The 45,110-nt window shown below is 68.7% G+C and carries 29 protein-coding genes and 10 pseudogenes; 27 read left to right on the top strand and 12 right to left on the bottom strand.

Going from position 1 to position 45,110, the window contains the following annotated elements; translation table 11 throughout:
* Positions 1-267: 267 nt before the first annotated feature.
* Positions 268-657, top strand: a complete 390-nt coding sequence (locus ACZ4MF_RS42645; protein ID WP_467498928.1) for a hypothetical protein — start codon at positions 268-270, stop codon at positions 655-657.
* Between the two features lie 17 nt (positions 658-674).
* Here the strand turns inward: ACZ4MF_RS42645 and ACZ4MF_RS42640 are convergent.
* Positions 675-803: pseudogene (locus ACZ4MF_RS42640) on the bottom strand (IS630 family transposase); the annotation flags it as partial.
* A gap of 720 nt (positions 804-1,523) precedes the next feature.
* On the opposite strand from ACZ4MF_RS42640, the gene ACZ4MF_RS42635 reads away from it, so the two are divergent.
* From ACZ4MF_RS42635 to ACZ4MF_RS42620, 4 genes are all read left to right on the top strand, one after another.
* The gene (locus ACZ4MF_RS42635) at positions 1,524-1,724 is read left to right on the top strand and encodes a hypothetical protein (RefSeq protein WP_467498926.1); all 201 of its coding nucleotides are present in this window, start codon (positions 1,524-1,526) and stop codon (positions 1,722-1,724) included.
* A gap of 923 nt (positions 1,725-2,647) precedes the next feature.
* The gene (locus tag ACZ4MF_RS42630) at positions 2,648-3,820 is read left to right on the top strand and encodes a hypothetical protein (protein ID WP_467498924.1); all 1,173 of its coding nucleotides are present in this window, start codon (positions 2,648-2,650) and stop codon (positions 3,818-3,820) included.
* 122 nt (positions 3,821-3,942) lie between these two features.
* Complete coding sequence (locus tag ACZ4MF_RS42625) at positions 3,943-4,164, top strand: hypothetical protein (RefSeq protein WP_467498922.1); 222 nt, start codon at positions 3,943-3,945, stop codon at positions 4,162-4,164.
* A 792-nt stretch (positions 4,165-4,956) separates the two neighbouring features.
* The gene (locus tag ACZ4MF_RS42620) at positions 4,957-5,703 is read left to right on the top strand and encodes a polysaccharide deacetylase family protein (RefSeq protein ID WP_467498920.1); all 747 of its coding nucleotides are present in this window, start codon (positions 4,957-4,959) and stop codon (positions 5,701-5,703) included.
* A gap of 629 nt (positions 5,704-6,332) precedes the next feature.
* On the opposite strand, the pseudogene ACZ4MF_RS42615 reads toward ACZ4MF_RS42620, so the two are convergent.
* Positions 6,333-7,301 (bottom strand): annotated as a pseudogene (locus ACZ4MF_RS42615) (LacI family DNA-binding transcriptional regulator); the annotation flags it as partial.
* 243 nt (positions 7,302-7,544) lie between these two features.
* Here ACZ4MF_RS42615 and ACZ4MF_RS42610 point away from each other — a divergent pair.
* Positions 7,545-7,826: pseudogene (locus tag ACZ4MF_RS42610) on the top strand (sugar-binding protein); the annotation flags it as partial.
* Positions 7,827-7,845: 19 nt separating this feature from the next.
* Positions 7,846-9,381 (top strand): glycoside hydrolase family 43 protein, encoded by a 1,536-nt coding sequence (locus tag ACZ4MF_RS42605; RefSeq protein WP_467498918.1) that lies wholly within the window; start codon positions 7,846-7,848, stop codon positions 9,379-9,381.
* Between the two features lie 570 nt (positions 9,382-9,951).
* On the opposite strand, the gene ACZ4MF_RS42600 is transcribed toward ACZ4MF_RS42605, so the two are convergent.
* Positions 9,952-11,274 carry a glycoside hydrolase family 6 protein gene (locus ACZ4MF_RS42600; protein ID WP_467498916.1) on the bottom strand — a complete coding sequence of 441 codons (1,323 nt, stop codon included), beginning with the start codon at positions 11,272-11,274 and terminating at the stop codon, positions 9,952-9,954.
* Between the two features lie 138 nt (positions 11,275-11,412).
* Positions 11,413-12,378 carry a glycoside hydrolase family 6 protein gene (locus ACZ4MF_RS42595; protein WP_467498914.1) on the bottom strand — a complete coding sequence of 322 codons (966 nt, stop codon included), beginning with the start codon at positions 12,376-12,378 and terminating at the stop codon, positions 11,413-11,415.
* Between the two features lie 281 nt (positions 12,379-12,659).
* On the opposite strand from ACZ4MF_RS42595, the gene ACZ4MF_RS42590 reads away from it, so the two are divergent.
* Positions 12,660-13,673, top strand: coding sequence for a LacI family DNA-binding transcriptional regulator (locus ACZ4MF_RS42590; protein WP_467498912.1), 1,014 nt, complete (start codon positions 12,660-12,662; stop codon positions 13,671-13,673).
* 382 nt (positions 13,674-14,055) lie between these two features.
* On the opposite strand, the gene ACZ4MF_RS42585 is transcribed toward ACZ4MF_RS42590, so the two are convergent.
* Together ACZ4MF_RS42585 and ACZ4MF_RS42580 are read right to left on the bottom strand one after the other, a co-directional pair.
* Entirely contained in the window at positions 14,056-14,463 is a 408-nt protein-coding gene (locus ACZ4MF_RS42585; protein WP_467498910.1) for a ricin-type beta-trefoil lectin domain protein, read from the bottom strand.
* A gap of 59 nt (positions 14,464-14,522) precedes the next feature.
* Positions 14,523-14,660 (bottom strand): hypothetical protein, encoded by a 138-nt coding sequence (locus tag ACZ4MF_RS42580; protein WP_467498908.1) that lies wholly within the window; start codon positions 14,658-14,660, stop codon positions 14,523-14,525.
* A 391-nt stretch (positions 14,661-15,051) separates the two neighbouring features.
* Here ACZ4MF_RS42580 and ACZ4MF_RS42575 point away from each other — a divergent pair, with 391 nt between their 5' ends.
* The 9 genes and pseudogenes from ACZ4MF_RS42575 to ACZ4MF_RS42535 all read left to right on the top strand — a co-directional run bounded on the left by ACZ4MF_RS42575 (position 15,052) and on the right by ACZ4MF_RS42535 (position 29,250).
* Positions 15,052-15,198, top strand: coding sequence for a hypothetical protein (locus ACZ4MF_RS42575; protein WP_467498906.1), 147 nt, complete (start codon positions 15,052-15,054; stop codon positions 15,196-15,198).
* Positions 15,199-16,089: 891 nt separating this feature from the next.
* Entirely contained in the window at positions 16,090-17,538 is a 1,449-nt protein-coding gene (locus ACZ4MF_RS42570) for an arabinofuranosidase catalytic domain-containing protein (protein WP_467498904.1), read from the top strand.
* Positions 17,539-17,641: 103 nt separating this feature from the next.
* Positions 17,642-19,618 carry a right-handed parallel beta-helix repeat-containing protein gene (locus ACZ4MF_RS42565; RefSeq protein ID WP_467498902.1) on the top strand — a complete coding sequence of 659 codons (1,977 nt, stop codon included), beginning with the start codon at positions 17,642-17,644 and terminating at the stop codon, positions 19,616-19,618.
* 190 nt (positions 19,619-19,808) lie between these two features.
* Positions 19,809-20,945, top strand: a complete 1,137-nt coding sequence (locus tag ACZ4MF_RS42560; RefSeq protein ID WP_467498900.1) for a ricin-type beta-trefoil lectin domain protein — start codon at positions 19,809-19,811, stop codon at positions 20,943-20,945.
* Positions 20,946-21,021: 76 nt separating this feature from the next.
* Positions 21,022-22,488: pseudogene (locus ACZ4MF_RS42555) on the top strand (glycoside hydrolase family 10 protein); the annotation flags it as partial.
* Positions 22,489-22,769: 281 nt separating this feature from the next.
* Positions 22,770-24,419, top strand: coding sequence for a glycoside hydrolase family 27 protein (locus tag ACZ4MF_RS42550; RefSeq protein WP_467498898.1), 1,650 nt, complete (start codon positions 22,770-22,772; stop codon positions 24,417-24,419).
* Positions 24,420-24,544: 125 nt separating this feature from the next.
* Positions 24,545-25,829, top strand: a pseudogene (locus ACZ4MF_RS42545) (arabinofuranosidase catalytic domain-containing protein).
* A 52-nt stretch (positions 25,830-25,881) separates the two neighbouring features.
* The gene (locus ACZ4MF_RS42540) at positions 25,882-27,864 is read left to right on the top strand and encodes an alpha-L-fucosidase (protein ID WP_467498896.1); all 1,983 of its coding nucleotides are present in this window, start codon (positions 25,882-25,884) and stop codon (positions 27,862-27,864) included.
* A 75-nt stretch (positions 27,865-27,939) separates the two neighbouring features.
* Positions 27,940-29,250 (top strand): ricin-type beta-trefoil lectin domain protein, encoded by a 1,311-nt coding sequence (locus ACZ4MF_RS42535; protein ID WP_467498932.1) that lies wholly within the window; start codon positions 27,940-27,942, stop codon positions 29,248-29,250.
* 780 nt (positions 29,251-30,030) lie between these two features.
* Here ACZ4MF_RS42535 and ACZ4MF_RS42530 read toward each other — a convergent pair.
* Positions 30,031-30,396 (bottom strand): hypothetical protein, encoded by a 366-nt coding sequence (locus ACZ4MF_RS42530; RefSeq protein ID WP_467498894.1) that lies wholly within the window; start codon positions 30,394-30,396, stop codon positions 30,031-30,033.
* A 326-nt stretch (positions 30,397-30,722) separates the two neighbouring features.
* Here ACZ4MF_RS42530 and ACZ4MF_RS42525 point away from each other — a divergent pair.
* Positions 30,723-31,588 (top strand): annotated as a pseudogene (locus ACZ4MF_RS42525) (IS5 family transposase).
* Between the two features lie 735 nt (positions 31,589-32,323).
* Here ACZ4MF_RS42525 and ACZ4MF_RS42520 read toward each other — a convergent pair.
* Both ACZ4MF_RS42520 and ACZ4MF_RS42515 read right to left on the bottom strand, forming a co-directional pair.
* Positions 32,324-32,554, bottom strand: a pseudogene (locus ACZ4MF_RS42520) (transposase); the annotation flags it as partial.
* Between the two features lie 80 nt (positions 32,555-32,634).
* Positions 32,635-33,858 (bottom strand): PP2C family protein-serine/threonine phosphatase, encoded by a 1,224-nt coding sequence (locus ACZ4MF_RS42515; RefSeq protein WP_467498892.1) that lies wholly within the window; start codon positions 33,856-33,858, stop codon positions 32,635-32,637.
* 1,266 nt (positions 33,859-35,124) lie between these two features.
* On the opposite strand from ACZ4MF_RS42515, the pseudogene ACZ4MF_RS42510 reads away from it, so the two are divergent.
* The 3 genes and pseudogenes from ACZ4MF_RS42510 to ACZ4MF_RS42500 form a co-directional block, all read left to right on the top strand.
* Positions 35,125-35,308, top strand: a pseudogene (locus ACZ4MF_RS42510) (IS256 family transposase); the annotation flags it as partial.
* A gap of 21 nt (positions 35,309-35,329) precedes the next feature.
* The gene (locus ACZ4MF_RS42505; protein ID WP_467498930.1) at positions 35,330-35,767 is read left to right on the top strand and encodes a maleylpyruvate isomerase N-terminal domain-containing protein; all 438 of its coding nucleotides are present in this window, start codon (positions 35,330-35,332) and stop codon (positions 35,765-35,767) included.
* A gap of 111 nt (positions 35,768-35,878) precedes the next feature.
* Complete coding sequence (locus tag ACZ4MF_RS42500) at positions 35,879-36,679, top strand: FkbM family methyltransferase (protein WP_467498891.1); 801 nt, start codon at positions 35,879-35,881, stop codon at positions 36,677-36,679.
* Between the two features lie 76 nt (positions 36,680-36,755).
* Here ACZ4MF_RS42500 and ACZ4MF_RS42495 read toward each other — a convergent pair.
* Positions 36,756-37,409, bottom strand: a pseudogene (locus ACZ4MF_RS42495) (DEAD/DEAH box helicase); the annotation flags it as partial.
* A gap of 436 nt (positions 37,410-37,845) precedes the next feature.
* Between ACZ4MF_RS42495 and ACZ4MF_RS42490 the strand changes: the two are divergent.
* Entirely contained in the window at positions 37,846-38,604 is a 759-nt protein-coding gene (locus ACZ4MF_RS42490; protein ID WP_467498889.1) for a G1 family glutamic endopeptidase, read from the top strand.
* On the opposite strand, the gene ACZ4MF_RS42485 is transcribed toward ACZ4MF_RS42490, so the two are convergent.
* Positions 38,589-39,014 carry a hypothetical protein gene (locus tag ACZ4MF_RS42485; RefSeq protein ID WP_467498888.1) on the bottom strand — a complete coding sequence of 142 codons (426 nt, stop codon included), beginning with the start codon at positions 39,012-39,014 and terminating at the stop codon, positions 38,589-38,591. The genes ACZ4MF_RS42490 and ACZ4MF_RS42485 overlap by 16 nt on opposite strands.
* A gap of 1,018 nt (positions 39,015-40,032) precedes the next feature.
* Between ACZ4MF_RS42485 and ACZ4MF_RS42480 the strand changes: the two genes are divergently transcribed.
* The 5 genes and pseudogenes from ACZ4MF_RS42480 (at position 40,033) to ACZ4MF_RS42460 (ending at position 43,878) form a co-directional block, all read left to right on the top strand.
* Positions 40,033-40,374: a hypothetical protein gene (locus ACZ4MF_RS42480; protein ID WP_467498886.1), complete on the top strand. Its 342-nt coding sequence runs from the start codon at positions 40,033-40,035 to the stop codon at positions 40,372-40,374.
* Between the two features lie 554 nt (positions 40,375-40,928).
* Positions 40,929-41,405 carry a class I SAM-dependent methyltransferase gene (locus tag ACZ4MF_RS42475; protein WP_467498884.1) on the top strand — a complete coding sequence of 159 codons (477 nt, stop codon included), beginning with the start codon at positions 40,929-40,931 and terminating at the stop codon, positions 41,403-41,405.
* Positions 41,406-42,289: 884 nt separating this feature from the next.
* Positions 42,290-42,700 carry an NAD(+)--rifampin ADP-ribosyltransferase gene (gene arr / locus ACZ4MF_RS42470; protein ID WP_467498882.1) on the top strand — a complete coding sequence of 137 codons (411 nt, stop codon included), beginning with the start codon at positions 42,290-42,292 and terminating at the stop codon, positions 42,698-42,700.
* 43 nt (positions 42,701-42,743) lie between these two features.
* Positions 42,744-42,857 (top strand): annotated as a pseudogene (locus tag ACZ4MF_RS42465) (IS5/IS1182 family transposase); the annotation flags it as partial.
* A 385-nt stretch (positions 42,858-43,242) separates the two neighbouring features.
* Complete coding sequence (locus ACZ4MF_RS42460) at positions 43,243-43,878, top strand: DUF1989 domain-containing protein (protein ID WP_467498880.1); 636 nt, start codon at positions 43,243-43,245, stop codon at positions 43,876-43,878.
* A 276-nt stretch (positions 43,879-44,154) separates the two neighbouring features.
* Here the strand turns inward: ACZ4MF_RS42460 and ACZ4MF_RS42455 are convergent, their stop codons facing one another.
* The gene (locus ACZ4MF_RS42455) at positions 44,155-44,709 is read right to left on the bottom strand and encodes a hypothetical protein (protein WP_467498878.1); all 555 of its coding nucleotides are present in this window, start codon (positions 44,707-44,709) and stop codon (positions 44,155-44,157) included.
* Between the last annotated feature and the right edge of the window lie 401 nt (positions 44,710-45,110).

Here is a 45,110-nt window from a genome sequence, read left to right as displayed (position 1 = left end):
CCGAAGAGACAGCCCTGCCCGCCGAACTCAGCGCATAGCCTCAAAGCGAGATCACCGAGTGGCCGTCGATACACCACTCCCGCGGACATGACCTGCAGAGCGGCACCGGAACCCCTCCTTCACTGTGCAACCGAACACTCCGCACGATGCGTCGCCGACCCTAGATTGGGGATGGACTCACTCACCCGGCTGACCGCGCACAGGCAAGCTGTCGTGCGGACTGCCAACGGCCCAGCCAGGGCTGCCATCAGAGGGGGAAGCATTCTCATGAAGTGGAAATTGGGGCGGCGCGCGGTGCGAGCTGCCATGGTCGGCTCGATGGTCGCCGGCAGTGTGGTGCTGGCCAACGGCCAGGCTCAGGCAGCCGAGGGGCAGTGGACGCTCAGCACGAGCTACTGCTCGGCAGTGGTGAAGATCGAGCTGCATTCCTACCCCGATGGCCTCCACGACGCGCAGGCCATCGATCCGACCCGGATTACTTACCCTGGCTCCTGCCACTTCTCCCTTATCGACAACGGCAGGGTCATCTACAACTCGGACGACCAGCCGAACCCCGCCGCACAATCGCCGTGGGAGTACGACGGCCCTTGGCACTCCATGTACGGCAGGGTCTACGACTCGATCACGGGCGAGCAGCCCACCAGTACTCCCAACTAGCCACTGACTTCGGCTCGTCAGGGTGACGTCGGAGTGCCGAGGGCCAGACCGGTGCCGGCTAGGAAGCCGTCGAGGGGGCCGGGCCGGTACCGCAGGCGCTTGAGCCGGTTGCGGACGAGGGTTTCGAGTCGGTCGAGGGCGACCATGGTTGGGGAAGGCACCAGAACAGGTGCGCGTGACGGCCCAGCCAACGGCGCCGGCGGCGCCTGAGGCGGCACAGAGCTTGCCGTAGGTGCGTACGAGCCGCTTCCCGTCCAAGCGGCGGCGCAGCTTGATGTGCGACATGCCGTGAGTCCTGTCTCCGACCTCAGCCGCAAGGTAGCCCACGCCGTTGTCCACGGTTCGTCAGGTCGCCCGTTGCCTTGGGGGCGCGGGTTCGTTGAGCCGGTCGGGTGATCCGGTGGGCTGAGGCGAGAGGGCGGGCACGTGCGCCACGGCAAGCCAAGGGCACTGTTCCCGCGAGGCCCTGACCGCTGCTTGCTCCTGCTCAGGTGCCCCGGAGCTGTCCGGAACCATACGAACTTGTGTGACGGGCTCCCGGCGTGAAGCGAACGTTCCTCAGGCGCTTTTGATTCTGGGTCGCACAGGCAACAACCGGAGGGGAAGACATGCGAGGGAAGATCGGTACTGGCGGTGCAGCACTGGCAGTCGCAGGAGCGACCCTGCTCTGCGTGCTGAGCGTCGCACCGAACGCTTCGGCCGACCCCGGCGGGGGTGGCTGCCGTTCTTCGGCCTACCCTGTGGCAGCTGGCGTCAGCCTGCGACCCTGCGACTAAGGCAACATCATCAACCAGATCTACGGCAACGTCTACGTGACCGGCCCGACTGGACTCAACATTGACGTGTGCGCTCAGCTCCAGGTAAACGTGGACGGCTCCACGACGGAGGTAGGCGACTTCGGCTGCGCTGGCTGGAACAACAAGCCCAACCAGACCTGGTACACCAAGGCGGTCAGCGTGACCCCTGGCGTGCAGTATGTCCTGCAGACCGGCTTCTGGGCCACGATCAACGGGCATTACGGCTACCAGGGCGATGTCCAGGGCCCGCGTGCCAGCACACAAGGCTGAGTGCGCTCCGGCCACTTGTATGAACACGGTTATCCTGGGAGGTAACTGGTGCTCTCGGCGTACGTGGAGTAGCCGGCTGGAGGCCGGATACTCCACGACGAGGACCCGTGGGGCTGGCCAGCCCGACTGGCAGGCCCCGGCGGGTCACTCCGCCGGAGCCGTCTCACCGCTGTGCCGCTCCGGCACCGCCAGCCGCTCCGCATGAGGGAGTGCGGGGGATGGTTTCTCCACTGCCATGACGCCCGCAGATCGCTGACCGGCATTCCGTACCGGGCGGCGATGCGGCTCATCAGCGACCAGGTGGTCTCCGCCGGGAGCAGAGCGATTCGTAGAACACCGCCTGCGTCACGGTCCTGCCTTCCGCCCTCGGATGGTGTGTGCCGCTCTCCGAGATCACTGCTCATCGCAGGGCCCGGTGCCGGACCGCCCAACACGCCCTCATCCCCGCCGACTTGAGGCAACCGTCGTGCGGCCACCTTCCGCCCGGCACGGTTACGCCCGCGTCCTTCAACGACACGACCGCGCTTGTGGTGACGCCGCAGGCCGTCACCACCGCGGACTTCCCCGGGGCTGTCGACATGGCGCGCTGCATCCGGCCGCGCCGGAGGGTGACACAAGGGAGAGTGCATCGTCGGACAGGGACCGAGGTGCCGGACCTTGAGTCATGACGTGCTCAAATTCGGCGTGTACCTGGGCATTCCACGCTACCCAGAAGTCCGGCCACCAACGTCCGCAACAGGCCCTGGCGAGCCCCGCCATCAGGCGACAGGGTGAAGGCCTACTGCCCGAGATCGGCGGCCAGGGCCGCCAGCTACGGTGCGAGCTGGCGGTAGCGAGCCTGGGTCCAGGACCTGGCCATGGCGGCCGCGCCCCGGCTACGTTGGCGTCTGCGCACAATTGGGCAGACGAAGAGGGGGCCAGGCGTGACGAGCGGGGAACCCGGCGGCGGTTTATCTGTCACCGCAGCAGCCGGCACGGACATCACACCAGACACGGACCCACACGGGAACCCGGACGCGCGGCCGGACCCGGGTGACGGGCCGGCCCCCTCAGCGGGGGGCGATACCGGGCACGGCGAAGCCAGCCTCACCGAGTACCTGTTCTTCTTCCTCGGCCTGTTGCCCACACTCATCGCCGGTGCACGGATCTATCTGATAGCTCACGGCGACCGTACGACCATGCTGGAACTGCTCGGCACCCTGAACGTGAGCGCCCTGGTGCTGGACACCTTCATCCGCTTCATCGGTGTGATCGGCGGGGCGGTGACGGCGTTCCTCCTGGTGCGCCTCCTCCTCGAACGCCCCCAATCCCCTCCCCGCTCCTGGCTTCGCCGCGTCATCTGGGACCACCGCCGCCCGGCCCTCTGGCTGCTGGCAGGAACCTTCGCGGCGTTCATCAGTACCGCCTACCTGGAAGAGTTCTACGACGCCGACAACAAATGGACCTGGCAGCCCGTCGACCTCTGCAGGATCTACGCCTGGCTTGCCGTGCTGTATGTCGGCCGTGCGCTGGCTGTCCGTGCCTGGCGTCGCCGGTCCGCGTCCCGGCGACCGAGCCGGGACGGAACGGCGGTGGGCACGACGGGCGGCGCCACGGATGACGCCGGCGACCCGGATCTGGCTCGGACGACGGGTGCGCCCGCCCGCAGCCATTGGCGTCTGTGGGGAGTGGCGACGTACACCCTTCTCCCGGTGGCCGTCCTGATGACGTGGTCATTGGTCAAGCAGTCCGACGACCGCATGTGGCTGCCCGCCCAAGTGATCACTCTCGATGGCGCCCCGGCTCTGGTCGCGCAGGAGGGCATCGACCAGAACGCGAAATTCCCGCATCTGAATGCCGAGCACGACGGTCACTACACCTTCGTCGGCTACGTCCTGGACGACAACGGCACTTCGCAGACCATCCTGTCCTCCAGCGGAGTTCTGCTGACCGCCGATTCCAAACACATCGTGGATCGGGAGTTCTGCCAGTACGAGCCCACTCGCGACGTCGCCGACGACACCCCTTTCGTCGACCGCATACTCAATCACGACGACTCCTGGTATCCCGGGTTCACCTGTGAGGACCTGCTCAAGACGGTCGTCGGACTCAAATAGGTCATCGGATGCCGCGTGGCGCGTCCGCTCCTCAACTCACCGCCCACCCCGGGATCCGAGCCCCTGCGCTCGCCACGACGGATCCGCGGTCGCGGACGGCCCCTTGCTCCCGGTGCCGGCCGATGCCCCGCAGGAGGGCCGTTCGTGGCCGCGCCGTGATGCCGGTGTGGTCCGTGACGGTCCTCGGCCCGGTGTCGCGGGCCGTGACGACATGGCCGTGGATGGCCCTGGCCGCCCGAGCGATGGTGTACCGCGTCACCTACGGTGTCGCCGACACCGTCGTCGGGCTCGGACTCCGCCTGATGTTCAGGGTTCCCTTCGCGCGCGGCGGTTCGCTGAGCTGACGCGGGACCTGCGGCGCTGGGCATAGGCCCCCGACGGACACGCCGCCCCTGAACTGGGCCCGGGTGTTGGCGGCTGGAGGCGTGCCGGGGCTGTGTCCCGCGCGCCGGGTGAAGCGCCCTTGGGTGCTGGTTTTGCGCTGGCGCAGGCTCTGCGATCACCAGCGGCCACCATGCGGGGGTGGTGAGGTGCCTGTGGGAGTGGTGAAGTGGTTCGACCCTCAGCGGAGTGTGGGCCGGCGTCGTGCTGGACGGCAAGGGGCTCGACGCCGTCGCGTGCCGGTCAGCGGTTCAGGGCCGGGGGAGAGGACGCTGCTCGCGGGCGAGCCGGTGGAGTCCGACCTCACTGTTGACGCCGCAGATGTCCGTGCCGACAACATCTGCCGCCTTCGCTTTCCGTGAGGGTGACGTCCGCCGGATCGCGCCTGATCAAGCGGCTGGCTGACGTCGCTTGGATGATCGTCCTCACCGCTCTCGCAGCCCCTGATTCCGGCACCGATGCACCATCCTCGGCCAGCCCGGGCGGCGCCGGTGGCACCTCCTCGGCTGGCCTGGCTCCGAAGGCGTGCCGAGCGGAATGAGTGGATGAGGGCCAGACAGAAATGGAAGAGTCAAGGCCGAGGAAAGGGATCCCAATGCGAAGAATGAATTGTGAGTCGGCTCACAAAAAGTATGATCTGTGACAAAAGGCGCAAATGTCCTCGATCTCTTTATATCGGTCGGACATTCGGTCATCGTCGTGGGGACCCGACATCGCCATCCCGGAATGGCCGACGATGCCAGGAGTAGTACCGCATGCGGAACCCGAACTCTGTCCGACCCCTGTTGCGCCGCGCGGCTGTCGGCTGCACGGTTGTCCTCTCTCTCGCCCTGGCCGGCATGGGTACGAGCGCGAGCGCCGCATCCGGCGCCGGCGCGCCGGCCGCCCAGGCGCACGCCCCAAGCTCCTCGATCGCCTACCGCACGGCGACCGACGGCCGTACCGTGGCACTCACCTTTGACGACGGCCCGGGCCCGGCCACCGGTCAGATCCTGGACCTGCTTGCGCAATACCATGTCAAGGCGACCTTCTGCCAGATCGGCACACGGGCCGCTGCAAACCCTGCCATGGTCAAGCGCATCATCGCCGACGGCCACAGGCTGTGCGACCACACCGTGCATCACCCCCAGCCGATGCGCACCCTCCCGCACGCGAAGCAGGTCTACGAGATCACCGCGGCCAAGAACATGATCATAAAGGCTGGGGGGCCAAACACCCAGGTCACATGGTTCCGCGCCCCCGGCGGCGACTTCAGCCCCGAAAACCGCCAGATAGCCGTGCACGCCGGTCTGCGCCCGCTCGGCTGGACCGTCGACCCCCGGGACTGGGCGCGCCCCGGCACTGGCTCGATCCTCGCCACCGCGAAACGGGAACTGCGTCCCGGCGGCATCATCCTCATGCACGACGGTGGCGGTGACCGCAGCCAAACCGTGGCTGCCCTGCGCCAATTGCTCCCATGGCTCAGCAAACAGGGCTACACATTCGCCTTCCCCGCACGCTGACGGGGCGGCACTGACCGACCTCCGTTGCTCCGGCCGTCCGGGCCTGGCTGCGCGCGGCCGGTCCGCGCTGCGGCAGGCCGTTGACGGCCTGCCGCAGCCACGCACGTGCGCGGGCAGCTGATGTTCGAAGCCGTGCCGGCCCACTGGTCCGACGCGGACGCGGCCGATGTCCTGGCACCGCTGTGCGAGGTGCTCGGCAAGGACCTCGACCACGGCCTCGCCGGCCGCCGCCCCGCCCTGTCCGGTGGCCACCGAGCCCTGTACGGCACGATTCTGCGACTCCCGGTCCGGCCGGCTGGGGCAGGCTGCCGGGTAGCCGACCTCCCCGCGCCCGCGTGGTGCGGGGGAGACTGCAGCCTGCCGTCGATACCTGTCCGTCTACGGGCAGCCCGCATGCTTTACATACCCTGCAAGCGGTCCGTGCGGTCGCTGGGCGGGGCACTGGCGGCCATGGCCCCATCGCCGACCGGTACTCGGATCTCGGCCGTGCCACTGCCCGGGTGCGTGCTTGTGGCGACCGGCAGGGCCACCCAGGCCGGACCTGGGGCCTTCTGCGGTACGCGGCCGGAGTGATGTGTCACGGGCTTTCGAAATTTCGAAGGTGCCGGCGACTCAATGGTGGTCGGGGCTGGGGCTGTGCTGCTGCGCTCGACCAGGCTGGTGGCCAGGTCCACGCGCAGCGCGGACGGTGGGTTGCCGCGGGCGAGGTCGATCACTATGCGCGCGGCGACCTCGGCCATCTCGGTCAGCGGCTGGCGGACGGTGGTCAGGGGCGGGCCGACCCAGCGGGCGATGGGCAGGTCGTCGAAGCCGACGACGCTGAGATCCTCCGGGATGCGTAGGCTCAACTCCCGTGCGGCCTTGTAGAGTCCGAGCGCCTGAAGGTCGTTGCTGGTGAAGATCGCGGTGGGCCGGTCCGTGAGGCGCAGCAGCTCCAGGCCCACCCAGTAGCCGGTTTCGTGGTGGAAGTTGCCCTCGCGGATCGGTGAGGGATCGAAGGCGACGCCGGCCGTCTCCAGCGCGGCCCGACAGCCGTCAATCCGGGCGTGGCTGCACATCATCCGGAGCGGTCCGGCAATGACGGCGATCCGCCGGTGGCCGAGGTCGAGGAGGCGGCGGGTGGCGGCGAGGCCGCCGTTCCAGTTGGCCGTCCCGACCGCCGGCATGTCCTGACCGGGGTCCCCGGCGGGGTCCATCACCACGAACGGGATGTCTCGGCCGGTCAGTTGGGCCTGTTGGGTCTTGTCGAGCCCGGACGGCACCAGGACCACGCCGGTGGGGCGGCGGGCGAGCACCCGTCCATCCGGGGCTGCCCGAGGCTGAGCCGACCCGAGGATTCCGACAGGACGACGCTCGTTCCCTCGTCGCGGACCACGTTCTCGACCCCGCGGATGACCTCCATCGCCCAGGGCACTCTCGAACTCGTGGAACACCAGCTCCAGCAATGGGCTGGACGGGGCGCTGTTGCTGCGTCGCCGCTGGTAGCCGTACTGACGCAGCAGCTCTTCCACCCGCTCCCGGGTGGCGGGCGCGACGTCCGCGCGGCCGTTGACGACTTTCGAAACAGTCGGTGTGGACACCCCCGCCTCACGTGTGATTTCGGCGAGTGTCGCCCCTCTGGTCACGAGCCTCCTGCTCTGCCCTGGTGTGCGAAGTACGAAGTGCGAAGCCGCTGCGGTTGGATGCGACGGATATCAGCTGCTCAGGGCATCGGCCAGTACGTCCGAATCGAGATCCTCCAGAGCCTTGACGGAGGTCGACGTTGCGCCTAGGTTTCCCGCATCATTCGGCAATCGCTTCGAAATTATCGGCGGAGTGGCAATCCAATGGGTTCTCCTCGTATGACCGTTCGCAGCGGTGCGACCCGGAACAGATTCGCCGCGGTCGCGGCAACGACCGCGCTGGTGCTCGGTCTGACCGCCGCGTGCGGGTCCAGTGGGGGTCCCCACTCCGGGACGATCCACGTCCTCGTCTACGGGGACGCCGCGAGCAAGGCCGAGAAGCAGATCGTCGATACGTTCAACAAGACCTCGAAGGTCAAGGCGGTGCTGGACACCATCCCCGGCGCCGACTACCAGTCCAAGCTCAACACGATCATCAACACCCCGCAGGCCCCGGTCGTGCCCGAAAGGAACACATTCTGTGCGTACGTACGACAATCCTGTGATCAGCGGGTTCCACCCCGATCCAAGCGTGTGCCGGGTCGGTGACGACTACTACCTGGTGTGCTCCAGCTTCGAGTACTTCCCCGGGCTGCCCCTCTTCCACAGCAAGGACCTGGTGCACTGGAAGCAGATCGGCAACGTGCTCGACCGGCCCGAGCAACTGCCGCTGCCTCTCCCCGGAGCCAAGGCGTCCGGCGGCCTCTACGCCCCCACGATCCGCCACCACGACGGCCGTTTCTGGGTCATCAACACCAATATCGACGGCGGTGGCAACTTCGTCGTCTCGGCCGAGCGGCCCGAGGGGCCGTGGAGCGACCCGGTGTGGATCGACCTGCACGGGATCGACCCCGATCTGGCGTGGGAAGAGGACGGCACCTGCTGGTGCGCCTTCTCCGGGCCCGAAGGCGGTATCAACATGGCCAGGATCGACCCGGTCAAGGGGGAGGTGCTGGAGGGGTCTTTTGCCACATGGTCGGGCAGCGGTCTGAAGTACCCCGAGGCGCCGCACCTCTACCACATCGGCGACTGGTGGTACCTGCTGATCGCGGAAGGCGGCACCGAACGCGGCCACAGCGTGTCCGTCGCCCGCGGCCGCTCGCCGCGCGGACCCTGGGAAGGCGCACCCGCGAACCCCCTGCTGTCCCACAGCGGTACCGGCCGCTCCATCCAGAACACCGGCCACGCCGACCTGGTGGAGGCTCCCGACGGCAGTTGGTGGATGGTGCTGCTCGGTGTCCGGCCCCGCGGCTTCACGCCCGACGTGCACGTGCTCGGCCGCGAGACGTTCCTGACCCCCGTGGAGTGGGACGAGGACGACTGGCCCGTCGTCGCGCCCGTTCCCGAGAGACACGTGGCCCCGGGTGGTGCCTGGCACCCCGTTCCGGACCTGCCCGCCCGCGACGACTTCGACGAGTCCGCCCTCGCGCCGCAGTGGGTCTCGCCGTTCACCCGCCCGGAGGGCTCCTGGTCGCTCACCGAGCGCCCTGGCTGGCTGGCCCTCAACGCCACTGGCGCCACCCTCGACCGCCCCGGGTACACCTTCGTCGGCCGCCGCCAGCAACACCACGACTGCCGCGTCACCGCAGCGATCGACCCGGGTACGGGACGCGGCGGCCTCTGCGTGCGCCTGGACGAAGCCCACCACTACGAACTGGAGGTCGGGAACGGAGAGGCCAGAGTCGTCGCCCGGATCGGTCCGCTGCGCCAGACAATGGCCGGCCGACCGGTCCCGTCCGGGCCGCTGACCCTCACCGTCGCGATCCGGACGTGCGACCTCGTGCCCGCGTCGCCCGAACTCACCGATGGCGGGACCACCGGCCCTGACACCGTCGCCTTCTGGCTCGGCGATCCTGACGCCTCGGACGCCCAGCCACTCGTCGAACTGGACGGGCGCTACCTGTCCACCGAGGTCGCCTGCGGATTCACCGGCCGCGTTATCGGCATGTACGCCACCGAGGGCGCGGTCGCCTTCGACTGGTTCGAGTACGCACCGGCCTCGGCGCCCTCCGCTTGACGCCCGGCGTTCGGCCGCGTGCGTCCCCCCCCGCGTCCGTGCGGACGCCGCACGCGGCATGCCGCGAGATCGCCGGCGCGGTCGGGATGCCGGCCTTGGGCGAGGTCGTGATCGCCTGGGCGGTGGCGGCGGTCCCGGCGTCGGCCCTGCGGCCGGGGAGCAGCGCCAGGACCAGAGCAGCCAGAACTCCCGTGGCGGTCAGCGTGACGGCGGTGCCCAGCATGAGCCTGTGTCTGCGCGGTGCTGTCGCGCTGCTCGCCTCGCCGTCGTGGTCTCTGTCTTCATGTCAGTCCGTTCGGGGATCGAGCCGATGGTGCACTGCTCAGTGGCCGCAGGAAGCGCAAACGTAGCCGACCGATTTCCACACCTCCCGTTTCGGTTCGCGCCGTCGCTCGGTGGGCACCGCCCGCCGCTGCGCCCCCACCTCGGCAGCCTGCCCCGCCCCCCCGCTGCGATCCCGTACGCGACCAGCACGAGCAACCGAATCCCACCCACACTGGCTCGGTGATCGGCGACTTGGAGACGAAGCGGGCTCGGTGGCCGGACGCGTACGGAGGTGAACGACAGGGCTCAGCGGTCGAATGTCAGGCGTGGTACCGCGTTGTGGGCCAGCGCGTGGGCCTGGTCGGGCCACCACGTGCCGGCGGGTGGGTCGACGATGCCGTATTCGGGATCGATCGTGCCGCCGGTGTTGCGTGTGCAGCTGCCGTCGGATTCACCGGGGGTCTTGATCCACAGGTAGGCGTCGACGAGTGGGACACCCGTGTGGGCGGTGGGGCGTGGGCCGAGACCGCGGCCGGGCGCGTTGCACCAGGCCTCCGGGTCCCCGCTGTACTTGCCCGGCGGAGGGGTCCAGGCGCCCAGGCCGTTGCGGCTGGTGTCGATCACGAAGTGGCGCAGTTCGCCGGCCGGCGCGGTGCCTGCGTTCTGGTCGAACCAGGCATCGGTCCACCGCCAGGTGCCGGGGTCTGTGGGGGAGACGGCGTCGCCGGGGGCGCCGTCGTTGGGGGCGGCGGACGAGTAGTACTGGCTTGCGCACCAGTCGGTGTGGCCGCGTGCCTGCTCGGGGCCTTCGGTGGCGTACCAGACGCACTTGGCGATCCAGGTGCCGTATCGGGCGTTGTGGTCGGTGGGGTGGTTGTTGGACACGTTCAGGGCGAAACCGTCGCCGTACTGGACGCCGGCGTCGAGCAGCCGCTGGGCGATGTCGCCCACGGACCGCCACTGGACGTTGCCGGCGTCCACGTAGACCGCGGTGCGGGGCCTCGCCTTCAGGGTTTTGACGGCGTATCGGAGGTCGCCGATGCGGGCGGCGGTGAGTTCGCCGGTCGGGTCCGTGGCGGGCCCGCAGTCCTTGGGGAGGTTGGCGAGGCCGTCGGGTTCCACTACGACCACGGCTCTGTCGCCGCCGATTCCGGCGGCGAAGGCGTCGATCCATTGGCGGTAGGCGGCAGAGGACGCGGCTCCGCCGCTGGAGTACTGCGAGCAGTCCCGGCCGGGTATGTCGTAGGCGACCAGCACGGGGGTCCGGCCGACGGCCCGGGCCCGGCGGACGAGCGTGTGTACCGTGGCGCGCACCTCGTCGGGCGTGCCCTGGGTGAACCATTCGGCCTGCGGCCAGCTCGCGAGTCTGGCCATGTTCGTGGCGTCCTCGATGTCGCCGTTCCCGAGGTCGACGAGGGCCTGTTTCGCCGCCTTACTGTGCGGGTCCACATAGAACTTCGTGGCCGGGGTGATCACGTCCGGCGTGGGCGTGGGCGTGGGCGTGGGCGTGGGTGTGGGCGTGGGCGTGGGCGTGGGCGTGGCCTGAGCCTGCGTCGCGGTGAGGGCGGTGCAGACGGCGAGCGCCGCGATGACGGCGGCCGCGCGGCGCCGTAGGCTGCGTGGTTTCATGACTGCTCCTGGGCGGTGGATGGACGAGGGGAGGCTGGAAGACGGCGAGCGGTGGACCCGGCGGCGCTGTGGCGGACGGTGCCCGTGGCCCGGTGGCGGGGCAGGAACGCGCCAGGTCGGCCAGACGGGGATCCGGGATCAGTAGCCGTAGATCATCTTGTAGGCGACCTCGGGGAGGAACTGTCCGGCCGAGGAGCCGGCTCCGACGCCGCAGTCGCCGTCGGACTCGCCCGGGTTCTTGATCCACAGGAGCATCTCCGCGCCTCCGCCCGTCTGGGTAGGGCTGCCGATGCGGCGGCCCGAGGGGTTGCACCACTGGCCGTCGGAGCCGTGACCGTTGCGGCTGGTGTCCACGACGAACGGCTTGGTGTAGCCGTAGCGGGCGCTCAGTTCGCTGTTGACGGCGTTGCCGTAGGCGATGTTCTCGGCCGTGGTGTAGTAATTGGAGATGTTGAGCGAGAAGCCGTGGGCCTGTCGAAGGCCGGCTTCGTGGAGGCGCCGGGCCGTCGTAGCCGGGCTCGCCCAGGCCGGGTTGCCGGCGTCCAAGTAGACCCAGGCGTTGGGTGCTTGGCGGTTGAACTGGGTGAGGGCGCCGGTGATCATGCCTTCGCGTTCGTCGATCTGAGCCTGGGTCATGCAGCCGTAGTCGGCGAGGGAGTCCGGTTCCAAGAGGACGATGGCCGGGCGGCTGGCGATCCCGCCGGCGAACTGGGCGATCCAGCTCGCGTAGGCGGACGGCGAGGCGGCTCCGCCGGCGGAGTGCCCGCCGCAGTAGTCGCGGTGGTAGATGTTGTACGCGACGAGGAGGGGCAGCTTGCGTTGGGAGGCCGCCGCGCCCGCGTAGGCGCCCGTGGCAGTGCCGATGGTGCCGCTCCAGGAGCCGAACCACAGGGCCATCGGAGTGTTGGCGATGAAGGCGTTGATCGCGGACGCCCGGCCGTCGCCGGGGTTGGCGGCGACCCACCGTTTCGCGCTGGAGTCGGGGTCCACATAGAACCCGCTGGTCATGGTGGTCGGGTCGGCGGCATGGGCGGACGGTGCGGCAACGAGCGCCAGCGGCAAAGCGAAGAACGCCGTTACGAGGGCGCGGAGTCTGCGGCGCATGGCTGTACCTCGTTTCCGGGCGGGGATGCGCCGCATGCTCTCGTTCGGAGCGTGCGGCGCGCTGAGGAAGTGCGGGGTGAAATCATGGGAGCGCTCCCAAACTGGAAGCGATCCCAGGGACTTCGAGAACCGTGGGCTGTGGCCGGTATCGTGTGGCCCGCCGCTCGACCTGTCAAGAACGTCGGCCGTCCCTCCCTTCACATGGCGGAAAGAAGGCTCTACCGTCTCGGAACTGGAAGCGCTGCCAACAGCGCGGCCGACGGGGGAGGGGCTCACGGGTCATGGCAGGAAACACGCCACGCAGGCAGTCGACGATGGACGAGGTGGCCGAACTCGCCGGTGTCTCCCGCTCGGTGGCCTCCCGCGTCCTCAACAACGCCCCGCATGTCAGCCGCGCCAAACGCGAGGCGGTCGAACGGGCCGTCCGGCAGCTCGGTTACGTACGCAATCCGACCGCCCGCGCGCTGGCGACCCGTCGGACGGGAGCGGCGGCCCTGGTCGTCGCGGGAGAGGATCCGTCCATCTTCGCGGACCCGTTCTTCGCACAGGTGATCGTGGGAGCGTCGGCCGCGCTGGAGGAGGCCGACCTGCACCTGATGCTGTGCCTGGCGGCCTCCGACCGGGGCCGCAAGCGGGTGGAGGAACTCCTGCGGTCCCGGGGCGCCGACGGCGTCATGCTGATGGCGCTGCGCGACGGGGACCCGCTGGCCCGGACGGCCGAGGAGGCGGAGATGCCCGTCGTGTTCGGCGGACGCCCGGTCGGTCCGGCTCCCCGGTGGTACGTCGACGTCGACAACGCCGGCGGGGCGCGCGAGGCGACCGAGCACCTGATCGCGCGTGGCCGGACCCGCGTGGCGGTCATCTGCGGGCGGCTGGACACCGAGGCGGGGCGTGCCCGGTACCGCGGCTACCGGGACGCGATGCTGGCGGCCGGACTCAAACCGTACCCACCGCGTGAGGGGGACTTCACCGAGCCCAGCGGAGCCGCCGCCACGGCCGCGTTGCTGTCCCAACACCCCGACATGGACGGGGTGTTCGCCGCCAACGACAACATGGGGGCGGGAGCGCTGCGCACCTTGCGCGAGGCCGGCCGGCTGGTCCCCGACGACGTCGCGGTGGTCGGCTTCGACGACCTGGCCGTCGCCCAGGTCGCCGATCCGCCGCTCACCACCGTCCACCAGCCCGTAAGGGCTCTCGGACGGGAGACGGCGCGCATGCTCGTCGCGCTCGTCAACGGACAGGAACCCACCCCGCTGATCCTGCCCACCCGCCTGGTCACCCGCTCCAGCTCCTGACGGCGGAGCGCCGTAGTTGATCATCTGAACGGGTGGGTCCGGCCGCCTTCGTGGTGAGCCCTACGGTCCTTGACGAGCCCGACTTCGACACGAAGCCGTTGTGTGGGGAGGCGGTCGCGGAGTGCGTGGTCGTGGACGAAGTCGTGGTCCCACAGGACGGCGGATACCTTGATGGTGCGGGCCGCGCGGCACCTTCCGTCTACCGGGCGATTCGTGATGGCCGGCCCGATGAGGCGCCCCAAGCCACGCCGGCGCGCCGAGCGATCTCCCCGGTGTTCATACGGCTCCTCAAGCACATACCCGTAGGGCGCCATAGGTCGCTGTCGGCTCTTCGACCAGCCGCAGCCCGCCCACTCGCACCGCAGACGCGCCGGTGCGGTGATCATCCGCGCATCCATTGCTTGTTGGTCTGGCCGTTGCAGGACCAGGTGATGACCTTGGTGCTGGGGCTGGCGCGCCAGTCGGAGGCGTCCAGGCACAACGGGCTGCTGCTGGAGTAGACGGTGAGTTGGCGGGAGGCGCTCTGTGGCCAGGTCTGGTTCGCTGCGCCGGTGCAGTCACGGATGCGTGTCTGCGTACCCGCCGTCGTGGAACTGCCCGTGAAGTCGCGGCACTTGCCCGCACCCCCCCCGCACGCAGCACACCGTCCCACTGGCCGGTGTGGCGGTCGACGGCGCGTACGGGCACTTGCGCGATGGATCGAGATGCCGGTGACGTCGGGCAGAGGAATTGGGTGTAGAGGGTGTCGTTGTCGACGAAGGTTTTGAGCCAGGGGATCAGGAATCTTCATCCCGGTGCCGCATCTGGTAGTCCAACGCTGCCGGCAGCTGGGTGCCGCCGGCAGTGTCGTCATCGGTGCGGCTGTGGGGTCTCGTCGCGGATCACGACGAAGCCGAACGACGCCCTGCCGCCGTTGAATCCGTTGCCGGGAGACACGCTGACCGACGCGGTGGTGGAGGGACCGCTGGGGGCGGCGACGCCTGCCACGGAGGGATCGGGGCCGCGCTGGTAGGGGGCCTGCGGCCGACGCCGGTTGCAGGGGCGCGAGCATGGTCGCGAGCAGCTCCGCGACGGCCACGAACGCGGCCGCAACCCCTGACGGGCCGTGCCCGTCAGCCGGATCGTCTCCGGGCGGGCGGGGTCTTCGCGGACCCCCGGATGAATGTGTGCTGCTCGGCATCAGCAACCTTGTTGCTGATCTTCAGGACGGTGGTGACCGGTGGCGGCTGGTCGATCCGCCGACGACAGAGCCGATGAGGCCGCCGCCGCACGGGACCGCGTCAAAGGTCCGTCCGGATGACGGAGGCGTCGTCGTGGCGCCCCTCGTCGATCGAGCCACCGACGGCGTGGCCACCTCCCCCGCGGGGGTGCCGTCAGCGTGATCGTCGCCGTCGGTCCGGTCGTCAGTGGCGCCGGCGGCGAGAACTCGTCTCATCGCGTCTTCTTCGGGTTCGGGCGCCGCTTCCCCGCGGCCGTGCGGCGCAAGGGGGATGAGTTCGCGGCGGTGAACCGGTGTAAGGCGTGACAGTCACTCGACGGACTGGTCTCAAGCGGTGCTGAACGAGCGCCTCGGCCCCCACGGTGCCTCACAAGCGTCTGGGCATCATGAAGGCACAGGTGGGCGAAGAGTGTCTGAGCGCCATGTGCCCACGGGGAATGACGTCGGGCAGGGAACCGTCCGGTGGCCAATCGGTTCACGCCTTACGCAAGGTGCGGCGCGAACCGGTTCCACGCAAGCGCTTCGACGGAGGAGGTTACGACCGGAGGTGTGCTGGGTCAATGGCGTGCCGCGAGACGAAGGCAGATGCCGACGCGGGGGCGACGCCCCGCCGCTCGGCCGGTGCACTCGGCAACCGGTGGACCGGCATCCGAGTTTGTTGGCTGCGCTCCTGTTCACCGGCGGCATGGCAGGTCATCCGGGTGGTCCGGGACCAGTCGGCGGCCATACCCGCCCGCCCTGCCGGTCCGCGCGGCCGGCGGACACGCCACCACCTGCCGGCCACGATGCGGGGCGCGCGTGGACGCGTCGGTCGGCCCTGACCCGCTGGAATCCAGCCGTCGAATCGATTCCGCGACAAGGTTTGCGACAGGGGCTCCAAGACCCTTGACAGTGCCGCGAAATCGGGAGCAACGTCTCCCCCCGAAACCTCTCTGCAATCTCGCTGCAAAGACAGCACATTCAAGCGCTTCCGGATTCGCCGACGCCACCAACACCAAACCCGACCGGGTTGCGTCGGCATGGTGGGGAGATCAGATGGGCACCGTACGTGCAAGACGCCAGCTGCTGTCCGGCCGCGGTGGCGTCCGGTTGTTACTCGCGGCGGTACGACGCCGTGGCAGGCCGGAAAGCGTGCCGGAACAGGCACACGTCCCTCCGCCGGCAAGCTCGCCCCGCTCTCGGCACTCTCGGCGGACCATGGTCGTCCGGGTGGGGGCCGCGGCCGCGCTCGTCGCCGGTACTCTGATCGGCGCCACGGCCGCGGCCGGCACAGCGCGGGCCGCCGCCTCCGGGCCGTGCGACATCTACGCGGCGGGCGGAACGCCCTGTGTGGCGGCGCACAGCACGACGCGAGCGCTGTACGCCTCGTACGACGGGCCGCTTTACCAGGTCCGGCGCGGCTCGGACAACACCACCCGGGACATCGGTGTCCTGGGCGCGGGTGGGTATGCCGACGCCGCTGCCCAGGACTCGTTCTGCTCGGGGACGACGTGCCTGATCACGATCGTCTACGACCAGTCCGGCCGTGGCAACAACCTCACCCAGGCGCCCGCGGGCGGCGCTGCGGGCGGACCCGACAACCTCGCGAACGCGACCGCCGCGCCCACCACGATGGGCGGGCACAAGGCCTACGGCGTCTTCGTGGCACCCGGCACCGGTTATCGGAACAACCACACCAACGGCATCGCCACCGGGGACAGCCCCGAGGGCATGTACGCGATCTTCGACGGCACGCACTACAACGGCGGCTGCTGCTTCGACTACGGCAACGCCGAGACGAACAGCAACGATGACGGCAACGGCACCATGGAGGCCATCTACTTCGGCAATATCAGGGTCTGGGGCTACGGTTCGGGCAACGGTCCGTGGATCATGGCCGACCTGGAGAACGGGCTGTTCTCCGGAGTCGACCAGCACTACAACGCGGGCGATCCGACCATCAACTACCGGTACACGACCGCCATCGTCAAGGGCGGGGCGAACCACTGGGCGATCCGTGGCGGCAACGCGCAGTCCGGGGGGCTGTCCACCTTCTACGACGGGCCCCGTCCCAACGTCTCGGGCTACAACCCGATGCGCAAGCAGGGGGCCATCATCCTGGGCACCGGCGGCGACAACAGCAAGGGCGCCCAAGGCACCTTCTACGAAGGGGTGATGACCTCCGGCTACCCGTCGGACGCGACCGAGAACGCCGTCCAGGCCAACATCACCGCGGCCGGATACAGCAGTTCGTCTTCCGGAGGCGGGACGAGCACCGGCGCGCTGCACGCGGTGGGCGCTGGTAAGTGCCTGGACGTGCCGAACTCGTCCACCACGGCCGGCACACAGCTGCAGATCTGGGACTGCAGCGGCGGCACCAACCAGGCCTGGACCCGCACGTCGTCCAACCAGCTGACCGTCTACAGCGGCAGCAGCCAAATGTGCCTGGACGCGTACGACAACCAGACGTCCGCCGGCACCAAGGTGGAGACCTGGCCCTGCAACGGCGGCGCCAACCAGCAATGGCAACTGAACTCCGACGGCTCCGTCACCGGCACCCAGTCCGGACTCTGCCTCGACGTCACCGGTGCCTCCACGGCCAACGGCGCCCTCGCGGAACTGTGGCCGTGCAACGGCGGATCCAACCAGCGATGGAACCTCACCTGACCTGACGGCTCCGGTTTCGTGGCCGGCTCACCGCCGGTCACGAACCGCTCGCCAGCAGGCCTCGACACCACGGGACAACACCCGCCGGCACCGGAGGATGAGCATGTCCAGAGCCAGAGCGCTCCGTGGCCTGTGGGCCGTCCCCGCAGCTCCGCTCGCCCCACCGGCCGGCAGCCCCGCCGCGGCCGGGGTCGGGTACGGGGGGCCGGTGGAGCGCCGAGCGGCGGCTTCCGACCTGTACGTGGCGACCGATGCGTCCCCCGGCGGGAAGGCTACGGCCGAGCAGCAGTTCGCCTCCATCGACCAGGCGAAGCAGCCCGCGCACCGGCTCCCGGCCGATTCGAACGTCGTCCCCCATCTGGCCGGTGGCCCGTACCGGCTGTCCAAGCCACTGACCTCCGGCTCCGGCGACGGCGGCCAGAACGGCCATTCCATCACCCACCAGGCCGCGTCCGGCCTGCAGCCGGTCGTGTCAGGCACCCAACAGGCATTGGGTTGGCAGGTGCATGATCGGAGCAGGAATACCTGGTCGGTTCATGTCGGCACCGGCGTGAACACGCGCCGGTTGTACGTGAATGACGAGGAAACGCCACGGGCGGCGATCCAGGTGCCCCGTTCCGGCTTCACCTTCACCCGGACCGGCCCGACCATCACCGGCTCCTCCCTCGACTGTCTGGCCGGCCTCTCGGACCAGAACCACATGGAGGTCGAGAGCATCAACTCCTTCGCCGACCGCTACGCGCCGGTCCAGTCGATCAGCGGCAGGACCATCACCATGCGGCAGCCCGCGTGGAACAACGACTCATGGGGCTACGACACCATCAACGCGCCGTTCGCAGGCAGGACGATGTGCCTGGAGAACAGCTACGCGTTCCTGCAGCAAGCCGGACAGCGGTCTCTCGACTCCTCCACCGGCGACCTGTACTACCGGGCCCAGCCGGGGCAGAACCCGAACAGCCTCGGCGTCGAACCGCCCCGGCTGCAGAGCCTGCTCGGCATCGCTGGGAGCTATGGCTCACCGGCGGCCGGTCTGGGCTTCACCGGCATCCGCTTCACGGGAACCTCCTGGCTCGGCCCGAGCGGACCCGACGGCTATGAGGACCAGCAGAGCGGCGCGCACATCACCGATACCTACGCGATGCCCGCCAATCGGCTGAGCACTTGCACGTCCGGATGCACACGGTTCGAGGCCACCCGTAACCACTGGGCTCAGATGCCCGCAGCCGTCCGGGTCTCCGCTGCCACCGGCATCACCTCGGCCGGTGACACGTTCTCCCCACTCGGCCGGGCCGGAGTGGGCGTGGGCAACGACGGCGTCGCCACAGCCTCCGGCACGGGGCTCGGCGCCGACGGCAACACCGTCACCGACGATGCCGGCAGCGGCATCCAGGTCGGCGGGATCCAGCCCGACGCGCACCACCCCGGCAACCCACAGATGACCAACCAGAACATCACCATCAGCAACAACAAGGTCAGCGGGGTGGGTGACGACTACAGGGAAACCCCGGCCGTCCTGTCCACCTATGTCCCCAACGCGACGATCACCCACAACCAGTGCGACCACCTGCCCTACGACGGGATCGACATCGGCCGGGGCTGGGGCGTCAACGACCCGGGCGGCAGCCGGGACTACGTCAACCGGGGCACGTACACCTATCAGCCCGTCTACAGCACTCCCACGACGCTGAAGAACAACACCGTCTCGCACGACCTGATCTACGACACCAAGAACGCGATGTTCGACGGCGGCAGCATCTGCAACCTGTCCGCGAGCCCCGGCTCGGTGATCTCCGACAACTACATGTACGACGACAACCACACCGACGACAGCACCTTCTTGGGCAACTCGTACAACGGCGGCAACTCATACGTGGCCACCGGGTCCCCGCACAGCAACGTGCAGTTCCAGTTCGTGCCGGCCTCGGGAGGTTGCGGGCAGTTGCAGGCGCGGAACTCCGGGCAGGTGGTTGCCGTGTCGGGCAGCTCCACGGCTGTCGGCACCCCCGACATCGTGCAGCAGGCTCCGGGCGGAGCGGCCAACAGTCTGTGGCTGCCGCTACAGCAGTCCGACGGCTCGTAGGCCTTCCGGAACCAGGGCAGCGGCCTGCGTCTGCACGTCCACGGCGGCGGCCGCGACCCCGGTCGGCAGCTCGGCCAGTGGCCCGGCAAGGACGCTGCCGAGACCAACCAGAACGTCATTCCCCGCTGGCTGCAGCAAGCGGCAGCTTGTTCAACCCCCCGCTATTTCCCCCCACTCGTGAGGAACGCACATGAAGAAGTGCTCGGTAGCTCTGGCCGCAGCGCTGACGGCCGCGCTCGGCGTGGGCGCCGCACTGCCCGCCGCGGCTGCCACCGACACCGGTGCGCCGCCGTCCGCCGTGCGGGCCGCCGCGCCAGCCCCCTTGCGGCTGATGCCGTTGGGCGACTCGATCACATGGGGCGTCGGCAGCCCGTCCGGGAACGGCTACCGGGGCTTCCTGTGGAACCGGTTGGCGGCCGAGGGGCATGCCCTGGACTTCGTGGGGTCGGGCCGCAACGGCACGATGTCCGACCCGGACAACGAAGGCCACTCCGGCTGGCATATCGACCAGATAGCCGGCATCGCGGACTCCGTGCTGGCCCGGTACCGGCCCAACGTGATCACCCTGGAGATCGGCACCAATGATCTGAACGGCGGCTCCCAGGCCGAGCCCGCCGCCGAACGGCTCCATGCGCTCATCGACCAGATCACGGCCGACGCCCCTGACGCGACCGTCCTCGTCGGCACCCTGATCGTCTCCACCAACAGCACCGAGGAAGCCACCCGCCCCGCGTTCAACGCCAAGCTGCCCGGCATCGTCCAGGCTGAGCAGGCTGCCGGCAAGCATGTGCGCCTGGTGGACATGAGCGCTCTGACGACCGCGGACCTGTCCGACCCCTTGCACCCCAACGACAACGGCTACAGCAAGATGGCGGACGCCTTCAACGCCGGGGTCCAGGCCGCGGACGCGGCAGGCTGGGTCAAGCCGCCGCTCTCCGTGGGCGGGCCGGTGCACTCGGGGGTCGCGGGGAAGTGCCTGGACGTCAACGGCGGCAACAGCGCCAATGGGACCGCCGCGCAGATCTGGTCCTGCAACGGCGCCGACGCGCAGTGGTGGTCCGCGGGCTCGGACGGCACCTTGCGGGCGCTCGGGAAGTGCCTCGACGCCACGGGCGGTGGTACCGCCAACGGCACGAAGATCGAGATCTGGGACTGCAACGGCGGCACCAACCAGCAATGGCAGGCGTACAGCGGCGGTTACCGCAACCCGGTCTCCGGCCGCTGCCTCGACGACCCCGGTGCGTCTGCCACCGACGGTACGCAACTGATTCTGTGGGACTGCAACGGCAGTGCCAACCAGCGGTGGACCGCTCTGCCGGTCTCCTGAACCTCGTGAACCGACTCCACAAAATGCCCGTCTCGTGATCGGCGTCTCCCCCCACACACGAGGAGAATGATCCTTTATGTCCTGGTTCAACGAACGGCCCCGTCTGGGTAAAGTCCTGGCCTCGGCCACCGGTTTGACAGCCGCCACGGTCCTGGCCCTGGCCGGGACGGCGGCCCCCGCCGCCCACGCGGCTTCCGGCACGCTGGGCGCGGCAGCAGCCGGCAGCGGCCGCTATTTCGGCACGGCCGTGGCTGGCGGAAAGCTCGGCGACCCGACGTACTCCACGATTCTCGACCGGGAGTTCAGCACGATCACCCCGGAGAACGAGATGAAGTGGGACACCACCGAACCGTCCCGCGGCAACTTCAACTTCGGCCCGGCCGACCAGATCGTCAACCACGCCACCGCGCACGGTCAGCGGATGCGTGGCCACACGCTGGTCTGGCACTCCCAACTGCCCGGCTGGGTCAGCTCCATCACCGACGCGAACACCCTGCGCAGCGTGATGGACAACCACATCACCACCGAGATGAATCACTACAAGGGCAAGATCTACGCCTGGGACGTGGTCAACGAAGCCTTCGCCGACGGCGGCAGTGGCCAGCACCGCAGTTCGGTCTTCCAGAACGTGCTGGGCAACGGTTTCATCGAAGAGGCCTTCCGCACCGCACGGGCGGCCGACCCGGCGGCCAAGCTCTGCTACAACGACTACAACATCGAGAACTGGTCGGACGCCAAGACCCAGGGTGTCTACAGCATGGTGCGCGACTTCAAGGCGCGCGGAGTGCCCATCGACTGCGTCGGCTTCCAGTCACACTTCGGCGCCGGCGGACCGCCCGCCGGCTTCCAGACCACGTTGTCGAACTTCGCCTCGCTCGGCGTCGACGTACAGATCACCGAGCTGGACATCGCGCAGGCGTCGCCCACGGCGTACGCGAACACCGTCAAGGCGTGCATGAACGTCGCCCGCTGTACCGGCATGACGGTGTGGGGGATCAGGGACAGCGACTCGTGGCGGACGGGGGAGAACCCGCTGCTGTTCGATGCGCACGGGAACAAGAAGCCCGCTTACGACGCCGTCCTGTCCGCGCTGGGCGGTGCTACGGGAAGCTCGGGTGGCATCGTCTCGGGAACGGTGTACTCGCTGACCGACGTCGCCACGGGGCGGGTGCTGGACGTGGCGGGCGGGGAAACGGCGAACGGTACGTCCCTGCAGGCCTGGGACTCCAACGGCGGTGCGAACCAGCAGTGGCGGGCGAGCCAGAACAGTGATGGCTCGTACACGCTGACGAACGTCGGCAGCGGGCGGGCCCTGGACGAGCCGGGTGGTCGGACGGGCAACGGCACGCGGATGGAGATCTGGGACGCCAACGGCGGCGCGAACCAGCACTGGCGGGCGAGCCGGAACGGCGACGGCTCGTACACGCTGACCAACGTCGCTTCCGGCCGGGCGCTGGAAGTCGCGAGCGGGCAGGGCGCCAACGGGAGCCCCGTCCAGGTCTGGGACTCCAACGGCGGCGCCAACCAGCATTGGAGCCTCAGGTGACGTAGTCGCGCCCTGGGAACGAACGCCCGCGCCCGGTACGGCGGCCGTATCCGGACGCGGGTTTCGCGAGTCTTCCCTGCGCAGGCTCTCGGGCGCGCCGACGGGAGCGCTCGACGCCGTTCGGAGCCCCTCAGGAAGCCGTCGTCCTGGGCAACGGCCGCGGCCGCTGCAAGCCTGCCGGCGCCAACCTGAGCGCCGGCACCTCCAGGCCGACGGCACTGCCGCTGGCTATCACTGATTGTCCGTCAGTTCCCACTCATCCCAGGAGTAGATGACTTATGCCAACGACCACTGGGGCAGCCAGGCGCCTTCAGCCGCTGCCTTCACTGCTGTCCCTGCGCAGAATCCTGGCACTCACCTTCTCGGCCGTGCTGTTCATGGTGGCCGCCCCCCTGCTCTCGCTCGGTACGGCGCATCCCGCCGCAGCGCTCGGCAACGGGCTCGCGGCGACCCCGCAGATGGGCTTCAACGACTGGAACGCGTACGGCTGCAACGTCTCCGAGTCGCTGATCAAGTCCACCGCTCAGGCGATGCACACCAACGGCATGCAGGCGGCGGGATACTCGTACGTCAACATCGACGACTGCTGGCTGACCCACAGCCGCGACTCCGGCGGCCACCTGGTGCCGGACCCGGCCAAGTTCCCCGACGGGATCAAGGGCACCGCGGACTACGTGCACTCGCTGGGGCTGAAGCTCGGGATCTACGAGGACGCGGGCACCGCGACCTGCGCGGGATACCCGGGCAGCCTGGGGCACGAGACCACGGACGCGCAGTCGTTCGCGTCGTGGGGCGTGGACTACCTGAAGTACGACAACTGCAACAACACCGGTGCACCGGCGCAGACCCGGTACACCGCGATGCGGGACGCCCTGGCGGCCACCGGCCGGCCGATCCTGTTCAGCCTGTGCAACTGGGGCCAGGAGAACGTGTGGACCTGGGGTGCGGGCGTGGGCAACAGCTGGCGCACCACCGGGGACATCACCCCCACGTACTCCAGCATGCTGTCGATCTTCCACAGCAACGTGGGACTGGCCTCCTACGCGGGCCCCGGCCACTGGAACGACCCGGACATGCTGGAGGTCGGCAACGGCTCGCTGACGGCGACCGAGAGCCACAGCGAGTTCAGTCTGTGGGCGGAGATGGCCGCGCCGCTGATCGCGGGCACCAACATAGCCTCGGCCAGTGCGGACACCTTGTCCACGCTGACCAACTCCCGGGTGATCGCGGTCGACCAGGACCCCCTCGGCAAACAAGGGACCATGGTGGCGTCCTCGGGCGGCCTGGACGTGCTGGCCAAGCCGCTGGCGGACGGAGACGTGTCGGTGGCGCTGTTCAACGAGACGGACTCGACGGCGACCATCACCACCACCGCGGCCGCGATCGGGAAGGCCGGGGCGTCCACCTACACCCTGACCGACCTGTGGTCGGGCGCGTCCTCGACCACCTCCGGCACGATCAGCGCCTCGGTACCGGCGCACGGCACGGTGATGTACCGGGTCTCGGGCGGCACGAGCGGCGGCGGCACCAGCGCGACCGGTGAGCTGCACGCGGTGGGTGCGGCCAAGTGCCTGGACGTACCGAACTCCACCACGACCGCGGGTACCCAGGTGGAGATCTGGAGCTGCAACGGCGGCGCGAACCAGACCTGGACGCATACGGCCTCCGGGCAGCTCACCGTCTACTCCGGCAGCGGCCAGATGTGCCTGGACGCCTACGACAACCAGGCCACCCCGGGGACGAAGGTGGAGATCTGGCCGTGCAACGGCCAACCCAACCAGCAGTGGTCGCTCAACTCCAACGGCACGATCACCGGAGTCCAGTCCGGCCTGTGCCTGGACGTCACCGGAGGGGCCACGGCTGACGGAACCTTCGCCCAGCTGTGGACCTGCAACGGCGGCAGCAACCAGCGGTGGACGCTGGGATGACTCGCACCTCCCCTCGGCCAACGGCGGATTCGGTACCGCCGCGCGGCGACACCGCCACAGAAGACGTCTCCTCACCCGGAGCAGCAGGCGCTCGCCGACGAAGGCGATTCCCGGCCGTGCTCCTGATGGCCCCGGCCGCGTCGGGCACCCCGGCGTTCGCCACGTCCTCGCGAACCAGCACGCCCTCCGCGGTCCGAACGGCGCCGGCGTACGCCTCCGTGGCCGGCACGTCGCTGCCCTGTGACATCTATGCCGCGGGTGGTACGCCGTGCGTGACGGCGCACTCCACGACCAGGGCGCTCTTCGCGTCGTACAACGGGCCGCTCTACCAGATCCAGCGGGCCTCCGACCACCGTCACCGCGACATCGGAGTGCTCGGCGCGGGCGGATACGCCGACGCCTCGTCCCAGGTGTCGTTCTGTGCGGGCACGCCGTGCACGATCACGAAGATCTACGACCAGACCGCCAGGCACAACGACCTGCCCATCTCCTGGGGCGGCTGCTGGAAGGGCCTCGCACCGGGCGGATCCGACGTCGAAGCCGACGCCATGGCCCTGCCGGTGACCGCGGCCGGCCACCATGTCTTCGGGATCAAGGTCACCCCCGGCCTCGGCGACCGGCTCGACCACGCCAGCGGAGTGGCCACCGGCGCCCAGCCCGAGCGCATCTACATGCTGACGTCGTCGAACTGCACCAGCCAGTGGTGCTGCTTCGACTGCGGCAGCGGTGAGGACTCCCACACCGACACCGGCAACGGCACGTACCACACCGACACGGGCGCCAACAAAGACCCGAAGAACCCCGGTGTGCGCTACCCCTTCGTCAGCGCACGGCTGAAGAACAACGGCGCCAGCAACTTCACACTGAAAGACGGCAACGGCACGAGCGGCGGCCTGGTCACCACCTTCTCCGGCCCCCGGCGCGATGACCGCGGGCCACCCCTCCGACGGCACCGAGAATGCCGTCCAAGCCGCCATCCCCGCCACCGGCTACGGGGCGGGATGCGGTGGTGGCCCCTCGGGTGCGCTGATCGCCGTGGACGCGGGGAAATGTCTGGAGGCGACGGGCGGGTTCACGACGGCGGGTACGCAGACGCAGATCTCCGACTGCATCGGCGCAGCGAACCAGACCTGGTCCCAGAGCGCCTCCCACGAGCTGACCGTCTCCTCCGGCGGCAGCCGCGTGTGTCTGGACGCCTCAGGGCAGGGCGCCGGCCCCGGCACCAAGGTCGTCACCTGGACCTGCAACGGCCAACCCAACCAGCAGTGGACGCTCAACGCCAACGGCACCGTCACCAACGCCCAGTCCGGTCCGTGCCTGGACGCCACTGGCGCGGGGACGGCCAACGGCACCCCTGTGGAGCTGTGGACCTGCCGCGGCGGCAGCAACCAGAAGTGGACGCGCAACTGATCCGGTGACGGCCGAGATTACCCACCCCGTGGATGACGCTGAGAGGCTCCGCATGACTTCCTCCTTCCTCCCGATCAGCCGACGCCGGCTGCTGGCGGCGACCGGCGCGGCCACGGCCTTCGGCATGCTGCGGTTCGCTCCCGGGGTCGCCGCGACCGACGGCCCGGCGAACTACACCGCGAGCTGGTCCTCCGTGGACCAGCACCCTCCCGCCCCGGCCTGGTTCCAGGACGCCAAATTCGGCATCTACTACCACTGGGGCGTCTTCAGCGTGCCCGCGTTCGGCAACGAGTGGTATCCGCGCAACATGTACATCAGCGGCTCGGCCGAGAACCAGCACCACATCGCCACCTACGGCGACCCCTCGGTATGGCCGTACAACAACTTCATCGACGGAGCCCGTGACAAGGCCGGCAACCACGTGCAGTTCGCGCCCAAGCTCGCATCCCGGGGCGGCAACTGGGACCCGAACGCCTGGGCGCAGCTGTTCAAGGCCGCGGGCGCGAGGTTCGCCGGCCCGGTCGCCGAGCACCACGACGGCTTCTCCATGTGGAACAGCCGCTCCAACCCGTGGAACTCCGCTCGGCGCGGTCCCATGCTCGACCTCGTGGGGCTGCACGCGCAGGCCATCCGCGGGCAGGGGCTGAAGTTCATGGCTTCGCTCCACCACGCCTACCACTTCAACGGCTACTACGACCACGTGCCGAACCAGTCGGACCCGACACTGCGCGTCCTCTTCGGCCAGCAGGGCCCGGCCGCCGAGAACCAGCTCTGGTACGACAAGCTGGTCGAGGTCGTCGACGGCTACCAACCGGACCTGATCTGGCAGGACTTCGACCTCAACCTGGTGCAGGAATCGGACCGGCTCCAGTTCCTCGCGGACTACTACAACCGGGCCGTCTCCTGGAACAAGGACGTCGTCGCCACCTACAAGGACGGATTCGACAACAAGGGCGAGGTCTTCGACTTCGAGCGCGGCGGCCCGGCAGGACTGCTCACCCCCTACTGGCTGACCGACGACAGCATCTCCTCCTCCAGCTGGTGCTACACGGCGGGCATCGGCTACTACTCCACCCAGGCACTGCTCCACTCACTGATCGACCGGGTCAGCAAGGGCGGCACCATGCTGCTGAACATCGCCCCGATGGCCGACGGCAGCGTCCCCTCCGGACAGCAGTCCATCCTGCTCGGCATGGGCGACTGGCTCGGCCGCTTCGGAGAGGCGGTTTACGGCACCCGTTCCTGGACGAGTTACGGCGAGGGCCCCACCAAGATGGGGGGAGGTGCGTTCAGCGGACCGGTCGCCGGCAAACCGCAGGACATCAGGTTCACCCGAAGCCAGGACAACAAGGTCCTCTACGTCACCGCGCTGGGCTGGCAGGGCGGCACCATGACCGTCACCACGCTGAGCTCGAACCAGATCAACCTCAGCAGCCTGACCGGCGTCCGACTGCTCGACAACGCCGCCGGCACCTACGTCGACCTGCCCGCACCGACCCAGGACGCCTCCGGCCTGCACCTGGCCATGCCCTCGCCGAACCCGCCGTTCGACGCCCTGGCGTACACGGTCAAACTGACCTTCTCCGGTGAGATTCCCGTCCTGGGCGCACCGGGCGGCTCCACGACCTGGGTGAAGATCGCCAACGTGACCAGTGGACTGGTGCTCGACAGCGGAGGCGGCGTCGCCTCCGGCTCCAACCTCAAGCAGTGGAACTACGACGGCAGCGCCAACCTGCAATGGCAGCTGATCGACCTCGGCAACGGCTACTGCCGCATCATGAACCGCACCAACGGCATGGCCGCCGACAGCTGGGGCGACTCCGCCAACGGTGCCCCCGCCCGGCAGGCGGCCTGGAACGGCGGCACCAACCAGCAGTGGTCGCTGAGCAGCCTCGGCGGCGACCGCTACCGGATCGTCAACCGGGCCACCGGCACCGCGCTCGACGGCAGCGGCAGCACCGCGGCGGGCTCGACGGCGGTGATGTGGACTCCGAACTCCAGCACCAACAACGAGTGGACGATCACCGGTGTGTGACCTCCCGGCGACAGACGCTCCGTCCCCATTCCTCGACCAGGGAAGAAGGAGTGCATGAAACGCAAACCGCTCTTGATGTCCATCGCGGCCGCGATACTTCTCGTCCTGTCAGCTGCGGGCACCTCGTCCAGCAGCGGCCTCGGCGCGCCCGCGTCGGCCGGCACCGGCGCCGCCGGGGCGACCGCCGGCTGTGGCAAGGCTCCAACGCTGACAAGCGGCACCCACACGATCCAGAGCGGCGGCCAGACACGCAGTTACATCCTGCGGGTCCCCGTCGGCTACGACATCAACCATCCCTATCGGCTGGTCTTCGGTTTCCACTGGCGGGGCGGGACCGCCAACGACGTCGACTCGGGCGGAACGGACGGGTACAACTGGTCCTACTACGGCCTGCGGCGCCTGGCGGACAACGCGAACAACGGCACGATCTTCGTCGCCCCCCAGGGCAACGGCAACGGCTGGGCCAACCCCGGCGGCCAGGATGTCGCCTTCGTCGACGCCATGGTCAGCCAGATCGAAGCAGGACTGTGCGTCGACACCACGCAGTTGTTCTCCGCCGGCTTCAGCTACGGCGGTGCGATGTCCTACGCCCTCGCCTGCTCCCGGGCGACGGCCTTCCGCGCTGTCGCGGTGTACTCCGGCGCGAACCTCAGTGGGTGCGACGGCGGCAATCAGCCCATCGCCTACATGGGTCTGCACGGCATCAGGGACAACGTGCTGCCCATCTCGTCGGGACGGGAACTGCGCGACACCTTCGTCCGGGCGAACGGCTGCACCGCGCAGAACCCGCCCGAGCCGGCGTACGGAAGCCTGACGCACATCATCACCAGCTACTCAGGATGCAAGTCCGGACACCCCGTGGTCTGGGCCGCGTTCGACGGAGCGGGCCACGACCCCGGTCCGATCGACGGATCCACCGGTGACGGCTGGCGCACCTGGACGTCGGCAGCCGTGTGGCAGTTCTTCACACAGTTCGGCTCGAACCAGCCGCCGCCCTCCGGCAACCAGGAGATCGTCGGCCGGCAGTCGGGGCGCTGCCTCGACATCAACAACTCCACGACGGCCAACGGCACGCAGGCACAACTGTGGGACTGCAACGGCGGCTCCAACCAACGGTGGACCTACGCCGCCGCGAAGCAGCTGATGGGCTACGGCAACAAGTGCCTGGGCGTCGGCCAGTCCGCGGGCAACGGCACCCCCGCGGCGATCTGGGACTGCACCGGGCAGTCGGACCAGCAATGGGACGTCAATCCCGACGGAACGATCACCGCAGCGCAGTCGGGGCTCTGCCTGGACGCCAACGGCCAGGGGACCGCGAACGGTACGAAAGTCCAGCTGTGGAGTTGCACGGGCGGTGCGAACCAGCACTGGCGCCTGGAGAACTGACACGCCGGGGCCAGTCAGGGCACCACGCCTGCCTGGCCCCGCAGACCTCGACGCACGCCGAGCCGGACGGAACCGCGCAGACCCCTGCGCGCTGCTGACGGGAAACGCCGCGGCATCCGGCCTATCAAGATGTCGTGGGGACAGCCCGTCCGTCCGTCTGTCTGCCTGCCTGGCGGCAGCGGCACATGCCGTGTCCCGTGGGCGAACTCGTTGGTGGTGCCCTCCACTCGGGTGTCTGGTGCTCGGTGTGGACGCGGACTTGCAGGTCGCGGAGTTCTCGCGGAGGAGAGCCCACGTCGCGGGCGCTCGCACGGGAACTGGTGCACCGGGGGCGGTCCGGACGCGGCTGACACTGGCCCTTGGTGAACCGCGCCACGATCAGGCGTGCCGCGGTGGGCGAGGAGGCCGGGTAGGGGCGTGCCGGCCCGCTCTAGCGACTCCATGCCCGCCAGTTGCCCGGTCTCACACCCCGCGCCGCCCAGTGCGCCGCTTGTGCCAGGCGTGTTTGTGGCAGCGGCCTCCGCCGCCGATGCCGCGAACGACAGCCGGTCGAACAGAACACGGCCATCGCCTTCGCCGACGGCATCAGCGGACCACCGCACCCACGGCACAACCGCGGCCCCGCGTCGTCGTCCGTGACCACGACCAGCCCCGGCCGGAGCACCCCGTCCCTGCCCGTGCGGCCACCGTAGGGAGCGAAGAGGCCCCAGGGAATCCCTCATCGCACTGCCGATCAACCGTCCCTAGTGCCATGTACAGAGGGTGACCTCGCCGTCCTGGTCAGGCGAGATCTGTCAGGTCCTCCGCGAACACCTGAGACAGAGGCTGCGGTCCCACGTACTGCTGGCAGTTGCACTGACCAGCCTCGTAACGCAGCGGCTTCTTGTTCTCATCCCAGGCCACTGGCACCTCGATGCGCTCGTGACACTGGCCCTGCTTGTCGTGTTTGGCGAGATGGTGCGTGCATCCGCACACTGGCTCCGGAGGCTTGTTCGCTGCTTCGACGGCCAAGCGTTCCTGTTTCGCCGCCTCCAGCAACTGCAACTTGCGCTCATGCCGATTACGCAGTGCGGTGCGGACGTTGTCAGCTGCCCACGCGAAGCCACCCGTCCAAAAGACGATGAGAACCCACCAGAGCCAGTCCATCCGCTGTCCCCTCCCCCTGTGCTGCTCCCGACCAGCATAGATCGCTCACCCGAAATACCATCCCACTGTCATGCAAGCCTCAGGCACAGTTTCTGGGAGGTCGTTTTCACCTGTGATGCGTTCTTTGGCCTGGTCTTTTCGACCGGCGGTTGGCGTCTCGGCGGGTCTGGTGGAGTGGTTGCGGCACATGCGCCGGATGGGGTGACGGCTGGGGCGAGGTGTGGCTTGCGCCTGTCTCATCCCACGACGCCCGTCGCGTGGTGGTGCTCCCGCCGTTCTCGGTTCACGCCTGGGCGCATGCCGCCGGTCGGCGGTATGTCCGGGTCATGGCCGAACGTCATGCGTATCCCAGTGATCTGTCCGATGCCCGCTGGGAGTTGGTCGAGCCGGTGCTCAGTGCCTTTCGGGCCGAGCGGCGCCGGTGTGCGCTGAACATCGGCCGCCGGCCCGAGCATGACCTGCGCGAGATCATGAACGCGATCCTGTACGTGGACCCCGGGGTGCAGTGGCGCTACCTGCCGCACGACTTCCCGCCCTGGGAGACGTGTTACGGCTACTTCGCCAAGTGGCAGAAGGCCGGCGTGTTCGCCCAGCTCACCGGCGTACTGCGCAGGCTGTTACGACAGCAGGAGGGCAAGGGTGCGGAGCCGTCCGCGTGCGTCATCGACGCCCAGAGCGTGAAGACCTCCACCAGCGTCCCGGCCGCCGGACAGGGCACCGATGCGGCGAAAAAGATCGTGGGACGCAAACGGAGCATCGTCACCGACACGCTCGGACTGCTGCTCGCGGTGCTGGTCACGGCCGTGAGCGTGCAGGGCTCCGCTGCCGGAACCCACCTGGTCGACCAGGTGGCGGCCGCTCATCCCACCAGCCGCAAGGTCTGGGTCGACGGCGGCTACCGCCGGCACCTCGTCGAGCGCGCCGCCACCCTCGGCATCGACATGGAAATCGTCCAACGCACCCCGGGACCAGGGGATTCACCCCGCGGCCCAAGCGCTGGATCGTCGAGCGGACCTGCGGATGGCTGATGTTCCACCGCCGCCTCGCGCGCGACTACGAGACGCTGCCCGCCCGCTCCGAAGTCATGATCCACCTCGCCATGACCGACCTGATGGCCCGCCGCCTCACCGGCGAAGCCGCCATCTCCTGGCGCGACCCGGCACCACGGGATCAAACACCAATTCCGGGATGAAACATCGGGAGAAAACGATCTCTGAAGGCCGCGCAGAATGTCAACGTCACCGACTGGACCACTGCGCGGAGCAAGCTCGGCCTGGCGGCCTGGCGGCCTGGCGGCCCAGCCCGCCGGGCGGCGGTGTGAAGCGAGCAGCCGAGAGCGGGCTACGGGGCCGAGTCGGCGGTGTTCAGCCCCGTGACGCGGAGCTACCATGCGTCCTTCGCGCGCTGATCCTGGGCCTGGGATCAGGGGGCGGTCGGCAGGCGAGAGTGTTGATGAACTGTCGCGTGAGGCCGGGCTGTGGCCCGGCGGGGTCGGGCCGGTCTCCGTGGCGGGAGCCTTGGCGAGGCGCCCGGGGAACGAGCCGGCCCGGATCATCGAAATCCCTTGGTGCAGGAGGCCTGGTCGGTCTGTCGTGCTGCGGGGGCTGCGGGTGCCTGTGCCGTAACGCCGGTGAGGCCGCCGCCCGGGACGGGCGCGGGACTCCCGGTAAGGGTGTACCAGGCAAGGTGTCCACGAAGCCGTCCACCGAGGGAGCGGGCGATCGAACCCGCTGGCCCCGCGCTGCTGTCCCGGACCGCGTGGTGTACCACCAGGGCTTGCTCGACGGCATCCGGCAGGGCCAGGCCGCCGAGGCTTCCTGATGCTGCAGGTGCCTGTGCCCCGAGACGGTTGCGGTCGTCAGCACCGCTGCCCTCCACGACGTCCACCTGTCCCTCGCCACCGCTGCCAGTCCTGGCTGAGGCCGAACCAGATCAGGAACCGGCGGTGCACCGTGGACGTCGACGCCCCGAAACACGGCGGCAGAGCCCGCCAGGCACAGCCGCTGACCAGGACGTAGATGATGGCCGCGAACACCGCCTCGACATCGATGTTCGCTACCCCGCCGCCCTGCGGCCGTACTCGCGCCGACGGCAGCAAAGGTCTGGCGATCTCCCATAGCCCATCGGGCACGATCCATCCCCACCACGCACTCCCCATGCTCGGCCGACGACCAACCGACCATGGAGGGCACGGTGTTTGTCCGTTTCCGGTGTGGGTTCGGTTGAGGGCGAGGTTGTTCAGTCAAGGAGTGCGAGGTGGTCGGCGACGCCTCCGTGCCACTCGATCATGAACAGGGTGGCGTCGTCGGTGGTGCGTCCGCCCCGTTCCGCCTTCAGTGTGTGAGAGAGCCAGGTCAGGTCCGCCCGGACGTTTGATGACTGCTCCGCCAGGCGGTTGACGCACTGGATGAGTCGTTCTTCGCCGAACGGCTCCTCGCCGGCGACGTGTTCCTCGATGATGCCGTCGGTGTAGCACAGCACCCGGTCGCCCGGCTGGAGCAGGTGTTGTCTGATCCGGGGCTGTTCACCGCCCAGGCCGACGGGCAGCGTTGTGGCGCTCTCCAACTGTCGCAAGACCCGGCCATCGCGGATCAGCAGTGGCGCGGGGTGGCCCGCGTTGACCAGCTCCAGCTCACCGGTGGCGATGTTGAGGTGCATCAGCTGGGCGGTGACGAAGTGGTCGGGCCCGAACTGCCGGGAGACGGCGTCGTCCATGAACGTGTACTTCTCGGCCAGGCTGACGAACACGCGCCGGGCATGCCGGTAGGCGCCGATGGCGATGGTCGCCATCGCGGCGGCGTCCAGGCCGTGGCCCATGGCGTCGATCACTGCTGCGTGCAGGATGCTGTCGTTGAGGGCGTAGTCGAAGCTGTCGCCGGCGGCGCGGTAGGCGGGTTCCAGGGCGCCGGCCACTTCGACCTGCGGCACGGTCATCGACAGGGGCGGCAACAGGCTCCACTGGATCTCCGCGGACACGCTCATCGGCTCCCTGCGCCGGGCCATGAAGAACAGGTCGGTGTAGGCGTTCTTGGTGACGAGCATGTCGGCGACCAGGCCGGCGAGCCGGCGCAGCAGGCGCCGGTCGTCGTCGCGGACGATATCCAGTGTCAGGGCCATCACCCCGACCTGGTCGCTGCCGTCCAGCAGCGGCAGATACATCCGCACGCCGCCGTGGTCCTGCGGTACCTCGACGAGGTCCGCGCGCAGGAAGGCCCGGCCGGCGGGGGAGTCGGCTACCGGCTGCGGCTGGCCGACGTGCAGCTTCCTGCCCGGCAGCGGTACCAGCAGCTCCTGTGCGTAGTCCTGGAGCAGGATGGAGACGTCACGGCCGCCGATCTTGGTCACTTCCTCTGCGATCAACGGGGCGATCAGCTGCGGCGGCATCAGCCGTGCCCGGTCCAGCAGCAGGCCGAGCAGCCGCTCGCCGAACCCCTCGGACCGGTCCACGCTCTCCTCGGCCATGACTCGCCTCGCCACCTCCTTCCCGCCACCCGCGCCCTTTACCGCCTTCGCACAAGATGACCTGAAAAGCCGCTTGAGCGCCCCATTACGCCATGTGCGGCATGTCAGCACACGTTGTCCGCGCAAAGCGATCAGGCCGCCCGGGTCAGTGAAGACGTCGTCAAGGCTGATGAGGTGTCCCGGCTGCGGGCCAGGTTCCTGGTCCTCCTGGGCCCGACGTCCGGGTCCAGGAGGACCGATGCCTGGACGAGTGCCGCGGCAGCCGCCGCGGCGACGGGCGTATTCGGCCTCATCGAGGACCCTCGGCGGTTCAGGTGGACCACCGGTCGTGTACTGGGACCGAAGCCCCAGGTCAGCTATCAGGTGGGTGAGTCGGCGCAGGACGAGGCCGGCGGGGCGGGGCGCGAGCCGGCGCGGGACGCGTCGTTCGTGTGGATGAGGGCGGTTGCCGCGTCCCCGCCGACGGCCCTCGCCGCGTTTACGGTGGTGGGGACTTCCGCCGCCGAACCGAGGACCTCTTCGCCTGGAATGCAACTGGCTCCACACTGTGGACGGCAATTCAACTCAGCTCAAATGGAGGGTAGTTGACGCCGAATCCGGCCGGAGGGTGAACGTTCGCGGTGCGGAAAACCGAGAACGGTCCGGTCCTCACCTTCCCTGTGGCCGCCTGGTTCTCCTTCACCACCCAGATCGCGGCGGGGCCGTCGGTGTAGGGGGGGACGACTCTCTCGCTCGAACTCATTGGCCATCACCTGGCCGGGCTCGCGCCGGGCCCGACCGGGCTCCCTGGCCGACGGAGGCGCCGACGATGTGCCGGGCCCGGCAAGCGGTAGGCCGCTCACCCGCCTTGGCAGCTCGGAGCCTGGATTCTCCCGGGCATGGTGAACGGCCGTTGACGGGCCTGCTCCGGTGGGTACCGGCTGCTGCCAAGCGTTGCGCGATGGCGGGCGAGCGACAACTGCGGCTGCTGCCGACGGGATGCGTCGTGGCGGCAACGCGGGACGCAAGCCCTTGAACCGGCCGTACTCCGCACCCTGCTTGGTGCGGCCGTAGACGCGTTTGTGTGTGGAGTCGACATAGGTGAATGCCTTCTCGTCGGCGGCGGGAAGCAGCGAGGTGTGCGTGGCCAGCGCCGCCAAGAACCTGCGGTGCACGGCATGGAGTCGGAGTACGTGGCCGTGGGTGAACGCACGCGGGAACGTCCCGAGTGCCAAGGGGGCACGGATCCCGCCGAACAGGGTCGCACCATGGTGCAGGACGTCCAGGTCGACGTTCTCTGCCGTCCGCCTGCGGACCAAGGTCATCCGAGGCGCCGGCTCCCGCACCGCCGCCTTGGCCATGGTCTTCAGCTCGTCGAGTGTGCCCAGCGGCGTGGCGGGCCGTGAACGCGTCCCACCGCATCGCCCTCGTCCGCGCAGGAGCCCGCTTCGAACGCGGACAGCTATCCGAGTCTGGCCGCTCCGGAGGAGCGATCGAGGCAGGAGCGGGCGGTAGTACCGCCGAGCTCGTGGCCGACCTGCGCAGTGCCGCCGTCCGGTTCGTCGCGGAGTGCCGCAAGATGCCGCCCGAGGCGTGGAACCGGATGGTTCGCTGGACGCGCGGCCAGGAGCGTGCCGCCGTGCGTGTCGCCGATTCCCGGTTGTGCGAGGTGCTGGTTCATCACGTCGACCTGAACGCCGACTACACGCCCGCCCAGTGGCCAACCGGCTTCGTCCGGGACACGCTCGGCCGGGTATGGCGTCCTTCAGCGCAAGCGACGACGCTCCCGCGATGCGGCTGCACAGCACCGACACCGAGATCAGCGGCGACATCGGCACCGCACGAGCGGCGCCGACCATCCACGGCCCACGGACCTCACTCCTGGCCTGGTTGGTGGGATGCGCTCGACCAATTCATCCACAGCTCTTGACTGTTGCTCGTCATGAGAAGTGGGCCGATGCCAGACCCTGTGGAGCTGGGGCAGGGCCGAAGTGAAGCGTGAGGGCTGGATTGTTGGCTCCGACCCTGATAATGACTTGTCATGGCCATGGATGCGATTGAACTGCACAGTATCAATCATTGGGAAGCGTCCTTCCTGCGCGAGGAGGTGGGCGGCTACTTCACCCGCGGCGTCGAGTGCATGCCCGGCGCGACGGTACTCGACGTGGGCGCCAACATCGGTGTGTTCTCGGCGGCCGTCTACGAGCGGTTGGACGGGGATGTGCGGATCTACGCCTTCGAGCCGGTGCCGCCGCTCCATGCGATACTCGAACGCAATGCTCGTGAATTCTTCAACGGGCGTCTGACCGTGCTCCCTTACGGCCTGGCGTCCCGTGACGACGAGCTCGATTTCAGCTACGTTCCGGCCGCCACGATCTTCTCATCCTCCTCGCGGGATCAGGGGAACATCGAGGCAGAGCGGCGGCGGGTCACCGCCAGCGTTGTCGAAATGATCCGTCAGGGGGGCCTGGGACCGGTCCTGCGCCGCCTACCCGCTCCCATCCTCACTCCTCTCGTCAGCCGCAAGCTGCGGGTGATGCGGCGGCTTGAGACGCACCGGGCGAAGGTCAGGCCCTTGTCATCAGCGCTCGACGAGCAGGGCATTGACCACATCGACCTGCTCAAGGTCGATGTGGAGGGCGCCGAACTCGATGTACTCAGAGGCATCGAGGAACGGCATTGGCCGCTGGTCCGCCAAGCCGTCGTCGAGGTGGAGCGTTGGCGACAGAACCGCGACACGGTCTGCGAAGTCTTCCTCACGCACGGCTTCACGGTCAGCACCGAGCAGGACGCGGTGCAGCAGGCCGGCGACATCGGCATGGTGTTCGCGACCAGGCCCTAACCACGCGCAGCCCCGGCACTCGATTGCGAACTCCGGACCGGTGGCGGTCATCTTCCCCGCGGGTTCGTGAAGTCATCGTGACGCCGACTTCGACTTCCGTGTCGTGGGGGACGGCGTGGTCGTAGGGGACGGCGTGCAGGCAGGTGATCTGGTCTCGGTGCGCCGGCGGAGCAGGGGCTCGTAGCCCTCCAGCCAGACCAGGGATTCCGGCCGGTAGACCCGGGTGCGCAGGAACGCGGCGACCATCGCCGCGTCGTGCGGGGAGGAGAAGTGGAGCAGTGCCGACGTGGCAGCAGCCTGCACGTCCTGCTCCTGGTCGTCGCCTTCGCTCCTGGCCGCGACGATCCGGCCCTCCTCGTCACGCTGCACCTGTACCTGCCGTTCGTGCTTGCTGCGGGGCAGAGCGCGGGAGGCGAGTTGTTCGACGAGGCGTTCGTGGTGGCAGCGCAGGCCCTGCAATACGGCTATGAGGAGGCGGAAGCTGGCGGAGGCGACCATGTCCTTGGGGTCTTCTCCGGGCTGGGAGAAGACGGGCACGATGATGTGGGCGGTCTTCGAGCTGCCGTCGCGGTTGTGCCGCGGTGCCTGGCCGATGTTCTGCACGATCTCGACCTGTGAGCCGCGGGTGTCGGCGAACCACACGGCTTCCACGCCGCGCTCGCCGGTGATGTCGACGCCCTCCCGGAGCTACGCGCACCGGGGCGAGGAATGCCCGGTGCACGCGGTGGCCGGTGTGTGCGGGCTGCGGCCAGAAGCTCACCCACGGCCGGTGGAAGTCCGTCGACTCCTAGGACTGGAGCCGGCCGTGAGAGTCCCACCCTGATCTGCGCGAGGACTGCCAGAGCCGGCCGTCGCAGCACAAGCGCGGGCCGAAACCGACGAACGCGAGCGCCAGGGGCAGGAGGACTTCGCCAGACGGTCTTCAGCCGAGAGGCGGAGGGGCTGTACGACGGCTGCGAGCGGGATTCCGGCCCCTGACAGCTGGTCGGTATCGCCTTCAACACGCCTTTTGTAGAGGGTACTTGGCAGGTCCTTTGCTGTGAGATGCCGGAAGCCGGGTGGCAACGACGCTTGTTGACTGCACACTGACAATCACGGGCGCACGTTTTCCCCCGCTGGTGGCCGCCAGTTAGGTCTGCACCGCGAGTCCCGCGAGAAGGAGCAGCATGTCTGCCACGATCCGCCTCACCGCAGCCACAGCCGTAGCCGCCGCCGTCGTGTCGGCGCTGGCGACCTCCCCCGCCGCCGTCGTTGCGCCGGTGCTGCGCATGACCCCGGTCAGCGGTCACATCAGCAGCCACCAATTGGTCGGTGGCACCAGGAACAGCACCAGCTCCAACTGGGCCGGCTACGCCGCGACCGGTACGACGTTCACCAGCGTCTCCGCCAGCTGGGTGCAGCCGGCCGTCAGCTGCACCAGATCGACCACGTATTCGTCGTTCTGGATCGGCATCGACGGCGACGGCAGCAACTCCGTGGAGCAGACGGGCACCGAGGCCGACTGCTCCAGCGGCCGGGCGGTCTACTCGTCCTGGTACGAGATGTACCCGGCGTACCCCGTCAACTACAGCAACTCGGTCAGCGCCGGTGACCACTTCACCTCCACCGTCACCCGCAGCGGCACCAAGTACACGCTCACCCTCACGGACACCACCAAGGGGTGGACGAAGACCACGACCAAGACGGAGAGCGGCCTGTCCAACGCGTCCGCCGAGGTCATAGCCGAGGCGCCGTCCAGCTCTTCCGGCGTGCTCCCGCTGTCGAACTTCGGCACCGCGAGCTTCACCGACGCCACCGCCAACGGCCAGGCGATCGGCAACTACTCGCCCGACAGGATCAATATGGCGTCGGGCAGCACCACCAAGGCCACCACCTCCTCGCTGAGCGGCGGGGAGAACTTCTCGGTCACCTACGACCACAGCTGAGCCGCGACTCGCTTCGGCGGGGCGGTCCCGGGCGCTACGGCGTCCCGGGGCCACCCCCGCTTCCCGGTCGTGAGCCCGATCTCGGCCCGCGCCGTGATGAAGCGCCTGTCAGCGGCCTTGGCAGCGGCGGAGACCACGCCATCGCGGTTGTAGGGAGTGTTGATGGTGAGAGCCGTCAGGTTGGCGCCGTAGCGCGCGATGAGTATCGGGTCGGCAACGGTGCCATCGCCGCCGGAGAGAAGTTCCGCGCTTTGATCGCCGTAGCGAGGAGCAGGCAACCGGGTCAGCGTGAATATCGCTGCGGGCGTCGGTGAGGTGATGGTGCCGGCAGGACGGGCAGCCGCGTCGCGCAGCAGGTTGTTTGCGGCTTGTCCGGATTCGGTCAGAAGGAGGCCATGGCGTCGGTACAAGCGAACCGATCCAGGTTTGAGCGTACGGAACCCTGGCGGCTGATCCACTCCCGTCTGAAGGGTGCCGAAGGTCTTGTAGCCGACACCGAGTTCGTCGGGAATGAGTGGCCGTTGGACGAGCCGGGCTCCAACCGTAGAACGTGATCTTCATCGCCGCGGTGTTGCAACGGCCCCCGAGGCGTGGGGGCCGAGCCGACGAGGTGCGTAGTCGGTCAACCGACTTCATGTCAGCGTCGGCGGCCATGTGCGGACGCTGCGGTTCGACGGCGCACGCTGGGACTGGGCCGGCGCTGGGCATACGGACGATGCGAAGCTGCATGCCCCCTTCTCCGACCATGACACCGCACCGGCGGCGAGCGAAGATGTCTGGGAGAGGGAGCCGAAGCGGGAGAACCATGTCTCCGATGCGAATTACCAAGCTGGACACGAAGCTTGGCGAGGGGCCGCGGATGCGACCGAAGCCGCTCGAACCACCGGGGCCGTCTTTCTCCGCGACGACGGCTGCGGCCTCTGCACGCTTCTCGTGGTCAGCGGGCCCATGCGAGGGACCATGTGGTTCGGCGGGCGGGCGACATGCGATCGCCTGAACCCGCTGTTGAAGGATGACCGCCAAGCGGCGAGCTTTGCGGAGTGGTACCTCGACTGGCTCGCCCACGAGGAGTCCCTGACGACACCCGAACAGCGCCGTACCGCTTACCAGGACTGGCGCGCAGGCGCAGGCACGCCCATCCGTACCGCTGGTTCGACTCGTAGAGTCCAGCACGTCGGTCAGGGGCGCGGTCCCACGGTCCCCATCGCCTGCGAGCACCGTCCGTTCGGCTGTAGGCCAGGACGTCGCGCTCGGGAGTGTGGTGAGAGTGGTGGTCCTTCATCCGTGGACCGATTGGAAACGCTACGCCTCATGAAGTCGCCGTAGCTGTGCTTTTCGGACGTCTGGGGTGAAGTCGCTGAATCCCGCCGGTGCGCAGACCATGCTAGGAGGGCAATGAGCATCTGAGTCCAGGAGAAAGGATCGCACGTGAAAGCATGCACGCTGGTTGCTTTCGGGGCCGCCTCGGCCGGCCTCGCCACCAGTCTCTTCGTTGCCGCGCCGTCCGCGACTGCCGCACCCGCCTCCGGTACTGGAACCGCTGCCGTTGTGACCCCCGCGGCGGCCGCCGCCAATTGCAGCACGTGGTTCGACAACGCCGGGCCCGGCGGCGCCGGCCGGGCCCACGCGAAGTGTCCCGGCGTCTACGTGCAAATCACGATCACCTGCGTAGACGGACAGCGGAACACCAGTGCCTGGCGCTATGGCTACGCCAAGGCCGAGTGCTCGTACGGCGTCGACTGGGAGGGCGCCGTCTACCGCACCAAGTGATCCTGAACCGCTCGGCAGAGGAGCCAATGCGGGCGGTATCGGACAGCTGGTTGCTGCCTGTCGCAGGCAGCAACCACGCCGCAGTGACCGTCATCGAGCGGCAGTTCAGCCGAAGAGTCAATGGGGCCGCCGAACAGACTTCGTTGGCACACGCTCAAGGCTCAGTGTCACAGGACAGCGCGTCCTGTGTCCCGTCTTCAGCGATCCGGTCCGCGTCTCGGCTGATCTGGCTTCATTCGTCTGTGGTCGCGGGTGATCTGGTCCCGCTGTTGACGGCCCGAAGCGCCGGAAGACCGGTGGAGCAGTCGGAGCGCCTGTCCGTACCGTCCGTGGGGTGATCTATCTGAGCCCCCTGGGCTATCTGCTGGGCATCGAGGGCGCCGCTTTGCGCTGCGGCTTCAGGGAGGGAAGCGCCGACCGGGAGTTCGTCCAGGCCCGGATCGCCGAGATTCGGGCCCTGCTGGGCGCGCCCGCCCTCGCGCGTGCTGAGGGAGTCATGGCGAGTCCGGGCACGATCAGCACGGCCGACGTCTACCAAACCTGGGCGCCGCACTATGACGCCCCCCGGCAATCAGATGATCGACATCGAGCAGCCCGTTGTCCGACACATCCTGGACAACCTGCCCGTCGGCACGGCACTGGACGCGGCCTGCGGCACCGGCCGCCACAGCACCTACCTGCATGAACTCGGCCACCACGTGATCGGCGTCGACGTTTCACCGGACATGCTTGCCCAGGCCCGCAAACGTCTGCCAGACGTAGAGTTCCACGAGGCCGACCTGCACCGGCTGCCGCTTCCCGACAGCACGGTCGCCACCGTCGTCTGTGCACTCGCCCTGACACACGTCTCCGAACTGGCCCCCGTGCTGGCCGAGTTCGCGCGTGTCCTGCGCCCTGGCGGACATCTCGTGATCTCGGACGCCCACCTGCTGGTGTCCTACGTCCGGCCGAGCCTGCCCCGCCGTACCGGCCCGGACGGCCGCCCGTCCCTCCTCACCGAATACCACCGAGCGGCGATGAGCGGCTGCTGAACGGCCGAGAGGTTCCCTGTGCAGAGCAGCACCGGAACCCCTCCTTCACTGTGCAACCGGACACTCCACACGATGCGTTGCCGACCTCAGATTCGCGATGGACGCCTGCTTACCGCGCACAGACAAGCTGTCGTGCGGAACTGACAACGGCCCAGCCAGGGCTGCCATCAGAGGGGGAAGCACTCTCATGAAGTGGAAATCGGGGCGGCCCGCGGTGCGAGCTGCCATGGTCGGCTCGATGATCGCCGGCACTGTGGTGCTGGCCAACGGCCAGGCTCACGCAGCCGAGGGGCAGTGGAGGCCCAGTACGAGCTACTGCCCGGCAGTAGTGAAGATCGAACTGCATTCCTAACCGGCAACCGGACAGGGCGTAGAGGATGCCACCGAGCCCGTTACCGCACCTGCGCTGCGGCGAACGCGGCGTCCGGTGGCCCCAGCTGCTCGAACGCGGGCCAGGTCGGACGCCGCCAGTACAGCGACCGTATGTGCCCGAGATCAGCGCTGCGGGACCGGGTACAGACCTGCCCGGCCGGAGCGACCGGGCAGGCGTCGTACCGGGTCGAGACGGTGAGGTCGTCGCCGAACCGTACCCTTGGCGTCGGCCCTCAGAACACGCGCGTCCACGCACCTGCTCGATGTCCTCCCTGGCGTCCGTCTGCCCGACCTGGAAGAGCTACGGGCCCGTGGCGTGCTCGGCACGAGCCCGGTGCCGCCGGCACCACGGCGGCCCCTCGGTACCCGCCGCCGCGCCGCCCTGTGACGCGGCGGGTGCTCGCACGCAGCGGGGCCTTTGGCGACGGCGGAGTGGATCCAGCGCTCCTGTCCGGGGCTCTTCACTCGGCAGACGGCTGGGGGCGGGCAAGCAGGTGTCGTAACCTGTGGCGATGAACGAGGCGTTGGACGAAGGACCGTTCTTTCACGGCACGAAGGCCGAGCTGCGGGTCGGAGATCACCTCACCGCCGGTTTCCGTTCCAACTACCGGCCCGAAATCGTGATGAACCACATCTACTTCACTGCGTTGCGCGACGGCGCGGGACTCGCCGCCGAGCTTGCCGTCGGTGACGGGGCCCCGCGGGTGTATGTCGTCGAACCGACCGGAGCGTTCGAGAACGATCCAAACGTCACCGACAAGAAGTTCCCTGGAAATCCCACTCGCTCCTATCGCAGCAGGGAACCGCTCCGGATCGTTGGCGAGGTCACCGACTGGACGCGACAGACACCCGAAGCTCTCCAGATGTGGCGAGACCGGCTGGCCGCGATCCGTCTGCATGACCGTGCCGAAATCATCAACTAAGCGTCGTTTCGTCACTACTGGGTCACGGTGAGATGCTCTCGCTGTGGCTGGTGTGACCACGGTGTCCGAGCCGTTCTGGGTAGCCCCGTTCACCGGACTGAGCCCGCGCGACTTCGGCAAGTCGGTGACCGCACTGCGCAGCGAGGGCGTTGAGTCGTCCCCGCCCCCACGGGGACAGCTCCGGAGTCGTCAGCGACCGCAGCGGCCTTCCTCTCCCGGCCGCCGCCGGAGCTCTGGAGCGTGTCATTGCGGGACCGGTCGTGGTGTCCGGCCCGTCGCTACGGGGGAGAGCTGCGGGCCGGACGCTTCACGATGACACACGCCCCCTGCCACCCGGAAGAATCGGGGTCGACTTCCTGCCGCGCGGCGTCAGGTGAGGCAGTCGGCGACGAGGACGGAGAGCTCGTCGGGGGTGGCGATGCGGATGCCGAGGTCTTCGGCCTTGGCGTGTGGGGAGCCGGCGTTGTCACCGGCTACCACCAGGGTGGTCTTCTTGGCCGCGCTGAACGTAGGCGCGTCGGTCTGAACACCAAGGAGAGATCATGGCTGTGACGATGACGCCGGCCGCACGCACGGGAGCGGCTTTCCAGGTACGGCGGGGCGGAACACTGCGTGTGATCAACACGTGCGGGAGCCAGGTGGTCGACACCTGGGCCGTAGCGAGGCAGGAACCGCAGCACGGGCTTTCGATGGCGCACACGCGCCCCGTGCTCGGCCGCCTGATGGTGAAGACCGGTGACAAGCTGGTCCACGACCGGCGCAGGCCCGTCCTGCGCATCGCCGAGGACACCTCGCTGGGCGTGCACGACACCTTGATCCCGGCCTGTGACCCCGTCCGGTACCGGCAACTGGGACACACAGGCCACCACGACAACTGCAATGACAACTACCACCGAGCCCTCGCCGACTCCGGCCTCCCGGACCTCCTGATCCCGGTGCCCGCTCCACTCAATTTGTTCATGAATATGCCCGTCAATTCGGACGGTGACATCGTGTTCAGCGCGCCGGTCAGCCGTCCGGGCGACTCGGTGCTCCTGCGGGCGCTCACGGATGTGGTGGTCGTGCTGTCCGCCTGTCCGCAGGACATCCTCCCGGTCAACGGCGATCTCCAGCAGCCGAGGGACGTGGAGGTCCGGATCACTGACGCCCCGGGCAAGCACACAGAAGAGCGGTCATGAACGGGGAAACGGGCTCGGACACCGCTGCCACGCGTCGCCGGGCGGCGAGGCCGCCTCCACACCCGTGGCGCGTCACGTCGTGACGTCCGGCCCGTAGCCACGGCGCCTGATTCAGGCTGCGGCTCGCGTGCATTGAGCAAGTGAGATCACCTGGAGCAAGGCCGGACCGGCAGGCCGGCTACGGCTGCCGGTTGAGGCTGCCGGTTGCGGGCGCGGTGAGCCTCGACCAGGCGCGTCGGCGGTCCCGGCGCGGCGTGCAGGGCCCGTTGACGCGTGTTACTGCCGCCAGGCGCCGGCGCTCTGGTCGAAGTCCTCCTTGTATGAGCGGCGCTGGGTGAGATCGGATTCGGTCAGCTCCGGGTGCACTGGCGGCTTCTGCGGGGCGGCCCACAACTGGATCAGGTGGCGATCGCGGCGTTCGCCGACGCCGGGCTCGGGGTCTGCGGTGTGGCAGTACAGGCGCATTCTGATCCATGCCGGTACCTGGCTGGTGGGCAGTTGGAGCGGGCCGTCTTCGGGTTCGGCTTCTTCGAAGTCGCCGCTGCCGAGGATGTAGATGACGGGAGTGTCCTCGATGGCGTGCAGGCTCATCTCTTCCGCAGGTCCCCACGCCGGGTCGGGCTCGGGTGGGGGCGGCTCGTCGTGCATCTGGACGGTGATGGTGATGGTGCCGGTATCGGTGTCGGTGAGGATGTGCGCCGAGTCGCTGCCGATGGGCCCGCACCACCAGCCGTACGGCCACTGGGGCGGCCATTCGTAGTCCTCGCCGAGTGCGAGGAGGTAGCCGTACTCGCCGGTCTCCGGCGTCAGGGTGGTCTCAGCGATGATCACGATGGTTTCCTCGCGCAAGGGGGGTCCCCGGCTCGCGGGGTGTCCCATGATGCCGTTCGGCCCAGCGTGCCAGACCGTCAGGCGACGACGTAGAACGCGTCGTTGTCCATGACGTGCATCAGTCGGCGCCAGTTCGTGATCCGGGCGCCCTGGGTGTTGTTCTCGTTCGGGCTCACCCACGTCGTCTCGCCCATCTCGCAGCGAGCTGGACCGCCGGCTCGCCGGGCGGCCGCCCGGCGAGCGACGCCATGCACATCGTCCTGGACGACACCGCGATGGCTGCCGTCGGCTGTGGCAACGTCCTGGCGGTGCCCTCGTTCGGACCTTCCCGCTGCCGACCGCCCGGTCAGGAACCAGCCGTAACGGCACCGAGTACCGTGGACGCCGGCGACCGGTGAGCG

The organism is Streptomyces sp. NPDC025793 (assembly GCF_055558375.1).
Note: the sequence above shows the minus strand (reverse complement) of the source record. Positions and strands in the feature narration are given on the sequence as shown.

Coding starts and splice junctions, on each gene's coding strand:
- ACZ4MF_RS42645 (WP_467498928.1), top strand. CDS start 268: ATGAAGTGGAAATTGGGGCGGCGCGCGGTGCGAGCTGCCATGGTCGGC.
- ACZ4MF_RS42625 (WP_467498922.1), top strand. CDS start 3,943: ATGCCCCGCAGGAGGGCCGTTCGTGGCCGCGCCGTGATGCCGGTGTGG.
- ACZ4MF_RS42620 (WP_467498920.1), top strand. CDS start 4,957: ATGCGGAACCCGAACTCTGTCCGACCCCTGTTGCGCCGCGCGGCTGTC.
- ACZ4MF_RS42600 (WP_467498916.1), bottom strand. CDS start 11,274: ATGAAACCACGCAGCCTACGGCGCCGCGCGGCCGCCGTCATCGCGGCG.
- ACZ4MF_RS42595 (WP_467498914.1), bottom strand. CDS start 12,378: ATGCGCCGCAGACTCCGCGCCCTCGTAACGGCGTTCTTCGCTTTGCCG.
- ACZ4MF_RS42590 (WP_467498912.1), top strand. CDS start 12,660: ATGGCAGGAAACACGCCACGCAGGCAGTCGACGATGGACGAGGTGGCC.
- ACZ4MF_RS42585 (WP_467498910.1), bottom strand. CDS start 14,463: ATGAAGATTCCTGATCCCCTGGCTCAAAACCTTCGTCGACAACGACAC.
- ACZ4MF_RS42570 (WP_467498904.1), top strand. CDS start 16,090: ATGGTCGTCCGGGTGGGGGCCGCGGCCGCGCTCGTCGCCGGTACTCTG.
- ACZ4MF_RS42565 (WP_467498902.1), top strand. CDS start 17,642: ATGTCCAGAGCCAGAGCGCTCCGTGGCCTGTGGGCCGTCCCCGCAGCT.
- ACZ4MF_RS42560 (WP_467498900.1), top strand. CDS start 19,809: ATGAAGAAGTGCTCGGTAGCTCTGGCCGCAGCGCTGACGGCCGCGCTC.
- ACZ4MF_RS42550 (WP_467498898.1), top strand. CDS start 22,770: ATGCCAACGACCACTGGGGCAGCCAGGCGCCTTCAGCCGCTGCCTTCA.
- ACZ4MF_RS42540 (WP_467498896.1), top strand. CDS start 25,882: ATGACTTCCTCCTTCCTCCCGATCAGCCGACGCCGGCTGCTGGCGGCG.
- ACZ4MF_RS42535 (WP_467498932.1), top strand. CDS start 27,940: ATGTCCATCGCGGCCGCGATACTTCTCGTCCTGTCAGCTGCGGGCACC.
- ACZ4MF_RS42530 (WP_467498894.1), bottom strand. CDS start 30,396: ATGGACTGGCTCTGGTGGGTTCTCATCGTCTTTTGGACGGGTGGCTTC.
- ACZ4MF_RS42515 (WP_467498892.1), bottom strand. CDS start 33,858: ATGGCCGAGGAGAGCGTGGACCGGTCCGAGGGGTTCGGCGAGCGGCTG.
- ACZ4MF_RS42500 (WP_467498891.1), top strand. CDS start 35,879: ATGGCCATGGATGCGATTGAACTGCACAGTATCAATCATTGGGAAGCG.
- ACZ4MF_RS42490 (WP_467498889.1), top strand. CDS start 37,846: ATGTCTGCCACGATCCGCCTCACCGCAGCCACAGCCGTAGCCGCCGCC.
- ACZ4MF_RS42475 (WP_467498884.1), top strand. CDS start 40,929: ATGACGCCCCCCGGCAATCAGATGATCGACATCGAGCAGCCCGTTGTC.
- arr (WP_467498882.1), top strand. CDS start 42,290: ATGAACGAGGCGTTGGACGAAGGACCGTTCTTTCACGGCACGAAGGCC.
- ACZ4MF_RS42460 (WP_467498880.1), top strand. CDS start 43,243: ATGGCTGTGACGATGACGCCGGCCGCACGCACGGGAGCGGCTTTCCAG.